This window comes from Rhodococcus sp. Leaf225, assembly GCF_001426145.1.
In the GTDB taxonomy this organism is placed as follows: domain Bacteria; phylum Actinomycetota; class Actinomycetes; order Mycobacteriales; family Mycobacteriaceae; genus Rhodococcoides.
Window position 1 is genome coordinate 446,293 of record NZ_LMRN01000009.1, and the last position, 55,652, is coordinate 501,944.

The 55,652-nt window shown below is 69.6% G+C and carries 60 protein-coding genes, 1 pseudogene and 1 riboswitch (2 of these 62 only partly in view); of the genes and pseudogenes, 30 read left to right on the top strand and 31 right to left on the bottom strand.

Features of this window, described 5'->3' with window-relative positions; all coding sequences use genetic code 11:
• Positions 1-647, top strand: the 3' portion of a protein-coding gene (locus ASG69_RS06415; protein ID WP_056441362.1) for a DUF1684 domain-containing protein. Its footprint begins 148 nt before the window's first position; only the last 647 of its 795 coding nucleotides appear in the window; the start codon falls outside the window, past its left edge; its stop codon occupies positions 645-647.
• Positions 644-1,615, top strand: a complete 972-nt coding sequence (locus ASG69_RS06420; RefSeq protein WP_027506218.1) for an isopenicillin N synthase family dioxygenase — start codon at positions 644-646, stop codon at positions 1,613-1,615. Before ASG69_RS06415 ends, ASG69_RS06420 begins: the two co-directional genes overlap by 4 nt.
• On the opposite strand, the gene ASG69_RS06425 is transcribed toward ASG69_RS06420, so the two are convergent.
• Positions 1,605-2,375, bottom strand: coding sequence for a 2-phosphosulfolactate phosphatase (locus tag ASG69_RS06425; protein ID WP_056441365.1), 771 nt, complete (start codon positions 2,373-2,375; stop codon positions 1,605-1,607). The genes ASG69_RS06420 and ASG69_RS06425 overlap by 11 nt on opposite strands.
• On the bottom strand, positions 2,372-3,031 hold the full coding sequence (locus ASG69_RS06430; protein ID WP_056441369.1) for a DUF998 domain-containing protein: 660 nt from the start codon (positions 3,029-3,031) through the stop codon (positions 2,372-2,374). Before ASG69_RS06430 ends, ASG69_RS06425 begins: the two co-directional genes overlap by 4 nt.
• 80 nt (positions 3,032-3,111) lie before the next feature.
• Here ASG69_RS06430 and ASG69_RS06435 point away from each other — a divergent pair, with 80 nt between their 5' ends.
• On the top strand, positions 3,112-4,458 hold the full coding sequence (locus ASG69_RS06435; protein ID WP_056441372.1) for an HNH endonuclease signature motif containing protein: 1,347 nt from the start codon (positions 3,112-3,114) through the stop codon (positions 4,456-4,458).
• On the opposite strand, the gene ASG69_RS06440 is transcribed toward ASG69_RS06435, so the two are convergent.
• The gene (locus ASG69_RS06440) at positions 4,440-6,260 is read right to left on the bottom strand and encodes an FAD/NAD(P)-binding protein (protein ID WP_056441375.1); all 1,821 of its coding nucleotides are present in this window, start codon (positions 6,258-6,260) and stop codon (positions 4,440-4,442) included. The genes ASG69_RS06435 and ASG69_RS06440 overlap by 19 nt on opposite strands.
• Positions 6,257-7,366 (bottom strand): LLM class flavin-dependent oxidoreductase, encoded by a 1,110-nt coding sequence (locus ASG69_RS06445; protein ID WP_056442245.1) that lies wholly within the window; start codon positions 7,364-7,366, stop codon positions 6,257-6,259. The genes ASG69_RS06440 and ASG69_RS06445 overlap by 4 nt, the downstream gene beginning before the upstream one ends.
• 160 nt (positions 7,367-7,526) lie before the next feature.
• Between ASG69_RS06445 and fgd the strand changes: the two genes are divergently transcribed.
• Positions 7,527-8,540: a glucose-6-phosphate dehydrogenase (coenzyme-F420) gene (fgd, locus tag ASG69_RS06450; RefSeq protein ID WP_056442250.1), complete on the top strand. Its 1,014-nt coding sequence runs from the start codon at positions 7,527-7,529 to the stop codon at positions 8,538-8,540.
• Here the strand turns inward: fgd and ASG69_RS06455 are convergent.
• The gene (locus ASG69_RS06455; RefSeq protein WP_082544294.1) at positions 8,500-8,970 is read right to left on the bottom strand and encodes a MarR family winged helix-turn-helix transcriptional regulator; all 471 of its coding nucleotides are present in this window, start codon (positions 8,968-8,970) and stop codon (positions 8,500-8,502) included. The genes fgd and ASG69_RS06455 overlap by 41 nt on opposite strands.
• The gene (locus ASG69_RS06460) at positions 8,963-10,369 is read right to left on the bottom strand and encodes a DHA2 family efflux MFS transporter permease subunit (RefSeq protein ID WP_056441378.1); all 1,407 of its coding nucleotides are present in this window, start codon (positions 10,367-10,369) and stop codon (positions 8,963-8,965) included. Before ASG69_RS06460 ends, ASG69_RS06455 begins: the two co-directional genes overlap by 8 nt.
• 159 nt (positions 10,370-10,528) lie before the next feature.
• On the opposite strand from ASG69_RS06460, the gene pta reads away from it, so the two are divergent.
• Both pta and ASG69_RS06470 read left to right on the top strand, forming a co-directional pair.
• Positions 10,529-12,646 (top strand): phosphate acetyltransferase, encoded by a 2,118-nt coding sequence (gene pta, locus ASG69_RS06465; RefSeq protein ID WP_056441380.1) that lies wholly within the window; start codon positions 10,529-10,531, stop codon positions 12,644-12,646.
• Positions 12,643-13,830, top strand: coding sequence for an acetate kinase (locus tag ASG69_RS06470; RefSeq protein ID WP_056441383.1), 1,188 nt, complete (start codon positions 12,643-12,645; stop codon positions 13,828-13,830). The genes pta and ASG69_RS06470 overlap by 4 nt, the downstream gene beginning before the upstream one ends.
• Here ASG69_RS06470 and ASG69_RS06475 read toward each other — a convergent pair whose 3' ends face one another.
• The 3 genes from ASG69_RS06475 to ASG69_RS06485 are packed head-to-tail and all read right to left on the bottom strand — an operon-like array spanning position 13,831 to position 18,436.
• Entirely contained in the window at positions 13,831-16,152 is a 2,322-nt protein-coding gene (locus tag ASG69_RS06475) for a serine/threonine-protein kinase (protein WP_051613448.1), read from the bottom strand.
• Positions 16,153-16,154: 2 nt separating this feature from the next.
• Positions 16,155-17,126 carry a glutamate ABC transporter substrate-binding protein gene (locus tag ASG69_RS06480; RefSeq protein ID WP_027506227.1) on the bottom strand — a complete coding sequence of 324 codons (972 nt, stop codon included), beginning with the start codon at positions 17,124-17,126 and terminating at the stop codon, positions 16,155-16,157.
• Positions 17,126-18,436 carry a hypothetical protein gene (locus ASG69_RS06485; RefSeq protein WP_056441386.1) on the bottom strand — a complete coding sequence of 437 codons (1,311 nt, stop codon included), beginning with the start codon at positions 18,434-18,436 and terminating at the stop codon, positions 17,126-17,128. The genes ASG69_RS06480 and ASG69_RS06485 overlap by 1 nt, the downstream gene beginning before the upstream one ends.
• A 118-nt stretch (positions 18,437-18,554) precedes the next feature.
• On the opposite strand from ASG69_RS06485, the gene ASG69_RS06490 reads away from it, so the two are divergent.
• Positions 18,555-19,247: an NUDIX hydrolase gene (locus ASG69_RS06490; RefSeq protein ID WP_056441389.1), complete on the top strand. Its 693-nt coding sequence runs from the start codon at positions 18,555-18,557 to the stop codon at positions 19,245-19,247.
• A 3-nt stretch (positions 19,248-19,250) separates the two neighbouring features.
• On the opposite strand, the gene thiE is transcribed toward ASG69_RS06490, so the two are convergent.
• Complete coding sequence (gene thiE / locus ASG69_RS06495) at positions 19,251-19,934, bottom strand: thiamine phosphate synthase (protein WP_056442251.1); 684 nt, start codon at positions 19,932-19,934, stop codon at positions 19,251-19,253.
• A gap of 105 nt (positions 19,935-20,039) precedes the next feature.
• A riboswitch (TPP riboswitch) is annotated at positions 20,040-20,147 on the top strand.
• Between thiE and thiO the strand changes: the two genes are divergently transcribed.
• The 7 genes from thiO to ASG69_RS06530 all read left to right on the top strand — a co-directional run bounded on the left by thiO (position 20,140) and on the right by ASG69_RS06530 (position 26,425).
• The gene (thiO, locus tag ASG69_RS06500) at positions 20,140-21,234 is read left to right on the top strand and encodes a glycine oxidase ThiO (protein WP_082544296.1); all 1,095 of its coding nucleotides are present in this window, start codon (positions 20,140-20,142) and stop codon (positions 21,232-21,234) included. Its footprint overlaps the riboswitch before it by 8 nt.
• Before the next feature lie 9 nt (positions 21,235-21,243).
• Positions 21,244-21,450: a sulfur carrier protein ThiS gene (thiS, locus tag ASG69_RS06505; RefSeq protein ID WP_027506232.1), complete on the top strand. Its 207-nt coding sequence runs from the start codon at positions 21,244-21,246 to the stop codon at positions 21,448-21,450.
• Positions 21,443-22,201 (top strand): thiazole synthase, encoded by a 759-nt coding sequence (locus tag ASG69_RS06510; RefSeq protein WP_027506233.1) that lies wholly within the window; start codon positions 21,443-21,445, stop codon positions 22,199-22,201. Before thiS ends, ASG69_RS06510 begins: the two co-directional genes overlap by 8 nt.
• 102 nt (positions 22,202-22,303) lie before the next feature.
• Positions 22,304-23,263: an ABC transporter ATP-binding protein gene (locus tag ASG69_RS06515; RefSeq protein ID WP_056442255.1), complete on the top strand. Its 960-nt coding sequence runs from the start codon at positions 22,304-22,306 to the stop codon at positions 23,261-23,263.
• Positions 23,260-24,054 carry an ABC transporter permease gene (locus ASG69_RS06520; protein WP_027506235.1) on the top strand — a complete coding sequence of 265 codons (795 nt, stop codon included), beginning with the start codon at positions 23,260-23,262 and terminating at the stop codon, positions 24,052-24,054. Before ASG69_RS06515 ends, ASG69_RS06520 begins: the two co-directional genes overlap by 4 nt.
• A 25-nt stretch (positions 24,055-24,079) precedes the next feature.
• Positions 24,080-25,564, top strand: a complete 1,485-nt coding sequence (locus ASG69_RS06525; protein ID WP_056442257.1) for a M28 family peptidase — start codon at positions 24,080-24,082, stop codon at positions 25,562-25,564.
• A 42-nt stretch (positions 25,565-25,606) separates the two neighbouring features.
• Complete coding sequence (locus tag ASG69_RS06530) at positions 25,607-26,425, top strand: adenylate/guanylate cyclase domain-containing protein (RefSeq protein ID WP_197027813.1); 819 nt, start codon at positions 25,607-25,609, stop codon at positions 26,423-26,425.
• On the opposite strand, the gene thiD is transcribed toward ASG69_RS06530, so the two are convergent.
• Positions 26,387-27,241, bottom strand: a complete 855-nt coding sequence (gene thiD, locus ASG69_RS06535; RefSeq protein WP_082544297.1) for a bifunctional hydroxymethylpyrimidine kinase/phosphomethylpyrimidine kinase — start codon at positions 27,239-27,241, stop codon at positions 26,387-26,389. The two genes, ASG69_RS06530 and thiD, sit on opposite strands and share 39 nt — an antisense overlap.
• A 210-nt stretch (positions 27,242-27,451) precedes the next feature.
• Between thiD and ASG69_RS06540 the strand changes: the two genes are divergently transcribed.
• Both ASG69_RS06540 and ASG69_RS06545 read left to right on the top strand, forming a co-directional pair.
• A complete protein-coding gene (locus ASG69_RS06540; protein WP_056442260.1) occupies positions 27,452-27,778 on the top strand; it encodes a GNAT family N-acetyltransferase in 327 nt (108 codons plus the stop codon).
• A gap of 87 nt (positions 27,779-27,865) precedes the next feature.
• Entirely contained in the window at positions 27,866-28,246 is a 381-nt protein-coding gene (locus ASG69_RS06545; RefSeq protein WP_056441399.1) for a GNAT family N-acetyltransferase, read from the top strand.
• Here ASG69_RS06545 and ASG69_RS06550 read toward each other — a convergent pair.
• From ASG69_RS06550 to ASG69_RS06560, 3 genes are read right to left on the bottom strand one after another with little or no spacing between them, the layout of a single operon-like run.
• Positions 28,153-28,986 carry an exodeoxyribonuclease III gene (locus ASG69_RS06550; RefSeq protein WP_056441401.1) on the bottom strand — a complete coding sequence of 278 codons (834 nt, stop codon included), beginning with the start codon at positions 28,984-28,986 and terminating at the stop codon, positions 28,153-28,155. The two genes, ASG69_RS06545 and ASG69_RS06550, sit on opposite strands and share 94 nt — an antisense overlap.
• An 11-nt stretch (positions 28,987-28,997) precedes the next feature.
• Positions 28,998-29,933 (bottom strand): N-acetylglutamate synthase, CG3035 family, encoded by a 936-nt coding sequence (locus ASG69_RS06555; protein WP_056441404.1) that lies wholly within the window; start codon positions 29,931-29,933, stop codon positions 28,998-29,000.
• Positions 29,930-30,526: a peptide deformylase gene (locus ASG69_RS06560; protein WP_056441407.1), complete on the bottom strand. Its 597-nt coding sequence runs from the start codon at positions 30,524-30,526 to the stop codon at positions 29,930-29,932. Before ASG69_RS06560 ends, ASG69_RS06555 begins: the two co-directional genes overlap by 4 nt.
• Positions 30,527-30,797: 271 nt before the next feature.
• Here ASG69_RS06560 and ASG69_RS06565 point away from each other — a divergent pair, with 271 nt between their 5' ends.
• The 4 genes from ASG69_RS06565 (at position 30,798) to ASG69_RS06580 (ending at position 33,647) form a co-directional block, all read left to right on the top strand.
• The gene (locus ASG69_RS06565) at positions 30,798-31,106 is read left to right on the top strand and encodes a DUF3263 domain-containing protein (protein ID WP_027506241.1); all 309 of its coding nucleotides are present in this window, start codon (positions 30,798-30,800) and stop codon (positions 31,104-31,106) included.
• A 128-nt stretch (positions 31,107-31,234) separates the two neighbouring features.
• Positions 31,235-31,711: a LytR C-terminal domain-containing protein gene (locus tag ASG69_RS06570; protein ID WP_056441410.1), complete on the top strand. Its 477-nt coding sequence runs from the start codon at positions 31,235-31,237 to the stop codon at positions 31,709-31,711.
• A 47-nt stretch (positions 31,712-31,758) separates the two neighbouring features.
• Positions 31,759-32,490, top strand: coding sequence for a superoxide dismutase[Cu-Zn] (sodC, locus tag ASG69_RS06575; protein ID WP_027506243.1), 732 nt, complete (start codon positions 31,759-31,761; stop codon positions 32,488-32,490).
• A 41-nt stretch (positions 32,491-32,531) separates the two neighbouring features.
• Positions 32,532-33,647 carry a glutamate--cysteine ligase gene (locus ASG69_RS06580; protein WP_056441413.1) on the top strand — a complete coding sequence of 372 codons (1,116 nt, stop codon included), beginning with the start codon at positions 32,532-32,534 and terminating at the stop codon, positions 33,645-33,647.
• Positions 33,648-33,662: 15 nt separating this feature from the next.
• On the opposite strand, the gene mnhG is transcribed toward ASG69_RS06580, so the two are convergent.
• From mnhG to ASG69_RS06610, 6 genes and pseudogenes are all read right to left on the bottom strand, one after another.
• Positions 33,663-34,010 carry a monovalent cation/H(+) antiporter subunit G gene (gene mnhG, locus ASG69_RS06585; RefSeq protein WP_027506245.1) on the bottom strand — a complete coding sequence of 116 codons (348 nt, stop codon included), beginning with the start codon at positions 34,008-34,010 and terminating at the stop codon, positions 33,663-33,665.
• 95 nt (positions 34,011-34,105) lie between these two features.
• Positions 34,106-34,357 (bottom strand): annotated as a pseudogene (locus tag ASG69_RS06590) (monovalent cation/H+ antiporter complex subunit F); the annotation flags it as partial.
• A complete protein-coding gene (locus ASG69_RS06595) occupies positions 34,354-35,019 on the bottom strand; it encodes a Na+/H+ antiporter subunit E (RefSeq protein ID WP_235578870.1) in 666 nt (221 codons plus the stop codon). The pseudogene ASG69_RS06590 and the gene ASG69_RS06595, both read right to left, overlap by 4 nt.
• Positions 35,016-36,659: a Na+/H+ antiporter subunit D gene (locus tag ASG69_RS06600; RefSeq protein WP_037186104.1), complete on the bottom strand. Its 1,644-nt coding sequence runs from the start codon at positions 36,657-36,659 to the stop codon at positions 35,016-35,018. Before ASG69_RS06600 ends, ASG69_RS06595 begins: the two co-directional genes overlap by 4 nt.
• Positions 36,656-37,225: a Na(+)/H(+) antiporter subunit C gene (locus ASG69_RS06605; RefSeq protein ID WP_027506246.1), complete on the bottom strand. Its 570-nt coding sequence runs from the start codon at positions 37,223-37,225 to the stop codon at positions 36,656-36,658. The genes ASG69_RS06600 and ASG69_RS06605 overlap by 4 nt, the downstream gene beginning before the upstream one ends.
• Positions 37,222-40,047: a Na+/H+ antiporter subunit A gene (locus tag ASG69_RS06610; protein WP_056442264.1), complete on the bottom strand. Its 2,826-nt coding sequence runs from the start codon at positions 40,045-40,047 to the stop codon at positions 37,222-37,224. The genes ASG69_RS06605 and ASG69_RS06610 overlap by 4 nt, the downstream gene beginning before the upstream one ends.
• Before the next feature lie 135 nt (positions 40,048-40,182).
• Between ASG69_RS06610 and ASG69_RS06615 the strand changes: the two genes are divergently transcribed.
• Positions 40,183-40,593, top strand: a complete 411-nt coding sequence (locus tag ASG69_RS06615) for an NUDIX hydrolase (RefSeq protein ID WP_056441417.1) — start codon at positions 40,183-40,185, stop codon at positions 40,591-40,593.
• Between the two features lie 11 nt (positions 40,594-40,604).
• Here ASG69_RS06615 and ASG69_RS06620 read toward each other — a convergent pair whose 3' ends face one another.
• Positions 40,605-42,008 (bottom strand): hypothetical protein, encoded by a 1,404-nt coding sequence (locus tag ASG69_RS06620; RefSeq protein ID WP_056441419.1) that lies wholly within the window; start codon positions 42,006-42,008, stop codon positions 40,605-40,607.
• Positions 42,005-43,255, bottom strand: a complete 1,251-nt coding sequence (locus tag ASG69_RS06625) for a hypothetical protein (RefSeq protein WP_056441422.1) — start codon at positions 43,253-43,255, stop codon at positions 42,005-42,007. Before ASG69_RS06625 ends, ASG69_RS06620 begins: the two co-directional genes overlap by 4 nt.
• A 67-nt stretch (positions 43,256-43,322) precedes the next feature.
• On the opposite strand from ASG69_RS06625, the gene ASG69_RS06630 reads away from it, so the two are divergent.
• Positions 43,323-44,072 (top strand): isocitrate lyase/PEP mutase family protein, encoded by a 750-nt coding sequence (locus ASG69_RS06630; protein ID WP_027506251.1) that lies wholly within the window; start codon positions 43,323-43,325, stop codon positions 44,070-44,072.
• A 1-nt stretch (position 44,073) separates the two neighbouring features.
• Here ASG69_RS06630 and ASG69_RS06635 read toward each other — a convergent pair whose 3' ends face one another.
• Positions 44,074-46,266, bottom strand: coding sequence for an AAA family ATPase (locus ASG69_RS06635; protein ID WP_056441425.1), 2,193 nt, complete (start codon positions 46,264-46,266; stop codon positions 44,074-44,076).
• Positions 46,267-46,341: 75 nt separating this feature from the next.
• On the opposite strand from ASG69_RS06635, the gene ASG69_RS06640 reads away from it, so the two are divergent.
• Positions 46,342-47,052: a type 1 glutamine amidotransferase gene (locus ASG69_RS06640; RefSeq protein WP_056441428.1), complete on the top strand. Its 711-nt coding sequence runs from the start codon at positions 46,342-46,344 to the stop codon at positions 47,050-47,052.
• On the opposite strand, the gene ASG69_RS06645 is transcribed toward ASG69_RS06640, so the two are convergent.
• The 7 genes from ASG69_RS06645 to ASG69_RS06675 all read right to left on the bottom strand — a co-directional run bounded on the left by ASG69_RS06645 (position 47,049) and on the right by ASG69_RS06675 (position 51,932).
• On the bottom strand, positions 47,049-47,903 hold the full coding sequence (locus ASG69_RS06645; protein ID WP_231476405.1) for a CDP-alcohol phosphatidyltransferase family protein: 855 nt from the start codon (positions 47,901-47,903) through the stop codon (positions 47,049-47,051). The genes ASG69_RS06640 and ASG69_RS06645 overlap by 4 nt on opposite strands.
• Positions 47,904-47,986: 83 nt before the next feature.
• On the bottom strand, positions 47,987-48,700 hold the full coding sequence (locus ASG69_RS06650; RefSeq protein WP_056441430.1) for a phosphatidylserine decarboxylase: 714 nt from the start codon (positions 48,698-48,700) through the stop codon (positions 47,987-47,989).
• Positions 48,701-48,810: 110 nt separating this feature from the next.
• Positions 48,811-49,083 (bottom strand): GlsB/YeaQ/YmgE family stress response membrane protein, encoded by a 273-nt coding sequence (locus ASG69_RS06655; protein WP_056073977.1) that lies wholly within the window; start codon positions 49,081-49,083, stop codon positions 48,811-48,813.
• Positions 49,084-49,224: 141 nt separating this feature from the next.
• Entirely contained in the window at positions 49,225-50,439 is a 1,215-nt protein-coding gene (locus tag ASG69_RS06660; RefSeq protein ID WP_056441432.1) for a PQQ-dependent sugar dehydrogenase, read from the bottom strand.
• On the bottom strand, positions 50,439-50,906 hold the full coding sequence (locus tag ASG69_RS06665; protein ID WP_027506258.1) for an SRPBCC family protein: 468 nt from the start codon (positions 50,904-50,906) through the stop codon (positions 50,439-50,441). The genes ASG69_RS06660 and ASG69_RS06665 overlap by 1 nt, the downstream gene beginning before the upstream one ends.
• Positions 50,907-50,949: 43 nt before the next feature.
• Positions 50,950-51,402: a hypothetical protein gene (locus ASG69_RS06670; RefSeq protein ID WP_056441436.1), complete on the bottom strand. Its 453-nt coding sequence runs from the start codon at positions 51,400-51,402 to the stop codon at positions 50,950-50,952.
• Positions 51,393-51,932, bottom strand: a complete 540-nt coding sequence (locus ASG69_RS06675) for an RNA polymerase sigma factor (RefSeq protein ID WP_235578871.1) — start codon at positions 51,930-51,932, stop codon at positions 51,393-51,395. Before ASG69_RS06675 ends, ASG69_RS06670 begins: the two co-directional genes overlap by 10 nt.
• A 122-nt stretch (positions 51,933-52,054) precedes the next feature.
• Here ASG69_RS06675 and ASG69_RS06680 point away from each other — a divergent pair, with 122 nt between their 5' ends.
• The 6 genes from ASG69_RS06680 to ASG69_RS06705 are packed head-to-tail and all read left to right on the top strand — an operon-like array spanning position 52,055 to position 54,808.
• The gene (locus ASG69_RS06680) at positions 52,055-52,540 is read left to right on the top strand and encodes an Asp23/Gls24 family envelope stress response protein (RefSeq protein WP_056441439.1); all 486 of its coding nucleotides are present in this window, start codon (positions 52,055-52,057) and stop codon (positions 52,538-52,540) included.
• On the top strand, positions 52,537-52,923 hold the full coding sequence (locus ASG69_RS06685; protein WP_235578872.1) for a hypothetical protein: 387 nt from the start codon (positions 52,537-52,539) through the stop codon (positions 52,921-52,923). Before ASG69_RS06680 ends, ASG69_RS06685 begins: the two co-directional genes overlap by 4 nt.
• Positions 52,920-53,240 carry a hypothetical protein gene (locus ASG69_RS06690; RefSeq protein ID WP_037186113.1) on the top strand — a complete coding sequence of 107 codons (321 nt, stop codon included), beginning with the start codon at positions 52,920-52,922 and terminating at the stop codon, positions 53,238-53,240. Before ASG69_RS06685 ends, ASG69_RS06690 begins: the two co-directional genes overlap by 4 nt.
• A 23-nt stretch (positions 53,241-53,263) precedes the next feature.
• Positions 53,264-53,443: a DUF2273 domain-containing protein gene (locus tag ASG69_RS06695; RefSeq protein ID WP_027506261.1), complete on the top strand. Its 180-nt coding sequence runs from the start codon at positions 53,264-53,266 to the stop codon at positions 53,441-53,443.
• The gene (locus tag ASG69_RS06700) at positions 53,436-54,260 is read left to right on the top strand and encodes an Asp23/Gls24 family envelope stress response protein (RefSeq protein WP_056441443.1); all 825 of its coding nucleotides are present in this window, start codon (positions 53,436-53,438) and stop codon (positions 54,258-54,260) included. Before ASG69_RS06695 ends, ASG69_RS06700 begins: the two co-directional genes overlap by 8 nt.
• Positions 54,257-54,808, top strand: coding sequence for a hypothetical protein (locus ASG69_RS06705; protein ID WP_027506263.1), 552 nt, complete (start codon positions 54,257-54,259; stop codon positions 54,806-54,808). The genes ASG69_RS06700 and ASG69_RS06705 overlap by 4 nt, the downstream gene beginning before the upstream one ends.
• Positions 54,809-54,818: 10 nt before the next feature.
• Here ASG69_RS06705 and ASG69_RS06710 read toward each other — a convergent pair whose 3' ends face one another.
• Entirely contained in the window at positions 54,819-55,199 is a 381-nt protein-coding gene (locus ASG69_RS06710; protein ID WP_027506264.1) for a DUF1304 domain-containing protein, read from the bottom strand.
• 205 nt (positions 55,200-55,404) lie between these two features.
• Between ASG69_RS06710 and ASG69_RS06715 the strand changes: the two genes are divergently transcribed.
• Positions 55,405-55,652, top strand: the 5' portion of a protein-coding gene (locus ASG69_RS06715; protein WP_155957051.1) for a hypothetical protein. 82 nt of this gene lie beyond the right edge of the window; only the first 248 of its 330 coding nucleotides appear in the window; its start codon is at positions 55,405-55,407; the stop codon falls past the right edge of the window.

Here is a 55,652-nt window from a genome sequence, read left to right on the forward strand (position 1 = left end):
GTGTGTGGCGCGCCGACGACGACACTCTGCACGTCACCGCGAGCACGGGCGACGGGTTGTCGGTCGACGGGGTGGTCGTGGACGGGACTGTCGCTCTGCACCCCGTCGAGGGGGCTCCCGGCCTCCTCGTGGCCGCCGGTGAGCGGCGCGTCGAGGTGATTCGCCGCACCGGCTCGGTCGCCCTGCGCGTGCACGACCCCGCGGCCCCCACCTTGGCGTCGTTCGGCGGGATCCCCACCTTCGCGCCCGACGAGAAGTGGCGCGTGAGTGGCACGTTCACGCCGTACGACTCCGAGCGCACTGTCACCACCGCGGCCGTCGTCGAGGGTCTGGAGCACCACCACGCCGGGCTGGGCGTCATCGACTTCACGCTCGGGAACGCACCGCAACAGTTCGTCGCATTCCGAGGGAAGGCGGGCGGCTTCCACATCCTCTTCACCGACGAGACCAGCGGCGTGAACACCTACCCCGCGTGCCGGTCCCTCGCGGTCGGCGATGCGGACGCCGACGGCCTGGTGACACTGGACTTCAACCGCGCGTCCAACCTGCCGTGCGCCCTCACCGACTACGCGACGTGCCCGGTGGCGCCTCCCGAGAACCGGCTGACCGTCGCGGTGGAGGCCGGCGAGAAGCTTCCGATCAGGTGACAGCGCTGCCCGTTCTCGACATGTCGACCGCGGATGTCGACGGGTTTCGTTCGGCATTGCGCGAGGCCACCCACGACCACGGCTTCTTCCACCTGACCGGTCATGGTGTCGACCCCGAGCTCGTGTCGACGGTCCTGTCGCTGGCGCGCACTTTCTTCGCGCTGCCGGCGGACGCCAAGGACGAGATCAGTCAACTGAACTCGCCCCAGTTCCGCGGCTACAGTCGGCTCGGCGGCGAGCTGACCAACGGCGCCGTCGATTGGCGAGAGCAGATCGACATCGGTCCGGAGCGCGAGGTGATTCCCGCGGCGCAGGGATACTGGAACCTGCAGGGCCCCAACCAGTGGCCGTCCGCGCTACCCGAACTGCGTCCCGCGTTCGAGGCCTGGGACGCCGCCCTGTCGGACGTCGGGCTGCGGCTGCTCCGACACTGGGCAGTCTCCCTCGGCGCGGCCGAGGACACATTCGATGCCGCCTTCGCCGAGCTCCCCGCGACGTTGATCAAGGTGGTGCGGTATCCCGGCAGCACCGAGAACCCGCAGGGGGTGGGCGCGCACAAGGACTCGGGGGTGCTGACGTTGCTTCTCGTGGAGCCGGAGTCGACCGGCCTGCAGGTGGAGCTGCGCGGCGGCGAGTGGATCGACGTACCCCCCGTGGCCGGCGCGTTCATCGTCAACGTCGGGGAACTGCTCGAGGTCGCGACGGGTGGGTACCTGCGTGCCACTCGGCATCGAGTCCTCGCGCCGACGCCTGGCACGGACCGGGTGTCCGTTCCCTACTTCCTCAGCCCCGCACTGGATGCGCGCGTGCCGATCATCGACCTTCCACCCGAGTTGGCGGCGCGGTCCCGGGGCGTCGACACTGATCCGGACAACCCCCTCTTCCGGACCTACGGCGAGAACGCGTGGAAATCGCGTACCCGTGCACACCCGGACGTGGCCGAGAAGCACCACGGGATCAGGCGCTGAGGCCGCCGCTCGCAGCATCGACGAAGATCCCCTGACGGAGAATCGGAACGCCGACGCTCTCCCCGACCTCCGCTGCCACCGCGACATCGTCGTCGAATCCCAGGGCGATCAGCTCGCGACCGGAACTGCAGTCACGTAGTGCCGTCGACGGATCATCGGCCACCGCCGTCCAGGCTGCCTGCGCCGCGTCGGCCTCGGGAGACGGGTCGAGAAGACGCCCGACGGCGGCGAGTGCCGCGACGACTGCACCCGCTCCCCAGAAGTCCTCGATCGCGGGGCGCAGCGATCCGTCCGGCCATCTCTCGCCCGCAGCGATGATCGCCACGGAGTCGTCCGGTCCCGCGGTGCGCGCGATCCAGTACGCGATCGCCGTCGCCGTGCGTAGGGACGCCGCTGCCAGGACGGGTGTCGTCGCCAGCGCCTCGGCGATGGTCGATCCATTGGGTGACGGAAGAACGAGCCGGGCGGGCACGTCGCGCGCGGACCGGATCGATCCGGGGGACAATGTGATGCGGCCCGGAGCCGATTGCGAGCGGCGGAACGCCACGGACGCGTCGTGACGTCGGGCGACCTCCTCGGTGTCGGCGCCCGCGTGCGGGACGACGCCGATCCCTCGGTCGAGAGCGACACTCACCGTGGTGGTGAACGACAGGACGTCCACGATCACGGCGATGTCGGCGTCCGACGCGATCGCCTCGGCTCCGCGCAGGCCCCAGTCCACCCGGGTGCGATGTCGCCGCTGACAGTGCTCGGGGTTCACGGCTGCTCGGCCAGCTCGGTGCCCCGCAGCTCGTAGGACTTCAGTGCCCAGTACGCGCCGAAGGTCATGACTGCGACCGCTTCCACCACCAGCACCGCGAGTGCGCCCTGGCGGAGGACGAGCACCAGGGCGAGCGCCGACGCCGGAGCGACGACGACCACGACCGCCACGACTCGATAGGCTCTGCGGTAGCGGCGGATTCGCCGTTCGGAGTCCCGGGACGGATCCAGGGTGTCGTCCGCGCACCGCCAGACCGACACCGCGAAGCTGACGAAGAAGGCGACGGCGGAGACGGCGTGGACTGTCATACGCAGGCCGAAGTCGCTCTGCCCCGGTGGATCCGTGGGCACGAGCGCGACGACGACGAGGAAGGCGCCGGCCGCGTTCAACAGTCTGTTCTCGAGCGGCCCGTGACCGCGGTAGCAGATCAACGCGATACCGGTCCCGGAGAGCACTCCGACGAACACGTCACGGGCCGGGCTGTAGTAGTACTCGCTCATCGATCCGAGGACGGGAAGGTCGGGATCGAGCAGCGACCAGGCGACGAGCAGGAGAGGCAACCCGACGGCCATGATCGCCATCGCCGCGCGCAACGCGAAATACGTGCCGACGATGTGCTCGGCGAGCGGGTCGGACCAGGCGCGGAGCGGGCTCATGGGCTCGACTCTACGGCGCGCGGAGGGTGTCGGACCCTCGAGTTACCTTCTGCGGGAATCGAGGATCCGGGGGGAGATCGATGAACGACACGGTAGAGCTGCACCCACCATCGGTGGACGAGATACGGCTGTTCACAGCGCGTTTGGGGCTGGTGGAGGACGACGGGTCGGCGCGAGAAGGAATCGATGCCGTGACGGCCATCGAAGCCCTGAAGTGCGTGGGCGCGGCGACGCAGGCGGTAGTGACCGCCGGGGTGGCGGCGAGCGTTCGAGCCGATCGGCGTGATCGCGGGCTGCCGAGGAAGCAGTGGGATCTCGGGATCGCGTCACAGGTGGGTCTGGCACGTCGCGAGTCACACCGGCGTGGTGGCACATACCTCGGACTCGCACGGGCACTGGTGCACGAGATGCCGTACACCCTGCAGTCGATGCGCGAAGGCCGCCTGAGCGAGTACCGCGCGATGCTGCTGGTGCGGGAGACTGCGCACCTCACCGTGGCGGACCGGCGGGAGGTCGATCGCCGGTTGTGCGCCGACGCCTCGACGTTGGAAGGGAAGGGCGACAAGCAGGTGGTCGCGCTCGCGGTGGCCGCGGCGGTCGAGCTCGATGCCGCGGCCGTGGTGCGGAGGAACGCGCGTGCGGCTGCGCAGCGCCGCGTGAGCGTGCGTCCGGCTCCGGATTTCATGGGATACGCGACGGCGCTGCTGCCGATGGACAAGGCGGTGTGCGTGTACGCCACGTTGCGCCGAGACGCGGACGCGCTCGTCGCAGCCGGCCGTGCCGAGGGTCGAACGCGTGATCAGGTGATGGCGGACCTGTTGTTCGAGCGCGTGACCGGGGGAGATGCAGCGGCGGGTCCCCCGGTGGCGGTGCAGCTGGTCATCTCCGACGAGTCGTTGCTCGCCGGCGGTGACGAGGCCGCGCACGTTCCCGGCTACGGCATGGTTCCCGCCGAAGTGGCCCGCCGTGCGGTGGCCGACCGCATCGACGGCGGGAGTGTCGGTGCGACCCTGCGGCGGCTCTACGCCGTCCCGTCGACGGGACAGCTCACGGCGATGGACTCGACGGCGCGTGTGTTCCCGGCGGGACTCGGTCACTACATCGACGTCCGCGACCGGACGTGCCGCACACCGTGGTGCGATGCGCCGATCCGACACCACGACCACATACGCCCCTTCAGGTTCGGTGGCCCGACGACGGCGGAGAACGGCACGGGACTGTGCGCCGCCTGCAATTACGCGAAGGACGCGGAGGGGTGGGAGGCCCAGCGGGTCGTCGAGCACGTCGACGGCGGCCACATCGTCAGATTCCGGACGCCGACGGGCCACACCTACGACTCGGCTCCGCCGGCAGTACCGTTGCCGCTTCCCACCACGATGGTGGAGACGCAGCTGTACGAGCTGCTCGTTCAGCGTCGAGCCGGGTGAGACACAGCATGGTGGCCGGCCACGAGATCCGCGGCGATCGCGTCGTTGTGCCGGAAGAAGCCGGCGTCGATGCCGGGCCGGGCGAAGGCGCCGGACCAGGCGTGGCCCGCCACCCACATTCCCACCGCGTACCGATGGGGGTGCGCCGTGCCCGATGCGTCGATCACGCGGGACGAGCCGTCGACGGCCAGTTTGGCCGGACTCGTCGGAGACGCACTCACCTCGCGGACCTCACCGCGCTCGTGCAGCGATCGCAGCAGGGCGTCGGCGCTGCGCGAGATGGACGCGCTGGGCAGTCGGGCTTCGATGAGCGTCCGCGCTCGCACCACGTCGTGGTGCACGTGCGAGGTCGCCCGGAAGCCGTCACCGTCCGCCTCGAACCGCACCTCGGGGCCGAGGTAGCGAATGACTCCGGCGCGGCCGAGTGCGAGCAGCTGCTCCAGGCGCTCGGGCGGGGGACCGCTCGCGAGGAAGCTGAAGAAGGAATGCAGCTGTCCCTCCACCTGCGACGCGACGTCGTCCGGGCGCAGTCTCTCTGTCCGAACGAGCTCTCCCACAGTCCGATACACCGACAGCAGGGCCGAGAACACGGCGGCGTCCGCGCTGAAGCGGGGGTCGCGCCGTCGTGCCAGGTCTGCCTCGATGTAGCGGTGCACCTGCTCTGCGGCATCGGCCGCTGAGTCGAATCGGGCGTGCCGCAGCGGTCGGTCGAGCGTGTCGATGTCGAAGTGGTCCTCGGGATCGGGGACCATTCGTTCGACCAGTTCACCGACTGCACGGGCGCCGTCACGGCCCAGGGCGGCCTCGAGTTCGATGAACGGCCCGCGGACACGGTCGGGGTGGGAGCGGAACAGCTCGTGATAGTGCGCCCACGCAAGTTCCGCGACCGCGAGAGGCCAGACCGCCGTACGGAAGTCGAGCGTCTCCGTCCCGGGAAAAGCCTCGGGTACGAAGAACCTCGGGAGAGGCGGTGCCGCATCGGCGATGGAGTACGAGATCTTGGCGTGGTACGGAACCCCGCGTCGAGATCCGGCGTACACCAGGGGTTCCCGGCCGGAGGCCGTGTACACCAGGGTGCCGTCACCGGAGCGCGAGAAGGTGCCGCCGCGTGACTCCGCGAGCAGCACCATCCAGTCCACGAAGGCGAGACCGAGGCCCGAGATCAGGACGGGTTCGGCCTCGGGAACCAGCGCCGGGTCGAGGTCGGCTGTGTATCCCGGCCCGATGTACCGGAGACCGTGGGTCTCGGCATGGGCGGCGAATGCCTGGACGTCTGCCGGCGGCAGAGTGTCGGGTTGGCCCTGCGCCAGAACGACATCGGTCACCTCGAGCACGGTGCCGTCGTCGAGGATCAGACGCTGGTGGACACCCCGATCCTCGATGTCGACGACGCAGGCCCGGTGCACGTGCACTCGAACACGATCCGGCCGCGCCTTCACCGCGCTCTCGAAGACGTGAGCGAGATAGTGGGACTGCAGCGACCGGGACGCGAACGACGACGGGGTGAAACGGAGAACCTCCTCCCGCAGAGCCGGATCCGTGACGAGGGTGTCCCGGTTCGCCGTCACCCACTCCGCGAGGGTGGGACCGCCCGACCCGTCGGGCAGCATGGCCACGTCCGCCGCGACGGAGTTCATCCACAGCAGGGGGTCCTGGTTCCGTCGCCAGATCCGCCCTGCACCCGGCGGGTGGGGGTCGACGACATGGACGTCGATCGGTTCGGTCAGCTCGTCGGCCCGGCCGACGATCCGCTCGAGGATGCCGGTCGCGCGGGGTCCTCCGCCCACGAACGCGATGCTCACGAGTACGGTCCCGCCGTGAAGCCCGCAGCGCGCCGGGAATCGTCCTCGCCCCACAGCAGTGGTTCGGGAAGTTCCTTGCGCACTCGCGGCACCACCTCCTCGGCGAACTGGCGGAGGATGTCCTTCTGGTGCTCCGGTTCGAGCAGGTGGTTGATCGACACCGACTGCAGGACATGCCCGTATGCGTGGTGGTAGTCCACGATCTTCTCGGCGACGCGCTCCGACGACCCGACGAGCGCGGGACCGCGATCCACGGCCTCCTCGATCGAGCGGAAGCTCGTCACCTTGCCCACCGCCCCGGGATCGTGCCGACGCTGGTCGGCCTGTGCCACCGCACCCTCGTAGAGCGGGCGGTACTGCTCGACGGCCTGATCGGTCGTCTCCGCGAGGAACAGCCCTCCCGAGCCGGACCCGACGAAGGCGAACCGGGGATCGTGCCCGGCCTCGGCGTACTTCTCCCGGTAGCGGTCGACGAGGACGGCGTAGTTCTCCCGCGGCTGGAATGCGTTGGCCGTGACGAGGGGGTCACCCCACCGGGCCGCGAGGTCGACGGCGTGTGTCGACGTCGCCGACCCGTGCCAGACGCGGAAGGGACCGGCGAACGGCCGCGGCAGAGTGGTGGCGTTCTCGAGCGGAGTCCGGTGCTGCCCGGACCACGTGACGTTCTCCTCGCGGATCAGTCGACGGAACAACTCGTAGTTCTCGGTCAGGTACTCGTACTGGCGCGCGATGTCCTTCCCGAACAATGGGTACTGCCACGCCTCGTTGCCCTTGCCGACGACGATCTCGAGCCGCCCGTGGCTCAGCTGGTCGACGGTCGCGAGGTCCTCCGCGAGACGCACGGGGTCGAGTACCGAGAGCACCGTGACGCCGGTCGACAGCAGAATCCGGTTCGTGGCCTGTGCCAGCGCTCCGAGGATCACCGTGGGGCTCGACGACAGGACGTCCCCGGCGTGACGCTCGCCGACCGCGAAGGAGTCGATTCCCAGCTGGTCCGCGAGCACGGCGAGGTCGACCACTCGGTCGAGCCGCTCGGCAGCGGGTACCACCTCCCCGGTGACGGGGTGGGGCGGATTGAAGACGATGTCCAGGACCTGAAAGCGCACCACAGCCTCCTCGCGCTCGTGCAACCTCCCACGGTGCCGGGCTGCCCACCTCGGTGACAGGGTTGCGCGCACTGCGATTCGAAGGCCTCGGGCGGATCGGAGGCCTCGACTGATAGACATGACGGTGACCGGGGTTCGGCGGTAGATGAGGGAGTTCGGCGTGGCACAGGAACTGAAGTTGGGATACAAGGCGTCGGCCGAGCAGTTCGGCCCCCGCGAGCTCGTGGAGATCGCCGTTCTCGCGGAGTCGTCGGGCATGGATTCGGCGACCGTGAGCGACCACTTCCAGCCCTGGCGCCACGAGGGCGGCCACGCACCGTTCTCGCTCGCGTGGATGACGGCCGTCGGTGAGCGCACGAAGACCCTGCAGCTGGGCACGTCGGTGATGACCCCGACGTTCCGCTACAACCCGGCCGTGATCGCCCAGGCGTTCGCGACGATGGCGTGCCTGTACCCGAACCGGATCATGCTCGGTGTAGGCACCGGTGAGGCCCTCAACGAGATCGCCACCGGATTCGACGGCGAGTGGCCCGAGTTCAAGGAGCGGTTCGCGCGCCTGCGCGAGGCGGTGTCGCTGATGCGCGAGCTGTGGCTCGGCGACCGCGTCGACTTCGAGGGTGAGTACTACAAGACCAAGGGCGCATCGATCTACGACGTGCCCGAGGGCGGCGTCCCCGTCTACATCGCCGCCGGCGGCCCGGTGGTCGCCCGCTACGCAGGACGCAGCGGTGACGGCTTCATCTGCACCTCGGGCAAGGGCATGGAGCTCTACACCGACAAGCTCATTCCGGCCGTCGCCGAGGGTGCGGCGAAGATGGAGCGACCCGTCGAGGACATCGATCACATGATCGAGATCAAGATCTCGTACGACACCGATGCCGATGCGGCGCTGGAGAACACGCGCTTCTGGGCGCCGCTGTCACTGACGCCGGAGCAGAAGCACTCCATCGACGATCCGATCGAGATGGAGAAGGCCGCGGACGAGCTGCCGATCGAGCAGGTGGCGAAGCGGTGGATCGTCGCCTCCGATCCGGACGAGGCGGTGGAGAAGGTCAAGCCGTACGTCGATGCAGGCCTGAACCACCTTGTCTTCCACGCGCCGGGTCACGATCAGCGTCGGTTCCTGGAGCTGTTCAAGACCGATCTGGAGCCCCGTCTGCGCCGTCTGGGCTGACGACGCCGGAGGACACCGCGCCCGACAGGATCCGGTGCAGCACCGCGGCGTCCTCGTCGCCGAGGTCGGCGAGCGAGTCGGGTACCGGGTCGGTGATCGTGTGCACGCGGTCCATCAGGGCGCGGCCGTCGTCGGTGATCGTGACGCGCTTGCTGCGACGATCGCTGTCGTCGACGGTGCGGCGGACGTAGCCGCGAGACTCGAGTTCGTTGACGCACACCGTGGTCGCCGGTGCGTCCATCGCCGCCGCGGTGGCCACCGCGCTCATCGTCAGCGGTCCGTCGACCAGGCGCCGAAGCACCCGCACCCGGCTGAACGGCATGTCGACCTCGGCCGCCACCCGTCGGCGCCAGGTGTCGCGGTTCTCGAAGACCAGCGAGGTCATCGCGGCCCAGGCCTCGTCTATCGGTCGGCTCCGGCGGTCAGGCACGGGCGGGCTCCGGTGTGCGGAACAGTGCGGCCACGTCGTCCGCGGTCCGCGTGGCCCGTCTGCTGGCGCTGACCAGCCCGAGGCCCGCGACGATCACACCGATGGCGGCCAGAGCCCACCAGACCGTGTGTGTGGAGGCGGCGAACCCCGCGTCGATGCCGGCCGCGGCGCCCGCGGTGGTGAGGCTCCCGCACAGCGCGACGCCGATGCTGACACCGATCTGGCGGCTGGTCGATGCGACCGCCGACGCCGCACCCGCGCGATCGCGGGGCATCCCGCCGACGGCCGCGTTGGTGATGGGGGCGTTGACCAGCCCGAAGCCGACCCCGAAGATCGCGAACATGACCAGCAGTGCGCTGACGGGGGTGGTGGCGGAGAGGCGGGTGAGGGTCAGGCCGGCGACGGCGATGACCACACCGGCGATGGTCATCGAGGGGCGGGCACCCCACCGCGCCACCATCCGCCCGGACAGCGGCGAGCAGATCAGCGTGGCGAGTGCGAGCGGAAGGAAGGACGCTCCCGTGCCGATCGCGCTGAAGCCGCGCACCTCCTGCAGGTACAGCGACATGAGGAACAGGAACGCTCCGTATCCGCCGAAGGCGCACACGGCCACGATCGTCGCCGACGAGAACGGGATGCTGCGGAAGAAGCGCAGATCGATGAACGGATCGACGCGCCTGTTCTCGTAGCGGACGAACGCGACGAACGAGGCCACGGACAGGGCGAACACCGCGAGGGTGATGGGCGACGACCATCCGAGCGAGGGACCCTCGATGAGGCCGAACACCAGGGAGGCCAGCATGACGACACCGAGCAGCTGACCGACCGGATCGAACGCGCGCACGACGGGCGACCGCGACTCGGGGACGAACACGGCGGCCAGAACGAACGCTGCGAGACAGACCGGGATGTTGATCCAGAAGACGGACCGCCACCCGGAGATCTCGATCAACAGTCCGCCGAGCATGGGACCGAGGGCCATGGAGATGCCGACCACGGCGCCCCACATACCGATCGCCCGGGCACGCTCGGCCTTCCCGGTGAAGACCTGCGTGATGATCGACATGGCGACGGGGTTGAGCATCGACCCACCGATCGCCTGGATCATGCGCGCGAGGATGAGGACCGGGGCGGTGGGGGCGAGGCTGCAGAGCAGCGAGCCGACGGCGAAGCTGACGAGTCCGATCTGGAAGACACGGCGCCGCCCCACACGGTCCGCGGTGGTGCCGGACAGCAGCAGCAGACTGGCGAGCACCAGTGTGTAGACGTCGATGGTCCACTGGAGCTGGGACACGGATGCGCCGAGTTCGGTGCGGATGGCGGGCAGCGCGACGTTCACGATGGTGGCATCCATCGAGACGATGAGCAGGCTGAGGCAGCACGTGGCCAGCACGATCATCTTGTGACGCTGGTCGAGACCGTCTGACGTGACAGTTGTGGGCACACAAGTATTATGCTTGCGTAGGCTAAGAAAGTGCGGAGTTGTTCCCGGGATCACAGCCCGACCGCGGGACATCGTCTCGGACGACCGCGGCGGCGCGCCCATTAGGCTGAGACCATGGTCGCCGCGCCCGCAGACACGCCCAGTTCGCCCGTCTCCAGCATCTACATCGCGTCGCCCGAGGGGGACACCGGCAAGTCGACCATCGCGTTGGGGCTGCTGCGCATGCTCGGTGCCTCGACGGCTCGGGTCGGTGTGTTCCGGCCGATCGCTCGGTCGTCGTCCGAGACCGACTACATCCTCGAGCTCATGATCGACCACACCACCGCGGACACCACGTACGAGCAGTCGCTCGGCGTCACCTACGACGAGGTGCACGCGGATCCCGACGCCGCGCTCGCCGAGATCGTGCGCCGCTATCACGACGTCGCGTCCCAGTGCGATGCCGTGGTGATCGTGGGCAGCGACTACACCGACATCGCCAGTCCCAGCGAGCTGGGGTTCAACGCGCGCGTCGCCGTGAACCTGGGCGCCCCGGTGCTCCTCGCGCTGCGTGGCTCCGAACGCACGCCCGAGGAGATCGCCCACCTCGCCGACGTGTGTCGATCGGAACTGTCGACGCACCGCGCCCATCTGGCCGGCATCGTCGCCAACCGGTGCGATCCCGACGCGTTGGACGACGTCATCGCGCAGCTCTCGACCGAGGACGTGCCGGCGTGGGCTCTGCCCGAGGTACCGCTGCTGGTCGCACCGACCATGGACGAACTGCTGCACGCGATGAAGGGCGAACTCTATAGCGGCGATGCCGAACTGCTGCAACGGGAGGCCCTGCGCGTGATGGTCGGCGGCATGACGGCCGAGCACATTCTCGAGCGACTCACCGAGGGAGTCGTCGTCATCGCTCCGGCCGACCGCTCCGACGTCGTGCTCGCGCTCGTCAACGCCCACGAGGCCGAGGGGTTTCCGTCGCTCGCCGGCATCGTCATGAACGGCGGACTGACACCGCATCCCATGATCGCCAAGCTCATCGAGGGTCTGCAGCCCCGACTACCGATCCTCACCACCGAACTCGGAACCTTCGACACCGCGAGTGTGGCCGCGTCCACTCGCGGGCGGGTGGCCGTCGGATCGCAACGCAAGGTCGACACGGCGCTGGCGCTCATGGAGCGCCACGTCGACGCCGCCGAGATCCTGGGCCGCCTCGACGTCGCGATGCCGTCGGTGGTGACGCCGCAGATGTTCGAGTACCAGCTCATCGACCGGGCCCGCGCCGACCGCAAGCACATCGTGTTGCCCGAGGGGTCGGACGACCGGATCCTGCGCGCGGCCGGACGACTGCTGCAACGGCAGGTCGCGGACCTGACCATCCTCGGTGACGAGGCGGCGATCACGCGCAGGGCCGGGGAACTGGGGGTGGACCTGTCCGAGGCCACCGTGCTGGATCCGACGAACTCGGAGTACACGGACGACTTCGTCGCGGAGTACGTCCAGCTGCGCAAGCACAAGGGCATGACCGAGGACAAGGCCCGCGACATCATGTCCGACATCTCGTACTTCGGAACCATGATGGTGCACAAGGGCATTGCCGACGGCATGGTCTCGGGCGCCGCGCACACCACGGCGCACACCATCAAGCCGTCCTTCGAGATCATCAAGACCATGGACGGGGTCTCGACGGTCTCGAGCATCTTCCTGATGTGTCTCGCGGACAAGGTGCTCGCCTACGGCGACTGCGCCGTGGTTCCCGACCCCACGTCGGAACAGCTCGCCGACATCGCCGTCTCGTCCGCGGCCACCGCGTCGATGTTCGGCATCGAGCCGCGGGTGGCGATGCTGAGCTACTCCACCGGCGATTCCGGATCGGGTGCCGACGTGGACAAGGTCCGGACGGCGACCGACCTCGTCCGCGACAGGGCGCCGGATCTGCTGGTGGAGGGGCCGATCCAGTACGACGCGGCCATCGACCCGTCGGTGGCGAAATCCAAACTGCCCGACTCCGAGGTGGCGGGCCGGGCGACCGTGTTCGTCTTCCCCGACCTCAACACCGGCAACAACACGTACAAGGCGGTGCAGCGCAGCGCCAACGCCGTGGCCGTGGGACCGGTCCTGCAGGGACTGCGCAAGCCCGTCAACGATCTCAGTCGAGGAGCCCTGGTGCAGGACATCGTGAACACGGTGGCGATCACCGCCATCCAGGCCCAGTCCGGTACCGACGGTCTGGAGGTCGCGAAGTGAGCACGGTGCTGGTCGTCAACTCGGGATCGTCGTCGGTGAAGTTCCAGGTGGTGGACCCCGACTCGGGACACAGCGTCCTGCAGGGCATCGTCGAGCGCATCGGGGACGCCGACGGGCGCGTGGCCGTCACCCGCGGCGACGACACGACGGAGAAGACGACCGACATCCCCGATCACGTCACGGGCCTCCGGCTGGCGTTCGAGATGATGGCCGACGCGGGACTGCCCCTGGCGGAGGCGGGCATCACGGCAGTGGGACATCGAGTGGTGCACGGCGGCACCGTCTTCAGCGAGCCCACCCTCATCGACGACTCGGTCGTGGCCACCATCGACGAGCTCAGTGCGCTGGCGCCCCTGCACAATCCGGCCAACCTGCGCGGGATCGAGGTGGCGCGCCGGGAGCTGCCCGACGTGCCGCAGGTCGCCGTGTTCGACACGGCGTTCTTCCACACCCTCCCCGCCGCCGCCTCGACGTACGCCATCGATGCGGCCACCGCCGCCGAACACGACATCAAGCGGTACGGGATGCACGGCACGTCCCACGAGTACGTGAGTGGCCGCGTGGCAGAGCATCTGGGACGGTCGCCGTCGGACGTGAACCAGATCGTGCTGCACCTCGGCAACGGCGCCTCGGCATCGGCCGTGCGCGGCGGCGTCGCGGTGGACACGTCCATGGGCCTCACCCCGCTCGAGGGGCTCGTGATGGGAACCCGCAGCGGCGACATCGATCCCGGCATCGTGATGCACCTGCGGCGCAGTGCCGACATGGACGTCGATGCCATCGACGAACTGCTCAACCGCCGCTCCGGTATCAAGGGACTGAGTGGTGTCACCGACTTCCGTGAGCTCCGGCGCCTCATCGACGACGGTGACGAGGCCGCGGCCCTGGCCTTCGACGTGTACGTCCATCGCCTGCGGCGCTATCTCGGCGCGTACATGATCGAGCTGGGCCACGTGGACGTCGTCACGTTCACCGCCGGCGTGGGCGAGAATTCGGCCGAGGTGCGCGCAGCGGCCCTGGCGGACCTCGAGATGTACGGGATCGAGCTGGACGAGGAGCGTAATGCCGAGCGCGGCAACGGAATCCGTGTCATCTCGACGGACGATTCCCCGGTGACGGTCCTCGTGGTACCCACCAACGAAGAGTTGGCCATCGCCCGCGCCGCGGTGGCCCTGATCGGCTGATCAGAAAAGGGACTTGGGCCGCACCGCGTTGGCCAGGTCCACCAGGGCGAAGCGGTGCGACCGGGTGCGCGCGGTCCGGGCGAGGGATCGCAGGGCGGTCTCGGCGCCCGTACGGAGGCCGTCCCGCGTGAAGGGCACGCCGAGCAGCGGCACCGTGGACTCGGGCGTGTGCCCGGATTCCATCCATTCAAGCGCGGTGCCCAGGACGACCGTCCGCAGTTGCAGCGCACGGGGTTCGCGCGCCGGCAGCGCCTCGACGCGCCGCGCCGCCTCGTAGAGCGCACCCTCGTCCATGTCGGCCGCGGAGCCGGAGAGCAGTGTGAGTACGCCGGTCATCCGTGCCATCGAGTAGTGCCGTGACGTGGCGGGCACCAGATCGAGAGTCATGATGGCGTCGAGCAGCGCACCCCGTTCCGCGAGCCTGCGGGCGAGACCGAACGCGGCGCTGACGATGGTGCGATCGGTCCGCCACACCGTGGTGTACATCGTCTCGGCCAGGGCGCACCACGTGTCGTGGCCGTCGTCGGAGGTCTGCTGCGCCAACAGTTCCGCCGTCGCCGCGAGCGCGAGCTTGGGTGCGACCTCGCCGGGCATCGCGGAGAGCACCGAGTCGAACTTGTCGGCGGCGTCGACGAAGTTACGGCACAGCAGCGCGATGGTGCCGCGGTGCCAGTCGACACGCCAGTTGCCCGTCACGTCGTCCAGCCTGCGCATCACCTCCGCGGCCGAATCTCCCTCGCCCAGATCGAGATACGCGCGGGCCTCGGTCAGCACCGCTTCCACGGACCCGACGGAGTCGTCGCCCACGGTGCGATCGAGGCCGTTCTCGCGGGCAAGGCGCAGCGAGTCGAGCGTCTGGTGCGGTTCGCTGTGCACGGCCGCGGCGATGAGCTGCGCGCTCGGGTCCGACGTGTCGATCAGGGGGACCGGAAGCGCGGCCACCACGTCGCGCGGATCCAGCCTGGCCACGCGGTGCCGTCCGTCGATGTACACGTCGGTGACGGCGACCTGCTCGTCGGTGCCGAAGGTGGTGCGCTGCGGGCTGAACACCGACGAGAGCGACGGGTGGCTGTCACCCGTCTGCTGCGAGAGGATCTCGCGCAGAACACCACTGAGCTGACTCGCCGCCTCGTCGGCGCTGCGGAACCGGGTGAGCGGGTCGGCGGCCGTCGCGCGTCGGAGAAGCCGGGCAAAGAACTGGTACTCCTGCAGGACGGGCGCGTCCTCCGGGATGCCGTCCACGTACCGCCCGTGCTCCGAGGCGATCTCGAGCGTCAGGACCGCGAGAGTGCGCCCCACGGTGAAGATGTCGGACGCCACCGTGGGTCCGGTCCGCACGATCTCCGGTGCCTGGTATCCGGCCGTGCCGTAGAGGTACCCGTAGTCCTCGAGCTGGCTCACCGCGCCCAGGTCGATCAGCTTGATCTGGTCCTGCGTCACCATGACGTTCTCGGGTTTCAGATCGTTGTACGCCAGACCGATGGAGTGCAGGTAGGCCAGCGCGGGCATCACCTCGAGGAGGTAGGCGATGGCTTCCTGCACAGGCAGTTTCGTGCGCGTCGGGTTGTCCGTCATGATCTGGCGCAGCGTGCGACCGCCGACGTACTCCATGACGATGTACCCCGTCGACGACGGCGCCTCCTGCGAGCCGGGCGCGAGGGGGCGGGGGTGCTCCACGAAGTTGTAGATCTTGACGATGCCGGGGTGGGTCACCTCGGCGAGGAACTGGCGTTCCGCCATCGCCACCGCGTGTGCCTCGGCGTTGCCGAAGTGCAGCAGGCCCTTGAGCACGACCCAGCGATCGCTGACGTTGCGATCGATGGCGAGGTAGATCCACCCGAGTCCGCCGTGCGCGATACACCCCTGCACCTCGTACTGCCCGGCCACCATCTCACCGGGTTCGAGCAGCGGGGAGAAGTCGAAATGCGTTCCGCACCTGTCGCAGTCACCCGACGGATGGGCGGGCCGGCCGTCGACGCTCCGCCCGACGGGGGCGTTGCACTTCCAGCAGAACCGCTTGCTCTCCGGGACGCGGGGGTCCGACATGACAGCGGTCGCGGGATCGACCTCGGGAATGCGCGGCAGTTCCACCAGCCCACCACCGAGGCGACGACGCTTTCCGGTTCGTACGCGGCGGCTCGGCCGGGAGGTGCGCCCCGTGGTGTCCTCGCGCAGCGCGGCCCGCGTCGCATCGTCCTCCTCGGGGCGCACCGAGGCCCTCGTCGCGTCGGAGTCCTGCTCGCGCAGGGCGGCGCGGGTGGCGTCGGGATCCTCGTCGCGCAACGAGGCCCGGGTCGCCTCGAGATCGGGTTCGGTACTCATGATCAGCCGTTGTAGACGGGAAAGGGCGCGCCGGGAGACGGGCCGAGGACGGACAACCACTGGGTGTAGATGCGGTTCCAGGTGCCGTCGCCGCGAATGCGTTCGAGCGTCCTGTTGACGACGCGCACGAGGTCGTCGTGACCCAGCGTCACGCCGATCCCGTACGGCTCCGCGGCGATGGAGAACCCGACGATCTCCAGGTACGGATCCTGGGCGGCGAGTCCGGCGAGGATCGCGTCGTCGGTGCTGACGGCGTCGACACCGCCCTGCTGCAGCACCACGAGACAGTCCGCCCAGCTGGGCACGCTGACGATCTGGGCACTGGGCTGCAGACGCTGGATGCGCAGCAACGACGTGGTGCCCGCCGCGGCGCACACGCGCCGACCGCCGAGGTCACCGACACCCGTGATGCCCGAGCCCTTGACGGCCAGAACCCGTTGATCCGCCTGGTAGTACACGGTGGAGAAGGTCACCCGTTCGCGCCGGGCACACGTGATGGTCATGGTCTTGACGACGATGTCGACCTCGCCCTCGGCCAGGGCGTCGATCCGCTCGGCGGACGCGAGGATGCGGTACTCCAGCCGGTCCGGGTCCCCGAACAGATCGCGGGCGACCTCGCGGGCGATGTCGACGTCGAAGCCGACGATCTCACCGCTCACGGGATCGCGGAAGCTGAACAGGTTGCTGCCGGTGTCCAGCCCGACGACGAGGCGCCCGCGGGCGCGGATCGCGTCGACGTTCGGAGCGGGTACGGGTGCGCCGTCGGGCGCGGCGTAGTTGGGCCGCAGGCTCGCACGGGGGTCGCCGCAGTCCTCCGCCGGTGGCATCGGTGCGCCCGGGGTGACGCCGGTGGCCCCGTCGGGCAGCGGTTCGGCGACAGTGGCGCGGTCCGGCGCCTCCGGCACCGGCGTGGTGTCCGCGCAGCCGGTCAGGACGAGGATGAGCGCGGCGGCGATCACGGCCGCGCGGCGCATCACAGGTACTCCCGGATACGCGACCACATACCGCCCACGACGGCGAGCACGGCCAGGCCGCACACGATGCCGGTGCCCACGGTGAGGCCGGCCAGCACGCCCGACGCACGCTGGACGTCGTCTCGCAGGGACGCGCGGGACGCCTCGATCTCCTCGACGAGAGCCGAGTCGAGCCGACCGAACACGTCGCTGGAGTCGCCGGCAGCCGTTCCGGTGGCGATGGTGACGGCAGTGTCGAAGTCGCCGATGTCCAGCGACGCGTTCATCCGGTCGTGCGAGCTGGTCCAGAGCGACACCAGCGCACGGGCGTCGTCCATCCGGGGACTGTGCGTGTCGTCGTCGTGCGCGAGTGTGCCGAGGGTGTCGGCGAGGCCGGACACCGCGTCGGAGTACGACTTCTCGTAGTCGGCGAAGCCGCCGCGCCGCGTCATGCCGATGGTCTCGTCGGCGCGTGCCTGCTGGGCGAGGATCCGGCTGGTGGTGAGCAGGTCCAGGGGCTCCGCGCCGCGCACCAGAGCGCGGTCGGTGGCGGTCGAGGAGATGAGCCCGGCGACGAGCATCCAGCCGAGCAGCAGTACGACGCCCACCGTGGCACCCGCGAAACCGACGTTGACGGTGCGCTTGGTCTTCCGGCTCAGGAACATCTGCGCGCCGACGAGCACGAGCACGGTGATGCCCAGCACGACGAACGCCGACCAGGGTGGTGTCGCGAACTGGCGCTGCGCATCCGACACGTCACCGGACTTCTCCGCGTGCAGTTCCTCGGCCCACGGCAGGATCGTGTTCTGCATGAGGGTCGACGCCTCGGCCAGATACGCGGAACCCACCGGATTGCCGACGCGGTTGTTCGTCCGCGCGGTCTCGATGATGCCGGCGTACAGCGGCAGGTTCGTGGAGATCGTCGCCAGCAGTTGCCGCGACGTCGCGTCGTCGCTCGCGAGTCCGGTGGACGCGCGGACCACCTCGCCCGCCGCCGCTCCGAGCGAGTCCGTGTACCGACCACGGACGTCACCGGGTTCCAGACCGCCCGAGAGGAAGGCCGTCGCCGCCGTCGCGTCCGCGACCGACAGCTGCACGTACAGGTTCTGCGCCGCATCGGACAGCGGCTCGGTGCGCGCGAGCAGAAGTTCGAGGGTGCGCTGGCGGTCCGACACCGACAGCGTCGTCACGAGAGCGGTGGTCACGAGCGTCGCGACCACCAGCAGACCCACCGCCAACAGGCGGACGGGAGTGGAACGAAGGAACTCCGATCGTTCGGAGCGGGTGTCGACGGGCGCGCGCAGAGTCAGCGCACTCGTCTGCTGTGACACCTCGACCCCTTCCCGCGCGATCGGTCGCCCTCATGTCCGGATTCGAGCATAGGCCCACCGTGGTCCGAGCACAGGCAACGCGAGGAGCAATAAGGTGGGGGAATGCGGACGGTGAACCATGCGCGGTGACGGGGACGGCTGGGTCTTCAGCAGCGACGGGAGCCGGCACTGGGGACGACACGGCGCGGCCGGTCTGCTGTTGCGGGCTCCGACCGGGTCGGCGGGCTCCGTGGTGTTGCTGCAGCACCGTGCGGCCTGGAGTCATCAGGGCGGGACGTGGGCGCTGCCCGGTGGTGCCAGGGACAGTCACGAGAGCGCCGTCCACGCGGCCGTGCGCGAGGCCGGCGAGGAGGCGGGCATCACCGACGACCTGCTGACCGTGCGGGACGAGCACGTCACCAAGGTCGAGGACTCGGGGTGGTCCTACACCACTGTGATCGCCGACGCGGAGCGCGAACTCGACACGGTTCCCAACGGTGAGAGCACCGAACTGCGCTGGGTCGCCGAGCACGAGGTGGACTCGCTGCCGCTGCACCCCGCCTTCGCCGAGAGTTGGCCGTCGCTGCGCACCGTGCCCGTCCGCGCCGTCCTGGCCGCCGACGCCCCCGACGACCTCCCGGCGCGCACCGTACGACTGGCCGTCGGCAGCTTCGGGTGGATCGTCGACACCGTGCGGGCCGAGAACGTGGACGCGGCGCTCGCCGCCGTCCGGAACGACACCGACCTGCGCGTCGTCGTCGTGACGGCCGACGACGCGGTGCGCTCGGCGGTTCCCGCCGACGTCACCGTCCTGTCGCCGGACGGACTCTGACGGTCAGACCGACGGCAGCAGATCGAGCAGTCGACGGGCCGCCGCCTCGGGGTCGCGAGCCTGCGTGATCGCCCGCACCACCGCGATGCGGGACGCACCCGCCTCGAGCGCCTGCGCGACGTTGTTCTCCTCGACCCCGCCGATGACGAACCACGGCCGGGTGGGATGCGATTCGGCGACCTCACGCACGACGTCCAGGCCCGCGGCCGAACGGTTCGGCTTGGTGGGAGTCGCCCACACCGGTCCCGTGGCGAAGTAGTCGACGCCGTCCTCGATGTCGGCGAGCGTGGCCTGTGCCCGGTTCTGCGTGGAGCGCCCGATGACGACGTCCGGGCCCACGATGCGGCGCGCGTAGTGCACCGGCAGATCGTTCTGGCCGAGGTGCAGCACGTCGGCGCCCGAGGCGAGCGCCAGATCGGCACGATCGTTGACGGCCATCAGCGCGCCGTGACGGCGGCACGCGGCGGAGATGACCGCGAGAGCGGCGAGCTCGTCCTTCGCCTCGATGGCGCCGTACTTCTTCTCGCCCGCCGACCCCTTGTCGCGGAGCTGCACGATGTCGACGCCCCCGGACAGCGCCGCGTCCACGAACTTGGCCAGGTCGCCGGTGTCGCGGCGGGCGTCGGTGCAGAGGTACAGACGGGCGGTGGCGAGCCGCTCGCGGGCGGTGGTCCTCGAAGTCGTCACGAGTGTGAATGTAGTACCACCCAGTACTGCGGGAAGGCCGGAGGCCGGTCGGGTGATGGCGGGAAGGCCGGAGGCCGGTCGGGTCATCAGCCGGTTAGGGTGAAGGGGAACGAACACGGGAGTCCCGGACGGGGCTGAGAGTGGGCGAGGCCGCCCAGACCGTAACCACCTGACCCGGGTCATGCCGGCGGAGGAAGTGAGTTTCATGCAGCGATCCGTCTCCGTCGTGGGCGGCGGGGTGATCGGCCTCTTCTGCGCCCGCGCCGCCGCGGCGGCGGGATGGTCCGTCACCCTGCACGACCCGACGTTCGGTGCACGCGCTGTCGGCGACGGCGCCGCCAGCTGGGTGGCGGGCGGCATGCTCGCGCCGCTGTCCGAGGGCTGGCCCGGCGAACACGCACTCCTGGCACTCGGTTCCGCGTCGCTGCGACGATGGCACGATCCGGTGCTGCGCGCGGACCTGGAGGGTCGGGGCGTCGTCGTGTCGAGTGGGTCGTTGACCGTCGCGTTCGACTCGGCCGACGCGGCGGACCTGCGCACTGTCGCCGACTGGGTGGGTGCGCAGGGCCACGATCTCGAGATCCTCTCGCGCAGCGAGGTGCGCACTCTGGAGCCGTCACTCTCGCCGCGCGTTCGCCTGGGCCTGTCGGCGCCGGGGGAGTTGTCGGTGGACAACCGGGCGTTGGTCCTCGCGTTGGAGTCCGCGGTCCGCGACCGGGGAGTGCGGATCGAGCGTGCTCCCGTCACCGACCTCGACGCGCTCACCACCGATCGTGTGGTGGTCGCTGCGGGGTGGTCGACGTCCCGTCTGCTGCCGGACGTCCCGGTGCGGCCGGTGAAGGGCGAGATCCTGCGCCTGCGTGCGCGCCCCGGCTCGGCGAGTGCGCCGACGCGTACCGTCCGCGCGAGCGTCAACGGTCGCGCGGTGTACCTGGTCCCCCGTGGCGACGGTCTGGTGGTCGGTGCGACGCAGTACGAGCACGGTGACGACACCGCCGTGACCGTCGCCGGCGTCCGCGACCTCCTGGCGGACGCCGAGGCCGTGTTCCCGGCCGTCGGTGACTACGAGTTGGCGGAGACGGCGGCGGGCCTGCGGCCGGGGAGCCCCGACAACATCCCCGTGGTCGGGCGGTGGGACGACCGCGTGATCGTCGCCGCCGGTCACGGTCGCAACGGGGTGCTGCTCGCGCCCGTCACGGCGGACGCCGTGGTGGCAGAACTGGAGGGCGAGCCGTTGACGGAAGCGGCATGCGCTCTCCCCGAACGGTTTTCGAGTCTCACGCGGACTCGGGCACGGTAGGAGACGAACATGACCGCAGTGGGCGTCACCGTCAACGGTGCGGATCACGACCTCGAGCCCGGCACGACGGTGCAGGACATGCTGACCCAGCTGGGTCTTCCCGAGAAGGGCATCGCCGTGGCGGTGGACGGAATCGTGCTGCCGCGCTCGCGGTGGGGCGAGGACGTGGGCCGCGGCTGGACCATCGAGGTGCTGACGGCGGTGCAGGGTGGCTGATCAGCTGACCATCGCCGACCGTACCTTCACGTCTCGCCTGATCATGGGGACCGGGGGCGCGGCCAACCTCGCGGTGCTGGAGGAGGCCCTCGTCGCATCGGGGACGGAACTCACCACCGTCGCCCTGCGCCGCGTCGACGCCTCGGGCGGCACCGGGGTGCTCGATCTCCTCACGCGCCTCGGCATCGCCCTGCTGCCCAACACGGCGGGATGTCGCGGCGCCGCCGAGGCCGTGCTCACCGCGCAGTTGGCACGAGAGGCGCTGGAGACCGACTGGATCAAGCTCGAGGTGATCGCGGACGAGCGGACCCTCCTGCCCGACGCCATCGAGCTGGTGCGCGCCGCGGAGCAACTCGTCGACGACGATTTCGTCGTGTTGCCCTACACCACCGACGATCCGGTGCTCGCGCGTCGCCTCGAGGACGTGGGGTGCGCCGCGGTCATGCCGCTCGGATCGCCCATCGGGACGGGGCTGGGCATCGCGAATCCGCACAACATCGAGATGATCACCTCGGCCGCAGGGGTTCCCGTGGTGCTCGACGCAGGCATCGGCACGGCGAGCGACGCGGCACTCGCCATGGAGCTGGGGTGCTCGGCGGTGCTGCTCGCCACCGCGGTGACACGCGCTCGTGATCCGCGAATGATGGCCTCCGCCATGGCCGATGCGGTGCGCGGCGGACGATCGGCGGCGCTGGCGGGCCGGATCCCGAAACGGTTCTGGGCGCAGGCGTCCTCGCCCGACGTCGACTGACCACCCCGGGGGCGGCTCAGGGTCACGTCATCCCTTCGGATGACCCGGGTCGAGACCCGGGAGCGATGTGGTCGGTGGTCCTGCTCGGGCATCCTGATTCACATGATCGAAGTGACAGGTTTGACCAAACAGTTCGGCGCGAAGAAAGCCGTGGACGATCTCTCCTTCACGGTGCGCCCGGGTATCGTGACGGGCTTCCTCGGCCCCAACGGTGCCGGCAAGTCCACCACGATGCGGATGATCCTCGGGCTCGATCAGCCCACGTCCGGAACGGCACTCATCGAGGGTCGGCCCTACCGTGAGCTGAAGAATCCCATTCGTACCGTCGGCGCTCTGCTCGACGCGAAGTGGGTGCACCCCAACAGATCCGCGCGCGCTCACCTGCAGTGGATGGCGGCCTCCAACGGCATCGCCTCGTCCCGCGTCGACGAGGTGCTCCGCCTCGTCGGTCTGTCCGAGGTGGCCAAGCAGAAGGCCGGCGGGTTCTCCCTCGGCATGTCGCAGCGACTCGGTCTGGCCGGTGCGTTGCTCGGTGACCCGAAGGTCCTGATGTTCGACGAGCCGGTCAACGGACTCGATCCCGAGGGCATCGTCTGGATCCGCAAGTTCATGCAGCGACTTGCCGCCGAGGGGCGGACTGTGCTGGTGTCCTCGCACCTGCTCTCCGAGATGGCGCTCACCGCAGAACAACTGATCGTCATCGGCCGCGGCCGGCTCATCTCGGACTCGTCCGTGCAGGAGTTCGTCGACCGCGCCTCGGAGGCGTCGGTCCGCGTCCGCAGCCCCCAGCTCGACGCCCTGCGCAGCGCGCTCACGTCGGCAGGTCTGACGGTCAAGGAGCCCAGCAGCCTCGATCAGGTGCATCCGACTCTCGTGGTGGCCGAGTCCACCACGGAGGCGATCGGCGAGATCGCCGCGCGCCACAACATCGTCCTGCACGAGCTGGCGTCCCAGCACGGTTCGCTCGAGGACGCGTTCATGAAACTCACCGGTGACGACGTGCAGTACCACGGCGCCGGTACCGGTACCGATACTGACGTGATGGGAGGGGCACTGCGATGAGTGTGCTTGCAGCGGAACGAATCAAACTCACCTCGACGAAGTCGCCGTGGTGGTGCACCGTCATCATCGTGGCGCTCGGGCTGGGCATCGGTGCCGTCATCGGCATCACGGCCAAGTCGACGGTCACCACCGTGCAGAACGACATCGCCGCCGGAAACGACCCCGGCTTCGAGCCGTACCTGCCGACCCTCGCGGACGCCGTCGCCGGCGTCAGCGGGTTCGGCGTTCTCGTGCTCATGATTCTCGCGGCGCTGTCGATCACCAGCGAGTATCGCTTCGGCATCATCCGGACCACGTTCCAGGCCATCCCCAGCCGTGCCTCGGTACTCGGCGTGAAGGCGCTGCTCATCGGCGTCTTCGGTGCGGTGTTGTCCCTGGTGCTCACGCTGGGCGCGTTCTACATCGCGAAGGCCACGGCCGGTCCCGATGCGGGCGCCGCACTCGTGCTCGAGGGTTCGGACGCGTGGCGTGCCATCTACGGTGTCCCGATCTACGCCTTCCTGTGCGTCGTCCTCGCCGTGGGAGTCGGTGCGCTGCTGCGACAGTCGGCCGCCGCGATCGCACTGCTGCTCCTGTGGCCGCTGTTGATCGAGTCGCTGTTCAACCTGTTCGGCAGCATCGGGCGCGACATCATGCCCTTCCTCCCGTTCATGAACGCGAACAACTTCCTCGGTTCGCCCGGCGGAGTGGAGTACCACTGGGGACCGTGGGGCAGCCTGGCCTACTTCGCGGCCTTCGTCGCCGTCGTCTTCGGCGCCGCAGTGGTGGTGGTGAACAAGCGAGACGCGTGACCGCTCTTTCGTTAGGGTGACGTTCATGCGGACGACACGATCGACCCTGTCCATCGCGATCTGTGCGGCGGGAGTGCTCGCGCTGTCGTCCTGCTCCTCCGGCTCGTCCGGTGAGGGAGCCGCCCCGTCCGAGGAACCCGTGGCCGCACCGGTCACGGGTTCCTCGCTGTCCGAGGCCGTCACCCTCGACGCGGTGGTGAGCCACCTGCAGGAGCTCTCCGACATCGCCGACGCGCACGACGGTAATCGCGCCGCCGGCACCGCCGGATACGACGCCAGCGTCGACTACGTTGCCGGCACACTGCGGGACGCGGGCTTCGACGTCGAGACGCCCGAGTTCTCGTTCGACAGCTACACCCTCGACTCGGTGGCGCTGCGCGCTGCCGACCGCGACGTGCCGGTGAGCGCGTTCACGTACTCACCGGCCACGCCCGCCGGTGGGGTCTCCGGTCCGATCGTGGCAGCACCTGCCGACGACTCACCCGGCTGCGAGGCCACCGACTACGACGGCCTCACGCTGACCGGCGCGGTCGCTCTGGTCCCGCGCGGGGTGTGCTCTTTCGCGCAGAAGGGGCAGATCGCCGCCGATCGCGGCGCCGCCGCGATCATCGTGTCCAACAACGAGGACGGTCCGCTCGACGCCGGCACGCTCGGCGCGAAGGAGGATGCCCGCATCCCGTCGGTGGGTGTCAGCCGTGAGGACGGTGCCGCTCTGGCCGCGGCCCCGACCACCGCGCAGATCACGCTCGCCGCGGAGACCGAGACCACGACCAGCCGCAACATTCTCGCGCAGACCACGACGGGATCCACCGAGAACGTCGTCATGGCAGGAGCGCATCTCGACTCGGTCCCCGAGGGCCCGGGCATCAACGACAACGGCACCGGTACCGCCGCCGTGCTCGAGTCCGCTCTGCAGATGGGTGGCTCGCCGGACGTGACCAACGCCGTGCGGTTCGGGTTCTGGGGCGCGGAGGAACTCGGTCTGGTCGGATCCACGAAGTACGTCGAGGGACTGTCCGACGAGGACAAGGCCGCGATCGCGCTCTACCTGAACTTCGACATGGTCGGGTCGAACAACGCCGGCTACCTCGTCTACGACGGAGACGACTCGGATCAGGTCGGCGAGCCCGCCGGCCCCACCGGCTCGGACGCGATCGAGCGAGTCTTCGAGGAGCAGCTCACGACGCAGGACGCCGACGGCACCGACTTCGACGGGCGCTCGGACTACGGCCCCTTCATCGAGGTCGGCATCCCCTCGGGCGGTGTCTTCAGCGGCGCCGACGACGTGAAGACCGAGGAGCAGGCCGCGCGCTGGGGCGGGACGGCGAACGAGCCCTTCGACCCGAACTACCACACCGCCGAGGACACGCTCGAGAACGTCGACCGGGAGGCTCTCGGCATCAACTCGAAGGCCGTCGCCTACGGCATCGGCACGTACGCCGAGTCGGTGACGGGCCCGAACGGCGTCCCCGTGGGTGCCGATCGAGACGCTGCCCGTCAGGCCGAGTGACGTTTACTGTCACTCGGAGTAACGACAAGATAAGGTCGAGCGGTGAAGATCAGCGCAGGTGACGCCGCCCGTCGGGCCGCCGACGCTGCCCGCACCGTCAACCGGACGCCGCGGGTCGTCGAACTGGTCCGCCGCGTACGCGGAGTGCTGCCCGGTGATCCGTCGTTCGGCGATCCGCTCTCGACGGCCGGACCCGGAGCCGCGCGCATGGTCGCGCGGGTCACCGACCGGCTGCAGGGCGACGCTCCCGGCGCCTCGAAGGAACTCTCGCTGGGTGCGCTGCAGGTGTGGCAGGCGGTGCTCGAACGCGCGGGCCGCGGGCGGGGCGAACGCGAGGTCACCATCGTCTTCACCGATCTGGTCGGCTTCTCCACGTGGTCGCTGTCCGCCGGTGACGCCACCACGCTGGTGCTGCTCAAGCAGGTCGCCCGTGCGGTCGAGCGGCCAATGCTCGATCGCGGCGGTCACATCGTGAAACGCCTGGGGGACGGGCTGATGGCCGTCTTCCCCAGCGCGGACAACGCGGTGCGGGCCGTCTTCGAGGCGCAGACTGCTCTGGCGCGTGTCGACGTGAACGGCTACACCCCGCGGATGCGCGTCGGCATCCACACCGGCTGTCCGCGCGCCGTCGGATCGGACTGGCTCGGCGTCGACGTCACCGTGGCCGCGCGCGTCATGCAGACCGGTGCCGACGGCAACGTCATGATCTCGAACGCCGCGCTGGATCTGGTGTCACCCGAGGTGCTGGACACCGTCGGGCTGGCCACCAAGCCCTACCGGCGCGGGTTGTTCTCGCCGAAGCTGACCGGTGTTCCGGAGGATCTACGCATCAGTCGACTGGTGCAGTCGCCAGAGCGGTGAGACCGGGCCGTGCCCGTGGCCGAGGTCGTACGCGGCCTCGAGCGACTTCGTGACCCACTCCTTCGCGAACTCGAACGCGTCCGGCACCGCGTAGCCGTGGGCGAGGGCGCACGCCAGCGCTGCGGCGAGGGTGTCGCCGCCGCCGTGATCGTTGCCCGTGTCGATACGAGGGTTCGTGAACTCGAGCATCCGCTCACCGTCGAAGAGCAGATCGGTGCTCGACGACGAGGTCCGCAGGTGCCCACCCTTGACGACGGCCCACTGGGCGCCGAGACCGTGCAGTGCCTCGGCGGCCCGTCGCGCCGTCACCTCGTCCTCGACGTCGATGCCGGTGAGCAGTCGGACCTCGTCGAGGTTGGGCGTGACGATCGTGGCGAGGGGAATGAGTCTGGTGCGCAGCGCATCCAGAGCATCGGCGTGCAGGAGGGAATCGCCGTGCATCGACGCCGAGACCGGGTCCACGACGAGCGGTACCGAGCCACCGCGGCCGATCCCGACCTCGGTGCACACGTCGGTGACGGCCTCGATGATGGCGGTGGACGCCAGCATGCCGGTCTTGGCTGCGCCGATGCCGATGTCCGACACCACCGTTCGCACCTGGTCGGCCACCACGGCGGGTGGGATCTCGTGAAAACCGCTGACTCCCACCGTGTTCTGCACCGTCACGGCGGCGACCGCGACGCAGGCATGCAGTCCGCACAGAGCGATGGTGCGCGAGTCGGCCTGGATTCCGGCGCCGCCGCCGGAGTCGGTGCCGGCGATGGTGAGGACGCGCAGTGGCGTCGTCCCGGAAGGTGCCAGAGGCAGCGTTGTCACACGCCGAACTGTACTCGAGCGCTTTTCCCGTGAGTTCGCCACATATTCACCCGCTCCCCCGGCGAAGACGCGAATCCTGTGCAATAGTGGTCTACGTCACATGCACCCATGTGATGCACACGACCGCGGCGACGAGGCTGCTCGTGTCCCGCCCCGCGCCCGGGTTCGCACAGGAACCGGGTGAGCCCCACGGCCGCCAGGAGAAGAATGATGCTGTCGGATGCGCCCGTCACCGATGTGACAGACAACCCGCACCAGAACCGGTTCGAGCTCCGGCTCAACGGTGACCTCGTCGGGATCGTCGGGTACTTCCCCGTCGACTCCGTCGGACGCGGTGCGCGTCGTCAGCCCGTCGTCAGCTTCATGCACGCCGTCATCACCGAGGACTTCGGGCATCGCGGCCTCGCCGCCATCATGGTCCGCAACTCCCTCGACGCTGCTCGCGGTTACGGCTGGAAGGTGAAGCCGGTCTGCACCTACGTGCAGCGCTTCGTCGCCGAGAACCCCGAGTACCGCGACATGGTGACCGCCGACTGATCTCGACACCGTGACGACTTCGTCGCGATTGCGCATCAACAGTCACAGGAACACCATCCGTCACAACATCGGTGATGAACTGTTGTCATGGACACCAGTCTCGTGTCGGACGATTCGAGCAACTCGCGCTTCGTCCTGACCGTCGGCGATGCGCTCGTCGGCATCCTCGCGTACGAGGTCGCCCCCGACAGCGACACGGTCGTGCTCCAGCACACCGTCGTCAAGGAGGAGTTCGGCGACCACGGGTGGGCAGCGGTCCTCGTGCGCGGCGCCCTCGACATCCTGCGTATCGGTGACCTGTCGATCTGGCCCCGGTGTTCCTACGTGCGGCGATTCATCGGCGCGAACATCGAGTACCTCGACATGGTGGCCGATCAGGCCCCGGCCGGCTCGGTCACCGCGGCGTCCCCGCCCAGCTCGACGACGACCGGCGCGTGGTCGCTGGCGCCCTTCCCCTTGCGCTCCTGACGATCGATCGAGGCGTCGGTGACCTGCGCCGCGAGTGCGGGTGAGGCCAGCACGAAGTCGATGCGGAGCCCTTCGCGGCGCGGGAAACGCAGCTGCGTGTAGTCCCAGTAGGTGTAGACACCGGGGCCGGGGGTGAACGGTCGCACCACGTCCGCGAATCCTTCGTCGACGATGGCTCGGAACGCGTCGCGCTCCGGTCCCGAGGTGTGCGTGCGGCCCTCGAACAGCGCCGGGTCCCAGACGTCGTCGTCGGTGGGGGCCACGTTCCAGTCACCGACCAACGCGATGCGTGCCTGCGGATCGGCGGCGAGCCACGACCGGGCGTCGTCGCGCAGGGTCGCGAGCCAGTCCAGCTTGTAGCGGTAGTGCGGGTCCTCGAGGGACCGTCCGTTGGGGACGTACAGGCTCCAGACGCGCACGCCCCCGCAGGTCGCGCCGATGGCCCGGGCCTCGTCGGCGGGCGGGACCTCCGGGTCCTTGCTGAACCCCGGCTGGTTCTCGAACCCGATCTGCACGTCGTCGAGCCCGACGCGTGACGCGATGGCGACACCGTTCCACTGACTCGTGCCCACGTGCGCGACCTGGTACCCGATGTCGGTGAAACGCTGGTACGGGAACTGCTCGTCCTTGCACTTCGTCTCTTGAATCGCGAGAACGTCGACATCGGAGCGCTCGAGCCAGTCGACGATGCGGTCGACTCGCGAGCGGACGGAGTTCACGTTCCAGGTAGCCAGGCGCACGGTGAGCGACCCTAGCCCGGGGCGGTGACACCCTCCGGGCTCGCGTAGCGGTAGCGATGATGCTCGGTGAAGCCGAGGCGCTCGTACAGCGATCGCGCCTCGTCGTTGTCCACCTCGACCTGGACGTAGGCGTGTGTCGCGCCGTGGTCGGCACCCCACCGCATCGCTTCGGCACACACCGCGGACCCGTGACCGCGCCGACGCTCGTCGGGTCGAGTGGCCACCGCGGTGATGCCGACCCAGCGTCGTCCGGTCGGCGATGCGGTGACGGCAGCGCGGGCGACCGCGGTGTCGCCTCGTCGGAGAAAGGTCACGACACCGTCGTGGACCGCGGTGAGGAGGTCCGGACGATGCCGGTAGCGGGGATGGTGCGCCAGCCATCGGTCGTCGGGCGCGGCGATGCGCTCGGTGTCCGTGTCCGTGTCCGTGTCCGTGTCCGGCCCGGTCGACGACGGGATCGGCAGCGTCAGCACCAGTGCCTCGGCCGACAGGCTCCATCCCGCCGGCGCCCGGAGAAGTCGGTCCGGCAACGACAGCGAGGGTTGCAGGTCCCGGTCGCGGTACCAGGCGGCGACGGCCGGCAGGTCGACGGCGGACGCGTCGGGACGCAGGGGGCTTGCCGAATTGCCGCGTCGGGTCACGCCGGCGCCGGCGCGGAGCAGCCATCCACCGATCCACTCCTGCTCGAGGCCCGGCCACGCATAGGCCGCCGCACTCTCGAGACCGCGGATCTCCGAATTGCGGACGGGCCGAGGTGCCAACGCCTTGAGTGCGACGATGCGCTCGGCCGGCACGGTCACCGGGTCACCGGACTCCGGCTGCACGGTCACCGCGGTGCCGGACGCCGCGAGGATGCCGATCACGTCGGTGAACGGCGGGGTCGACCCGTCCGGCAGGCGGTACCGCAGCACCACCCGCGAGCCCGGAACCGGGGCGTCCCGAGTCACTCGTCGTCGTCGTGGCCGAACGGATCCGCGACGGTGCCGGGGATCCAGCTCAGCCCGGGTACGCCCCACCCGTTCTTCTTGATGGCCTTCTTCGCCGCCCGCGCGTTGCGTCCGACCAGCACGTCGACGTAGAGGAAACCGTCGAGGTGGCCCACCTCGTGCTGCAGCATGCGCGCGAAGAAACCGTGCCCCTCGATGTCGACGGGCTCACCCTTCGCATCGGTTCCGGTGACACGCGCCCACTCGGCCCGACCCGTCGGGTGCTGCTCGCCGGGAACCGAGAGGCACCCCTCGTCGTCGTCGTCCGGATCGGGCATCGTCTCGGGAATCTCCGACGTCTCGAGAACCGGGTTGATCACCTCGCCGCGGCGGCGCGTCACCGTGCCGTCCTCGTTGTGGTCGGGGCAGTCGTAGATGAACAGTCGGAGCGGTTCACCCACCTGGTTGGCGGCCAGTCCGACACCCTTGGCGGCCTCGAGCGTGTCGTACATGTCCGCGATCAACGTCTCGAGTTCCGCGGGCGACGCCGTGACCTGCTGGGTGGGGGTGTGCAGCACCGGGTCACCGACGATACGGATGGGGAGAATTGCCATGGTCCAGAAGGATACTGCCCGCCCGGTGGACGATTTCTGGTCCGGTCGGCCGGGCCGAGACGCGCCGCGGTGTCGCCGCATCCCGGAGCCCGGTCCGTGGTTAGATTGGCGGCGAACGACACGGATGTGATTCACCGCCGTGCGCGGACCTCTTCGGGTCCGGGGGACGCGCGAGAACACGGTCACGGCCGGGTTCACACGGCACAGCCCGAGGTCGACGGCAGAGCTCGCGAGACGCGATGCCGAGGGCGGCACAGACGACAGGAGTGAGATGGACAGCGCTGCAGCGCGAAGTCACGGGCGAGCCGACGGGGCCGACGAGCCGAGTGACGGACTCTCCCGCCGGGAACACGACATTCTCTCGTTCGAGCGCCAATGGTGGAAGTACGCCGGCGCGAAGGAAGAAGCGATCAAGGAACTGTTCGACATGTCGGCGACCCGCTACTACCAGGTGCTCAACGCACTGGTGGACAAGCCGGAGGCGCTGGCCGCGGACCCGATGCTCGTGAAGCGCCTGCGTCGTCTGCGCGCGAGCCGGCAGAAGGCACGCGCTGCGCGTCGACTCGGCTTCGAGATCTGACGGGTGTCGTCCCGCGCCGCCCCGGTCACCCGGTTCGGCCGAGTCGCTAGGCTCGCAGCGTGACTGATCAGACCCCCGCGAGCACTCCGACCCCGGACTCGTCCGGCCCACCGTTGCGAGCACTGGCCATGGTTCTGCTGTCGCTGGCCGTCGTCTTCGCAGGTCTCGGGTTCTTCTCCCTCACGGGCTCGGACGAGGACACGCCCACCTCCACCGCAGCGGCCGTGACCACCACCGCCGCTGCGGCAGCACCCGCCGTGCCGCAGTCCGACGCGAGCGCCGGGTCGGCCGCCACGACGACGACCAGTGCGCCGTCCTCCACCACGGCCGCGGCACAGTCGTTGCGCGTGCTCAACAACAGCAATGTCAGCGGACTGGCCGCCGAGGTGGCGCAGACGCTCGAGTCGGCCGGTTTCACGGTCGGCGAGACCGGCAACTACAGCAGCGGCACCATCGCGGCCTCCACGGTCTACTACGACCCGTCGGTGTCCGGTCAGCAGGCCGAGGCCGAACGCATCGCGACCACACTGGGCTTCGGTGTCGAACCACGTTTCGAGGGCATCGAGTCCTCCACGCCCGGCATCATCGTCATCGTCACCGGGTGACTAGAGTTCAGGTCAGCACGTCCCCACACATCTAGGAGACCTTCACCATGGCCAGCTGGAAGCGCAGCCGAGTCGCACCTCGCACCCTCGTCGTGGCGCCTCTCGCCGCAGTAGCCCTGTTCGGCATGGTGGCCTGCAGCAACGGCGAGGAAGCCAGCGACGTCGCCGGCACGACCCCGCCCGTCTTCACCAGCTCCGCCGCGCCCGCGGGTTCCGAGCACGGCGAGGAGTCCCACAGCGCGGGCGGCGAGGGTTCCGAGGGCGGGGGCTCGGCGACCGAGGCCGCGATGACCGGCGACCTGCGCAGCCCCGAGGGCGAGACCATGGGCACGGTCTCCTTCGCCGAGGTCGACGGACACCTCGAGGTCACTGTCGAGGCTGAGGGTCTGACCCCCGGCTTCCACGGCCTGCACATGCATCAGAACCCCGTGTGCGAGCCCGATTCGGTCGCTCCCACCGGCGGCGAGCCCGGCGCATTCCTGTCCGCCGGCGGTCACCTGCAGGTGAACGGCAACACCGGCCACCCGGCCAGCGGCGACCTGACCTCGCTGCAGGTGCGTGAGGACGGCACCGCCGACCTCACGACGACGACCGACTCGGTCACGCTCGACGACCTGCGCGGCGGCGTGGCCGTCATCGTCCACTCGGGCGCCGACAACTTCGCTAACATCCCGACGCGCTACACGCTGCCCGACGGCCAGCCCGTTCCCGACGCGACGACCCTCAGCACGGGCGACGCCGGCAGCCGCGTCGCCTGCGCGGTCGTCGAGTCCGAGTAGACGGGCACGTCCCCCTGAAGAACGAGTCGAGATCGACCACGGTGCCGTTCGCCGGGTCGGAGCGTCCGACCATCGGCGTCGAGTGGGAGATCGCGCTGGTCGACCGCATGTCGCGGGACCTGTCGAACACCGCGTCCGAGGTGATGGACGGCGTCGTGGAACTCGCGGGAGCGCACACGCCGCGCGTGACGAAGGAACTCCTGCGCAACACGGTCGAGTTGGTGACCGACATCTGCGACACCGTCGGTGAAGCGATCGACGATCTGAGCGAGTCGCTGGATCTGGTGCGCCGCGCCGCGGATCCGTTGGGAGTCGACCTGTTCTGCGCCGGGACACACCCGTTCGCCGAGTGGTCGTCGCAACAGCTCACCGCGGCCCCGCACTACGACGAGCTGATCGAGCGCACACAGTGGTGGGGTCGGCAGATGCTGATCTGGGGCGTCCACGTCCACGTCGGACTCCGCTCCGCCGACCGGGTCTTCCCGATTCTCAACTCGATCCTGCTGCAGTACCCGCACCTGCTCGCGCTGTCCGCGTCGTCCCCGATGTGGGCCGGGTCGGACACCGGCTACGCCAGCAACCGCGCGCTCATGTTCCAGCAGCTCCCCACCGCGGGACTGCCGTTCCAGTTCGAGACCTGGTCGCAGTTCGAGGGTTTCGTGCACGACCAGATGAAGACCGGCGTCATCTCGCAGCTCGGCGGCATGCACTGGGACATCCGTCCCGTGCCGCGGCTCGGCACCATCGAGATCAGGGTGTGCGACGGGGTGTCCACCAAGCGTGAGCTCGGTGCCCTGGTCGCCCTGATCCACTGTCTCGTGGTGTATCTCGACGAACGGCTCGATGCCGGCGAGCCGTTGCTCACGATCCCGCCGTGGCACGTGCAGGAGAACAAGTGGCGCGCCGCGCGGTACGGGCTGGACGCCGAGATCGTGCTCGACGCCGACAGCAACGAGCGGCTCATGACCGACGACCTGTTCGACCTGCTGGAGAAGCTCACCCCGATCGCCGTACGGCTGGGGTGCGCGGACGAGCTGGGCCGCGTCGCGGACATCCCGCGCCAGGGTGCGTCGTATCAGCGTCAGCGTGCCGTGGCGGAGAGGTCGGGGGGCGACCTCATCGCCGTCGTCGACTCGCTCATCTCCGAACTTCGCTGACCAGAACGTCGCTGATCAGGCTCGGTCGTTGCGCTCGTCCGCGCGCAGCTCGTCGACCATGAAGAGGTCGTCACGGCTGCTCTGCTCGCGATAGGCGACCTGGCCCACGGTGTGCGCGATGATCGGCGCCGTGAGCACCGTGAAGACGCCGACGAGGAAGATCATCCAGATGTCGACGTTGCCGCGCAGGCTGATGAACGCGCCGATGAGAATCAGGATCAACCCCACCACCTGAGGCTTGGTGGCGGCGTGCATGCGGGACAACGTGTCCGGGAAGCGGACGACTCCGATGGCCGCCGTGAGCGCGAGGATCGATCCCAGGATGATCATCGTGCCGCTGATGATGTCGAGGACGAGTGTCATGACTTCCCCTGCCGTCGGTCGCCGGACTCGTCTCCGCGGGGTGGGTGCGGGGTCCGCGCCGTGGCGGCGGCCGCGGCGCGCCGGGTCTCGGGTGTGTCGGCGACGCGGAACCGCGCCACGCTCACCGACCCGACGAAGCCCACCACCGACAGCGCGACGATGGACGGCACCAGCGTGGTGTCGCGGGAGTACACCGCCCACACCATCACCCCGCAGACCGTGAGCGCGATGAGCGTGTCGACGGCGACGAGGCGGTCGAGCGAGTTGGGGCCGGCGAGAAGGCGATACGCGGTGATGACGGCGGCGGACAGCAGCATCACGCCGGAGACGATCAGGACGACGGTCACGACCGGTCCTCCTTCCGGTCCGACCTGCGGGCGGACGAACTCTCGTCGCCGGACTTGTCGGAGTAGTCGGTGCTGATGTCGTCGACGGTGTCGGCCACGCTGTCCACGTCGGTGTCCGCCATCGATTCGATCTCGGTGGCCGGGTGCCATTCCGGGTCGCGCTCGAACGCGGAGATGAAGGCCGTCTCGTAGGCACGCACGATGGTGCGGAACTGGTCCACCGCATCGGGTTTCGCGACGTCCAGGACGTGGATGTACAGCACCCGATCCTCGCGGTCGATGTCGAGCACCATGGTGCCGGGCACCATGTTCAGCGCGTCCACCATGAACGTCAGCACCAGGTCGGACTTGATCTGCACCGGGTAGCGCAGCACCGCGTTGACGGGTGACGGTCCGGGACGGATCGCGGCCCAGGCGACCTGGACGCTGGACACCGCCGCGTACCAGACGAGCACGCCGATCAGTCGCACCACCGACAGGGGGTGCACCCGGCCCTCGACCGGAACGCGCGGGAGCGCGAGCACGGTCATCACGAACGTGCCGACCGCGAGACCGCCCAGGATGTTGGCCGCGGAGACGTTGCCCCACAACAGCACCCACACGCCGGTGAGCCATGCGAGCAACGCGGCCTTGAGGGCGACGTCGCGACTCATGAGGGTCATCGTCCTCCCTCCGCCGGTGCGTCGCGTCCGTCCGCGTAGGTGACGGGATCGTCGACGGTGCCCAGCACGGCCGAGATGTAGACGTTGCGGTCACGCAGGTCGTCGGCGGCGCGGTCGCTGATCCCGATGAACGGTCCGGCGAACACGGTGAGCGACAGTCCGACGAGCACCAGTCCCACCGTGGGGACGAGCATCCCGACCGGCATCCGGCCCGGATCGACGCGGCTGTCGAAGTCGACGTCGTTGGCGTTGTCGAGCAGCGCGGTGGGGGAGTCGTCCGACATCTCGCCGTCCGGGGCGTCGGCGCGGGCGCGCCAGAACGCCTTCGTCCACACACGTGCGACGACGTAGAGCGTGAGCAGGCTGGTGATCGTGCCGCCCGCGACGAGGACCCAGGCCAGCACGCTCGCCTTGTCCGCACCGGCCTGCAGCAGCGCCACCTTGCCGATGAAGCCGGAGAACGGGGGGATGCCGCCGAGGTTGAGCGCGGGAACGAGGAACAGGATGGCCAGGAGCGGGCTGGCCGCGGCGAGACCACCGAGCCGGCGCAGCGACGACGACCCGGCCTGGCGCTCGATGAGACCGACCACGAGGAACAGCGTGGTCTGCACCAGGATGTGGTGGGCCACGTAGTACACGGACCCGGAGAGACCGGCCTTCGTCGACAGCGCGACACCGAAGATCATGTAGCCGATGTGCGAGACCAGCGTGAACGAGAGCAGACGCTTGATCTCGCTCTGGGCGATGGCACCGAAGATGCCGATGACCATCGTGAGCAGACCGGCGACCAGCAGCACGTTGTCCATGGCGCCGTCCGGGAAGAGCAGCGTGTGGGTCCGGATGATCGCGTACACACCCACTTTGGTGAGCAGGCCCGCGAACACGGCGGTGACCGGCGCGGGCGCCGTCGGGTAGGAGTCGGGGAGCCAGGCCGACAGCGGGAAGACCGCGGCCTTGATGCCGAACGCGACGAGCAGGATCGAGAAGATCGCGAGCCGCGTGCCCTGCGGGATGTCGTCGAAACGCAGCGCGAGCTGGGCGAAGTTCAGAGTGCCCGTGGCCGCGTACGTGGCGGCGATGCCCGCCAGGAAGATCATCGACGAGACGACGGAGACCATGACGTACGAGACGCCGGCACGCACCCGTTCGGCGCTGGCACCGAGCGTCAGCAACACGAACGACGCGACGAGCAGGACCTCGAACCCCACGTACAGGTTGAACAGGTCACCGGCGAGGAACGCGTTGCACACACCCGCCGTGAGCGCCAGGTACGTCGGTAGAAAGATCGACACCGGCTGATTGGCGTCACCGTCGCGGATGCCCTGCCCGACGGCGTAGACGATGACGGCCAGCAGCACGATCGACGAGACCACCAGCATCAGAGCGGACAGGCGGTCGACCACCAGGGTGATGCCCATCGGCGCCTCCCACCCGCCGACCTGCAGCGCGGTGGTGCCGTCCCGGTCCGCCAGGTAGAGCAGGACGCACGAGACGGCGGTCACGGCGACGAGCGCGACGATGGTGACCGCCCGCTGCGCGCGTGGCTTCCGACCGAGCACGAGGCACAGGGCGGCCGCGAGCAGCGGGATGAGGACCGGGAGGGGGGTGAGGGTTCCGATGATGGTCGGCGACAGCGTCATCGGGAGTCACCCGCCGGCGTGGAGACGTCGTCCCGGTCACGGAACTTGCCCTCGTGGAGATCCTCGTAGCACTCGAGGTCCTCGCGGTTGGCGATCTGGTCGAGAGGAATCGGGTTTCCGTCCTTGTCGAAGGCGTCTCCGGCCTCGCCGGGCTCGCCGGTGATCGGATCGTCGGACTTGTCGCGGTCCGGAGCGTCCGCGAGGCTGCGACGCGTGAGCACCTTGGTGTCCTCGGGGTCGTTCTCGACGACGTCCGCGATGTTGATCGTGTACGACCGGTACGCCAGGGCCAGCACGAAGGCCGCGATGCCCATCGTGATGACGATGGCCGTGAGGATCAGGGCCTGCGCCAACGGATCCGCGTCACCGTCGGCGACCTCGGACACGCGTCCGACCACGGGTGGATTGCCCGACCCACCGCCGGAGGTGAGGATCAGCAGGTTCAGCCCGTTGCCCATGAGCAGCACGCCGAGCAGCATCCGGATGATGCTGCGTTCGATCAGCAGGTAGACCCCGGCCGCGATCAGCGCGGCGACGACCACGAGCATTCCGATGTTCGCGGTCACTGGCGGCTCATTTCGATCTGCGCGTCGAGGCGCGCTCCGAGGCTTCGAAGGACGTCGAGAACCAGTCCGACGACGATGAGATAGACACCCAGGTCGAAGAACAGGGCGGTCACCATCTTGATGTCGCCGAGGATCGGGAGCGTCACCTCGAAGGTGGCGGACGACAGCACCGGTGCTCCGAGGAACAACGAGGCGAGGGCCGTACCGCCGGCGAACAGGAGGCCGATGCCGAGAATCTTCCCGGCGTCGAACGGCACCGTCTCGCCGAGCTCGTAGCGGCCACCGGCGAGGTAGCGCAGCACGAGGGCGAGGCCGGCGGTGAGTCCACCCGCGAAGCCGCCGCCGGGCGCGTTGTGGCCGGCGAAGAAGAAGTAGATGGACAGCATCATGACCGTCGGGAACACCAGGCGAGTGGTGATCTCGAGGACCAGGACGCGGTGCTTGGGGTCGATGAGATCGCTGCCGCTGAGCCACGTGATCTCGGACGCGACCTGCTGGCCGTCCATCGCCGACGGGGCGTCGGACACGCGCGGCGCACTGCCGAAGCGACGATTGCGGAACACCAGGCTGGCGACGCCGGTGGCCGCGACGAGCAGCACCGAGATCTCGCCGAGGGTGTCCCAGGCGCGGATGTCGACCAGGATCACGTTGACCACGTTGCTGCCGTCACCGAAGTTGTACGCGGCGTCCGGGAGCAACTCCGCGATGGGGCGGGTGCTGCGTGCGTTCATCGCGAACGCTCCCACCAGCGTGACCGTGATGCCGACGAGCACGGCCAGGGCAGCGCGTGCCGGCTTGCGGCCGAACGCGCGCCCCTCGTCGATCTCCGCCGGCAGCTTGCGCAGCACGAGAACGAACACGACCAACGTGAGCGTCTCGACGAGGAACTGGGTCAGCGCGAGGTCCGGCGCACCGTGCACCGCGAACAGCACACCGCAGCCGTAGCCGGTCACACCGACGAGCAGCACCGCTGCCAGACGGTTCCTCATCACCACGGCGCCGATCGCGGCCGCGACCATGATGGCGCCCACGATGAGCTGGATCGGGGAGTCGGCGAGACGACTCTCGACGCCGGTGCGGGTGTAGACGATCAGCGACACGAGCGGGAACAGAGCGAGGGTGGCAAGGATGGTCGCCTGCGTGCCGGGAAGCGAACCGCGCTGGGTGGTTCCGGTGAGGCGCAGCGACAGCAGGTCCATCAGGTAGAGGACGCGGTCGTACACCCGGTCGGCGTTCAGCGGCACGGCCGGGACCGTTCGCGCGATCGCCTTGTGCACTCGGTAGAGCAGGACGCCGACGAGGATGACGACGACGGTCAGACCCAGCGGGAGGTTGACGCCGTGCCACAGCGCGAGGTGGTAGTCCTTCGCGCCGTAGGAAGGCAGGGTCTTGCTGTACGGCGCGATCAGGGTGTCGACGACCGGCGCGGCGAGGCCGGCCACCAGTCCGAGGACGGCGAGCAGCACGGGCGGGAAGAGGAAGAACCATCCCGGTGCGTGCATCGAGGCGACGGCGGCGCTGGGCTGCCGCAGCTTCTTGCGACCGAAGGCGCCCCACACGAAGCGCAGGCTGTAGGCGACGGTCAGGATCGAGCCGACGACCATCGCGGCCAGCACCAGCGCAGACGAGAGCGGACCCATCGCGTCCGAGTCGAGCGTCGACTCGAACGCGGTCTCCTTGCCGATGAAACCGAGGAACGGCGGAAGGCCCGCCATGCTCGCCGCTGCGATCACGGCCGTCGCGGCGAGAACGGGCGACCGGTCCCCGAGATGCGCGAGCTTGCGCACGTCTCGGGTGCCGGTCGAGTGGTCGATGATGCCCACCACCATGAACAGCGCGGCCTTGAAGAAGCCGTGGGCGAGGACCATCGCGAGGCCCGCGAGCATCGCCGTCCGCGAACCGATGCCGACGATGGCGACGAGGAAGCCGAGCTGGCTCACCGTGCCGAATGCGAGCACGAGCTTGAGGTCGTACGCACGCAGTGCGCGGTAGCCGCCGACGAGCATCGACGCCAGACCGAGCGTGAGGATGGTGAAGCGCCAGGGCCCGGCGTCGGCGAAGCCCGGTGCGAGACGCGCCACCAGGTAGATGCCGGCCTTGACCATCGCCGCGGCGTGCAGGTACCCGCTGACGGGTGTCGGCGCGGCCATGGCGCCGGGCAACCAGAAGTGCAGAGGAACGATGGCCGACTTGCTCAGCGCGCCGACCAGGACCAGGACCAGGGCGGTGCCCGCCAACCAGCCGCGGGGCGCCGCCTCGATGACGTCGGAGAGGTTGTAACTGCCCACCGTCTGGCCCAGCACGATGATGCCGACCAGCATGGCGAGACCGCCGGCCGTGGTGACCAGCAGAGCCTGCGTCGCGGCGCGTCGACTCGAGGCGCGCTCGGCGTAGTGCCCGACCAACAGGAACGACAGCACCGTCGTCAGTTCCCAGAAGATGTAGAGCATCAGCATGTTGTCGCTGGTGACCAGCGCGAACATGACACCGGCGAATGCGACGAGCTCCGCGGCGAAGATGCCCAGACGGGGCTCGTCGTCCTCGAAGTAGCGAGCGCAGTAGAGCAGGATCAGTGCGCCGATGCCGAGCACCAGCGTGGACATGACCGCGGCCAGGGAATCGAAGCGCAGATCGATGTTCATGGAGAGTCCGGGGACCCACTCGATGGACAGTCGCTGCTCGGTGTTCCAGTTCGCGGCCACCCAGACGAGCGAGGCGGCCGGCACCGCGGCGAGCGGAAGAAAAGCCTGTCGTCCCCACAGACGCACGAGAAGCGGCGCGATCAGCGCGGCCACCGTGTGGGCAACGAGAATGGAAAGCAAGAGGCACTCCGTCGTGGACGTCGGGGCGGCGGGGTGTCGGACGCACGAGACGTCGTCCACTCCATACTACCGGTGCGGGTCCACGCCCTCTCGGTCAGCGATACCCACCCCCGGTACGGGTATGGTCTCCGGGCGATGAACGAACCACTGCGCACCGCCGCCCTCGCCCTCGTCCGTGACGGCCGGATGCTGCAGGCCCGGTCGGTCGGCAAGCGTGCGTTCTACATGGTCGGCGGCAAGATCGATCCCGGTGAGACACCACTCCAGGCGCTGCACCGCGAGGTGCGGGAGGAACTGGGCGTCGACGTCGTCGAGTCGTCGGTACACCTGCTGTGTGTCGTCGAGTGCCCGGCGTTCGGCGACCCCCTCGGCCGCGATCTGCACATGACGTGCTTCTCCGCCGACCTCACCGGCGAACCTCGGGCCACCAGCGAGATCGCTGATCTGCGGTGGTTCACCGTCGCCGAGTACGCCGCCATGCCGGACGTCGCGCCGGGATCGATGCGTGTCTTCCGGCACCTCCAGGCGCAGGGCCTGGTGATCTGAGGAACCCGTGCTCACGCATGGAGTTCGGCGTCCTGCTCGGGGGCATCTGTGCGCCGGGACAGCCACACGATGCGCAGCGTGCAGAGCGCGGCGACCCCGAGCAGGAGGTAGGCGGAGACGAGGTCCGTGGACGTGTTCTCCGACAGCAGTCTGTCGAGGTTGTCGTAACCGAGCACGGACACGCTGCCGGTGGTCCCGGTGGACTGGTCGGACCCGATCGACAGCTGATTCAGCCACTCGGGGTCGAGTGTCTGCGCCGGTACCGGCGCCGCCGCACTGAAGAGGATCGCGAGCCCGGGCAGCGCCGCCGCCAATGGCCGCACCGTCGCGTGCGGATCCGCGGTGACGGCGGTCAGGGCGATCGGAACGAGCGCGGCCACCACCCCGAGTGCTGCCGCCGACACCTCGTCGACTCTCACGAGGGCAGCGCCCATCGGCAGCGCGGTGAGTGCCAGGGCGGTGAGCCACGACGTGATGCGTCCGACCGGGAGCCGCCAGGCCAGGACGGCGCCGAGGACCAGTCCGCCCACGCCCACCACGGTGAGCAGCCGGGAGTCGAGCAGGGTGCGGGCGCCCACGTTCCACATCGCGACGGCAGCGGCGGTGACGAGGATCGCGACCAGCACCGTTCGTGCATCGGCCGACTCCCACCGTGCGGCGACGCGGTCCACGACGACGAGTGCCACGATCAGCACGACGATCGCCTTCCACAGTGCGTACTCGCCGGTGCCGACGATCTCGACACCCACGCGGCAGACGACGGCGACGATCACCGCGTAGACGGTGAGCCGCACCAGTTCGCGGGCGGTCGGGTCCTCGTCGGGATCAGCGGCCGGTCGATGCAGAACGGCGGCGACGATGCACGCCGTGAACGCGGAGCCGATCAACCACCAGGCCGGTTCGCCGAACACACTGGTGCTGTCGAGACGCGTCGCCACGAAGGCGGCGGACGCGGCAGTCGTTCCGACGGAGGCGAGCAGCGTTCCGCCGAGCACGCCGGTCGCGAGGGCCACCCATCCGGCGGCGGATCGCCGGGTGGCGTGCAGGACGAGGCCGACCAGGACGCCGGCCACGCACGACTTGAGAATGTGCAGTGCGGTGAAGACGGCCAGGCTCGCCGCTTCGGGAATCGCCACCTTGGTGAAGGCGAGCACCACGACCAGCAGGGCCGCACACACCCAGGGGGCGATGCGTGTCGGCATCCGCAGTCCGACGGCCAGCGCGACGGTGACCACCACCAGCACCTGCCCGACCACGGTGGCGGTGGACTGGGTGGACGACCACCCGATCAGATCGTCGACGGTGGCCGCGAACGGCCACGTGTCGCTGCGGGGGCCGGACCACGCGAGAGCGCCGAGAGCTCCGACGAGCGCGGCTGCGAGGAGGGAGGCGGCGAGGGCGATGTGGTGTCTCACCCGCGGCGCCGTCGGATCAGTTCGGCGCCGACGGCGCACAGAGCGAGGCAGGTCACCGTCACCAGTGTCCCTGCCGTGGGCTCGGTGAGGGTGACGGACCCCGACTGCAGGGTGAGGGGCGTGTACGCCGTCCAGCCGAAGTCCGCCGAGATCGGGGACGAGGGCATGGTCGTCAGAGCGAGGGGGACGAGCAGGCCGGCGCCGACGACGGCGGCGGGTGACGGCACGTCGACGGACGCGGCGCCGGCCCCGACGACGGCGCCGGTCGCGAGCGCCGCCGCGATGACGGCCACTCCGGTGAAGGACGTCCCGAGGTGGATCGCCGCCACCACGGCCGCGCAGCACAGGATGGCCAGCGGTGTGCCCACCGCGGGTCGTGCACGGGCGCCTGCCGCGGCGCCCACGGCGCAGGCGAGTGCGACCCCGACGACGAGGAGAAGGGGGAGGGCCGTGGTGCCCGCCGTCGTGAGGACGACGACGGAGGCCGGCCGCGTCGACAACCACAGCACGGTGCCCGCGACGACGAGGACGCCGCCGCTCGGCAGTGCCAGAGCGACACCGACGAGCACCAGCGTGACGACGATCGTCGACACCGACCACGCGGCCGTCGTGGTCACCGCGCCCAGCCCGGCTGCTCCGGCGGCGGCCGTCAGGTTCGTGACCAGCACCGGGACGAGTCCGACGAGGGCGACGATCACTGCCGTCAGGGCGGTGCGAGTCGAGGAACTCCGGGACGAGCGCTGCGTCCTCGACTGCAGACCGATCGCGAGCACTGTCACCACCATCGCGGCGACGAGTGCGATGGTGCGGGACGTCGTCGTGTCGGTGTCGACGTAGGAGGCGTAGCGCCGCGGTATCGCGACGACGGTGATGCTCAGGACCAGAGAGACGGTCGACGCGACTCCGAACGCGGCGACCCACAGGCGTCGGACCGAGGCGAGGACCGCGAGCACGCCGAGGACGACGCCACTGCCGAGCGCCCCCAGCAGGGACAGGGCGGCCGAGGATCCGAGAGTGCCCAGAACCAGCGCTGCGCCGCCGACGGCAGCGAGGACCGCGGGTGCGGCTCTGCTCGATCGCCCCGTGAGCAGCGCGGCCACGGCCACGGCTGCCACCACCGCTGCGGGGCCGTTGCCGGTGTCGGCGACGAGATCGGGCGACGTCACGGCATGCACGGCGGTGCCCGCACCGACGACGAGGGCGATCGGCGTCGACACGGCGTCGAGACGTCCACCGGATGCGCTCACGCGGCGAACCTATCGGTCTTCATCCGGTTTCGGGAATCGACAGCGGCCCCCCTCGGTTGCCCCGAGCATGACTCTCGCAACGAAGGCCACGACCCTCCTCGAACTGCACGTCCCCGGAAACCCGGTGATCCTTCCGACCGTCTGGGACGCCTGGTCGGCGAACCTCGCGGTGAGCGCGGGTTTCACTGCCCTGACCGTCGGCTCGCACCCGGTGTCCGACTCGATCGGCAAGCCGGACAACGAGGGCATCACCTTCGACGAGTTGCTCACTCGCATCCGCCAGATCACTGCCGCCGTCGACGTGCCGATCTCCGTCGACATCGAGTCGGGCTACGGCGAGGACCCGAAGCGTCTCATCGAGGGGCTGATCGACGCGGGTGCGGTGGGCCTGAACATCGAGGACACCGTGCACAGCGAGGGCGGCCGTCTGCGTGAGGCGCAGGAGCACGCCGACTTCGTTGGTGCACTGCGCGCAGCCTCGGATGCCACCGACGTCCACGTGGTGATCAATGCCCGTACCGACCTCTTCGTCAAGCAGATCGGTGACGAGAACGATCGCGTGGATCGCGCCATCGCCCGCCTGAAGCTGGCGGCCGCTGCCGGTGCCGACGTGCTCTACCCGGTCGGCTTCCACAGCGACGACGATCAGAAGCGACTCACCGCGGAGCTCCCGTTGCCGGTCAACGCCATCGGCCACCCGGTGAAGAACTCGAAGTCCGCCCTCGCGCAGCTGGGTGTCGGCCGTGTCAGCTTCGGCCCCATCTTCCAGATGGTGCTCGCCGAGCGCGCGAACGAGGTGCTCGCCGACTGGGCGTGACCTAGTCCCTCGTGCTGTAGGCCTCGAGAGCGGCCACCTGCACCGGATCGAGTGACGGCCGGACGGCGTCGCGCGCGGTCGCGACGTCGTCCGCTGTCACGACGGCGGTGTCGACGTCGCGGCGCATCGCGGCGAGAGCCGCCTCGCGCAGCAGTGCCGCACAGTCCGCGGCGGAGTACCCGTCGAGATTCTCGGCCAGAGAGTCGAGATCGACGTCGTCCGCCAGCGGCACCGAGGCTCCGGCCGTCGCGAGGATCGCGCGACGCGCCTCGGCGTCGGGCGGCGGTACGAACACCAACTTCTCCAGTCGTCCGGGCCTCAGAAGTGCCGGGTCGATGAGCTCGGGCCTGTTGGTCGCGCCGAGGATCACGACGTCCTGCAGCGGCTCGACACCGTCCATCTCCGTGAGCAACGCGGCCACCACGCGATCGCCGACGCCGGAATCGCTGCTCTGCCCGCGGCGCGGTGCCAGGGCGTCGACCTCGTCGAGAAAGATGAGCGACGGTGCCGAGTCTCGTGCTCGCCGGAACAGTTCGCGGACGGCCTTCTCCGACGAGCCGACCCACTTGTCCATCAACTCTGCGCCTTTGACGGCGTGCACGCTGAGTTGCCCCGAGCTGGCGAGTGCCCGGACGACGAACGTCTTGCCGCACCCCGGCGGGCCGTAGAGCAACACGCCCCGCGGCGGCTCGACACCGAGCCGCGCGAAGGAGTCGGGATGGCGTAGCGGCCACAACACCGCTTCGGTCAGCGCCCGCTTCGTCTCCACCATGTCGCCGACGTCGTCGAGGGTCAGGCTGCCGACCGCGAGTTCCTCGGTGCCCGACCGGGAGAGTGGCCGGATGACCGACAAGGCCCCGACCAGATCGTCCTGTGTGAGAACGGGCTCGGCCGAGTCCCGGTGGGCACGCACCGCGGCCCGGACGGCTGCCTCCCGGCACAGGGCTGCGAGATCCGCGACGACGAATCCGGGTGTGCGCAGGGCGATCTCGGCAGGGGTGATCTTCCGGGTCGGAACATCACGTAGCAGCGCTTCGAGCAACGCGGCGCGCTCGACCGACCCCGGAAGCGGGAGTGCGAGCTCGCGATCGCACAGATCAGGTCCGCGCAGACGCGGATCAGCGGCGTCCGGCCGTGACGTCGTGCAGATCAGGACGGTTCCCGGTGTCTGCACCACCTGTCGCAGGCGATCGAGGACGAGAGTCGACACCGGATCCGCCGCAGAGCCCCGTCCGTCGGCGGACAGGGGGAGCAGCGCATCCACGTTACCGACGAGAAGCACTGCACCGGTGGGACTGTCGGTCAGTCGATCGGCTGCGGCGACCACTGCGGCCAACCGGTCCTCGGGGGCGAGCGACCCGACCGACGGACCGTCGATCTCCACCAGCCTGCGACCGGCGGCGACGGCGCGGACGAAGGTGGACTTGCCCACGCCGCCCGGCCCGGTGACCAGGACGCCGAGCTGGGCCGACGCGCCGAGAGTGCGGAGCAGCTCGGGGCGATCGAGCGAGAGTTCGAGCCACTCCGTCAGTTTCGCCGCCTGGTCGCGCACACCGACCAGGTCGTCCACCGGAATCACGGGCTGGGGCGGAGCCTCGACAGGTTGGGGTGTCGCGCGGTCGTGCGACTGTCCGCGGGCAGCGGCGCCGCGCGTCACGGCCGTCGTGGGCTGGATGCTGACGATGCCGGCCGGGTCGGTCGACGTGACGGTGAGCAGTTCGGTGGTCCACGCGACACCGACCGTGCGCGAGAGCGTCTGCGAGACCGACGCGGTGGAGGTTCCCGGCCCCAGGTCGCGGGGCAGGAGCGACACGGCGTCGCCCGCGACGACCACCTTTCCCAGCAGTGCTCGGCGCAGCGTCGCGTCGTCGAGCGCGGTGGTAGTCGCGGATCCGTGCACCAGGACGGTGCGTGCCGCCTGCACCGAGACGGGAGCGACGACGACCGACGCGTTCTCCGTCAGTCCCGCGTTCGACATCGTCACGTCGTCGAGCAGCACGGTCCCCGTGGGCGTTCCGGCTGGTGCCTGTGCCACCACGGTGGCGGTACGCCTCGCGCCGATCAACTCGACGGCGTCCCACTCGCGCAGTCCGAGCGCGGTGAGCACCTCCGCGTGCACACGGACCACCCCGCGGCGGGCATCGGCGGCGGAGGTGGTGAGGCGAACGGTCAGGGCGAGATCGGGGGTGCTCACTCCCCGAGCCTATCGAGCCGACCGGCCCGGGCTCTCGCTCCAGCGTGTGCAGCCTGGCCCGTTTATGCTGCGCGCATGACCCGTGCCGCCCTCGTCTTCCACGAACGTGACCACGCCCTCGGCGTCCGGAACGTCGGCTCGATCGGCCCGGCTCTCCGCGATCGCGGATTCGAGACGACGACCTTCTCGTTCGAGGGTGACAGCCGCGACGCGGACCGGCCCACGGCCTCGTCGTTCGACCTGATCGTGCTGATGGGCTCACCCGACGCCGCCTACGACGATGCGCTCCCGTGGCTGGCGGAGGAGATCACCTGGCTCGGTGATGCTGTCGCGCAGCGCGTTCCGGTTCTCGGTGTGTGCTTCGGTGGTCAGCTGCTCGCGCGGGTGCTCGGCGGGACCGTCACACGTGCGGCCGAGTCGGAGCACGGATTCGTGACCGTACGGACGGAGTCCGACGAGCTGATCCCGCAGGGTCCCTGGATGCAGTTCCACGACGACACGTTCACGCTCCCGCCGGGCGCCGAGCCGCTCGCGACCACGGCGGCCGCACTGCAGGCCTTCGTCTCGGGACCGCATATCGGTCTGCAGTTCCACCCGGAGATCACGGTCGACGTGTTCGAGTCGTGGATCGAGGGGTGGGACGCACGGGGAGTGCGGGCGGAGGTGGGGGCGAGTGTGGACGTCCCCGCGATCCGCGCGGAGGTCGCGCGCCGGGAGCAGGCCTCCATCGAGGCCTGCTCCCGGTTGATCGACGCGGTCCTCGCTCGTGCGGGAGTGTCCAGCTAGATCTCGTCGCGGGGCGGGACGTCGGCTGCTCGGGCGCTCGGTGACCGAAGTCGGAGCCGAGCCGAACTCGCCGTGGCGCGGGCGGGACGCCGCCGCCGGGCGATACCGGTGCGTGCCGGGCGGTCCTTGCGCATCGCTCGTCGTACGGCCCGTCGCTCGGCGGGCTTGGCCTCCCACGTCTCGGGCCGCGCGGCCACCCATCGCTGCGACCGCACCGCGAACGGGATGTGGAGCAGATACAACACGATCAGGACCATGAGCAGCACGAACGGGAACGTGATCAGTGCCGCGCCCGCCAGGCCGACGAGGATCAGCAGCAACGTCGCCATTCTCGGCGGAACCGAGACGGTCTTGAACGCCATCGTCGGGATACGGCTGACGATGAGTAGGGCCGACAGCACCACCCAGGTGGCGACGACGTAGTACGAGGACCACCAGCCGTTGCCCCACTGCTCCTCCGCAGCGAGCGGGAGGAGTGTGACCAGGGCCCCCGCCGGAGCGGGGACACCCACGAAGTACTCGCCGGCGAACGCGGGCCGGGAGTCGTCGTCGAGAAGTGTGTTGAACCGGGCGAGGCGCAGCACGATGCTCACCGCGTAGATGAGGGCGATGACCCACCCGCCGCTGCTGCCCTCGAGGAGCGTCACGTACAGCACCAGGGCCGGCGCGACGCCGAAGGAGATGGCGTCGGCGAGCGAGTCGAGCTCGGCTCCCATCCGGCTGGTCGCGTCGAGCATGCGTGCGATGCGACCGTCGAGGGCGTCGAAGACGGCGGCTGCGCCGATCATGGCCAGCGACAACCCGAGTCGACCGTCGAGCGCGAACTTCACGGCGGACAGTCCTGCGCACATCGCCAGCACCGTGACGGCGCTGGGCAACAGGCGGACCGCGCCCTGGCGGCCGGTGGACTCGTCGGCCTGCTCGCGTGCCGCGCTCACGGAAGCTCGGCCAGAACCGTCTCGGCTCCGATGGCGCGCTGCCCGACGATCACCGCCGTCCGCGACCCCTCCGGGAAGTAGGTGTCGACGCGCGAACCGAAGCGGATCAGTCCGTAGGTGTCGCCGATGGTGAGCGAATCGCCCACGGACGTGGTGTTGACGATGCGTCGCGCGAGCAGTCCGGCGATCTGTACGACCGCCAGGTCGTGACCCGATGGTGTGCGCAGATGCATGCTGGTGCGTTCGTTGACCTCGCTGGCGTCGGCGAGGTCGGCCGACAGGAACTGTCCGGCCTTGTGCACCACGGCCTCGACCGTGCCGGACACCGGGACGCGCTGGACGTGGACGTCGAGCACGGAAAGGAAGATGCTGACCCGCGGCAGCGGAGCGGTGCCGAGGTTCAACTCGGCGGGCGGCACCGCGTGGTCGACGAGTGCGACCTCACCGTCGGCGGGGGCCACGACAACCCCGGCCCGATTCGGCGGGACGCGCGGAGGGTGGCGGAAGAAGCCCGCCATGGCTCCGGCGGTGAGCAGCGAGGCGGTGCGGACGACCCGGTGGCGGCGGCCGAGTCCGGCGAGCGCCAACGGCACCGCGACGAACGGGGCACCGGCGGGATGCAGCGGCGGAATGCTGCGCCGCACCAGGTCCACGATGTGTCCTGCTCCGGTCGGTTCAGGCGTACCAGGGGGGACAGGTCTGCGGGCCACGGGCTCCTCTAACGTCGATTCGGGCACACTCTCACGGCCCGAGGGATGTGCGGACACGACTCGGGGCCCCTCACAGATTACGTGAGGGGCCCCGAGAGGTGGGGTCTGCGTCAGACGCGCGAACCGCGTCCCGTGACTGCCTTGACGATGAACAGCAGGATGATCGCGCCGACGAGGCACGTGACGAAGCTGAAGATGATGCCGCCGCCCTGGACGTCGACACCGAACGCGCGGAGCAGGAATCCACCCAGCAGGCCGCCGATGATGCCGACGACGATGTTGAGGATGATGCCCTGCTGCGCATCCGTCTTCATGATCTTGCTGCCGATCCATCCGGCGAGTCCGCCGATGATGATCCAACCGATGATGCCCAGACCCAACATGATGGAACCTCTTTCAGATCAGCTTTGCTGCCCGTGGACCGGGCATGACTACTGACCTTCTGTACCCGGCCCCGATACTCAGCAAACGTTAAGTCGGACGACGGCACATCACGATCCGGCCTCGACTGCGTGACGGCGGGCCTACTGCGGCGTGACCAGCAGGATCTGGTCGGTGTCGCCGTTGTCGGTCGTCACGAGCAGCGTCCCGTCCGGTTGTGCCGACACCGTGCGGATGCGGCCGTACTCGCTGAGAGCGGGAATCGTCGACTGCGCGTCCACCGTGGTGCCGTCGTCGGAGAGATCGAGGAGCAGGACCTCCTGGCCCTTCTGCACGCCGACGGCGAGCATGCCGTTCCACGCGCCCCAGGCGTCACCGTCGAGGAACGTGGCCGACGCGGTGGCGATGGTGCTCGGGCCCGAGCTCCACACCGCGTTCCGGGCGCCGGGTACACGCTCCGGATCGGTCATCGCGACGGACTCGTCGTAGCCGCCGCCGCGGTCCGGGCGGTACCCGTAGTTGCCGCCCGCCGCGAGGAGGTTCACCTCGTCGTCCCGCGACGTGCCCTGTTCGACGGAGAAGATCTGATCGGTGCCGGGCCGGGCGGCCAGTCCCTGGACGTTGCGGTGGCCGAGTGTGAAGACCGGGCTCGCGGGGTCGGGATTGCCTGCGGCCGGTGCGCCCGTGGCGGCGTCGACCCGGAGGACCTTGCCGCCGAGCGACGTCGGGTCCTGCGGAACGGTGCCCTGAGCCGAGTCGCCGGTGCCGATGAACAGGGTGCCGTCGGCGTTCGCCAGCACCCGGCATCCGCCGTGGCGACCGGAGGTGACCGGGAACCCGGAGACGACGGTGCGCTCACGCGTGAGGCTCGCGTAGTCGTCGGCCACGGTCCATGCGACCACGCCGATGGTGGGGTCGTCGCCTCGAATGCCCTGGCAGGAGTACAGGGTCCGATCGGTCTCGAAGGTCGGTGACAGTGCGAGGCCCATCAGACCGGTCTCCGATCCGACGAACAGATCGCCGAGATCGGCGCTGATCGGTGTCGGCTCACCACCGGGCCGGATCGCGGTGAAGCGGCCGGGGCGCTCGTCGAAGATCACGGTGCCGTCCGGCGCCCGGACCACGTCCCACGGGTGATCGAGCCCGGTGGCCAGTGAGGAGACGACGACGTTCGGGACGGCGCTCGCGGCGTCCGCGGACATCGGTCCCGGCGTCGTTGCCTGCGATGTCGGCGATTCGGGGGTGCCGGCCGCGGGGGAGGCGTCGGACTCGGTCGTGGTCGAGCACGCCGTCGTCGCCAGAGCAGCGGACAGGGCGAGGCCGGCGAGGGCGCGGGTCGTGCGGGCGCGAGGGGTCATCACTTCACGGTACGAGCAGAACTCTCGGCCGCGTCCTTGATCTTCGCCAGGGTGGACGCCATGCCCCGCTCGAGTTCGGCCTCGAAGTTGCGTGTGCCGCCCAGCACCAGTCGCACCGCGGTGTCGGAGACCTTGGTGGTGCCGCCGGGTGCCTCGCGACGCTCGGTCACGCGTGTGCCCGTCTCGGTCGGTTCCAGGAAGTAGGACCACACCGTGTGGTTCTCGGTGATGCGGAACGCGAGCAGTCGCTCGGGCTCGAGGCGCACGACCCGCGACGTCGTGGGCCACACGAGGGGTCCGCGCCGATTGACGTTGAGCGTGCGGGTGCCCACGCGCAGTGGGCCGAACACCTTCATCACCGCGCACTGGGGGCTCCACTCACCCATGCGCTTCAGGTCGGACACCACGGACCAGACCGCGCTCGGCGGTGCATCGATGTCGACGCTGACGGACAGGGGTGTGGCCATGGAGTTCTCCCGGTGTGTTCAGGCAGGCTGGGTGGTGACGCCGTCAGGGTAGTAGGACGTCCACGACGTGCACCGCGACGTCCTCCGCCGTGAGAGCGGTGCCGAGCGTGGTGTTCACCGCGTCGGCCGTCCTCCCGGTCAGTGTCACCGCCAGCGCGGCCATGTCCTGGCCGTACGTCACGGCGATGTCCAGGGACACCCCGGTACACCGGCGTCCGTCGACGTCGAGATCGATGCCCTTGACCCCGCAGGGCAGTTCCGACAGGGCGCGGGCGATGGACAGGAACACCAGGTGGTCGCCCACCCGGAGCGAGTCGCCGTCGACGAAGCCCGGGTGCGAGGCGTCCAGCGCGCGTGTCCGCCGAGCCGTCGCGCGGAGTGCGGCGAGGATCGCCGTGCTGGCCTCGACCCAGGACGGCACCTCCTCGTCGCGCAGTTCCTGTGCGGCGCGGCTGAGCACGGGATCGTCCGGCTCGTCCGCCGTGTCTAACGCCATGACGCCATCCTCTCGCTCAGAGTGGTTCGTGCGCGGGTGACCTGACCGCGCACCGCGGACGGCGACATGGACAGGATCTCCCCGATCTCGACATGAGTCATTCCCTCGACCTCGCGGAGCAACCAGCACGAGCGCTGCATCTGTGGCAGTGCCCCGAGGGCCACGCGCAGCTCGGCGAGGAACCCCGATTCCGTCGCCCGCACCTCCGGATCGTCCGACACGTCGCTCACGGCGTCGTCGAACAGCCACTCCTCGTGCGGACGGGGGATGCGGCGCCGCGTGGCGTCGATGGCCTTGTGTGCGGTGATACCGAACAGCCATGTGCGCAGCGCCGAGTCGGACCGGTAGTTGCCGAGGCTCTTCCAGGCCGCGACGAACGCGTCCTGGACCACCTCCTCCGCGACGCCGTCGTCACGCAACATGTTGCGGGCGTACCGGAACATCGCGGGACCGTGCGTGCGGACGATCTCCTCGAACGCGCCGCGGTCACCGATGACCGCAGCGTCGACGAGAGCCGCATCGCTGTGCACGGAGCAGATTCGAACCAGCGGGTGTGAAACGACAGTGGTGTGGCATACATCACATCCGCATACGTTTTCCTCGGTCCGCCTCGACCTACTCCCGACACAACGAACCCGAAAGGATGACGTAGATGACGACAGCACAGGGATCCACCACGTCCACCACCGCCACCGGCTCGAACGGTGCGCTGGACAAGAAGACCGACTCCACCGGTGCACTGGTCGCGTCCGACGGCCGCACCACCATCGCGGACGTCGTCGTGTCCAAGATCGCCGGCATCGCCACCCGTGAGGTCCAGGGCGTGCACGACGTGGGCGGCGGCGCGACCCGCGCCATCGGTGCACTGCGCGAGCGCATCCCCGGCGCCCGGGTCAACCACTCGCAGGGCGTGTCCGTGGAGGTCGGCGAGAGCCAGGCAGCCGTCGACATCGACATCGTGGCCGACTACGGCGTGTCCATCGCGGATCTCGCGGCGGGCATCCGTCGCAACGTGATCGACGCGGTCGAGCGGATGACCGGCCTGCAGGTCACCGAGGTCAACATCACCGTGCACGACGTCTTCCTGTTCGAGGAAGAAGACGAGCGCGACGACGCAGCACCCGCACGCGTTCGATGAGCCCCGCGGCACCGTCGGGCAGCGATCGCGCCGATCTCGTCGCGGACGCGGTCGTCGCGGTGGACGGAGTCGCCTCGTTGCACGGCGGGATGTTCGGCGAGATCGGCACCTACCTTCCCGGTAGGCGCGTCGCCGGGGTCGCGATCCGGGACGACGGGACCGAGATCCACATCGCCGTGACCCCGGACGCCGTCGTACGCGAGACAGCCGACGCGGTTCGCCGCGCCGTCCGTGCGGTGGTCGATGCCCCGGTGCACGTCGTGGTCGAGGACGTGGCGTCGCCGTCGGACGGCGGCGCCGAGACGGGGTCCTCCGGACCGGAACCGACCGAGTCCTCCGAGCCGGGGTCGATCTCGGCTCCCGGGGGTACTCTCCGCCCGTGACCCAGCCTCGTCCGCCGCACGCCGACCCCGCTTATCGCGAGGCTCGGCGTGCGGCGGCGAGAGCGCACCATCCCGACGCCGGGGGCGACGCCGAGTCGCTCATCCGTGCGTTGCGCGACATCGACGCGAAGTTCTCCCGCGGGACCGTCGCGACGCAGGTGGTCGTCGGCGTCTCCCGACGACGGCTAGCCGTTCGCCGCCTGTCCCGGGTCCGTCGACTGCTGCCCACGCGGCGCACCTACGTCGACCTGCCCACGAGCTCGGCCGACCGGCCACCCAGACCCACGGACCCACGTTCTCCCTCCCGGGAGAACTGACCGCTCTCCACGATCGGAGCACCATGACTTCCTCGACCATCGGCCTTCTCGCCGGCCTCCTTCTGGCAGTCGCTGCCGCAGCCGGCGGATTCACCGGATTCCTCGTCGCTCTCGTCCTGGGTGCGATCGGGTTCGCCGTCGGCGCGTACCGCGACGGAAACTTCGACCCCGAGGCACTCCTGCGAGGTCGCGGCCGTGGCTGACACCGCCCCGAGCGACACGGCGGACGCAGCGGACACCGTCTCGGAAGACCTGTCCGACAGGCCCGACCCCCGGACGATCGACCCCGCGCAGCGTGGGTCGCTGACAGTCCTCGATCGCGCGGTCGAGTCGATCGCCGACGCCTCCCTCGGTCGCACCGACGGTGTCGTCACCTCCGGCGGGAGCTTCGGCCGCAAACCGTCCCGTGTGAAGGTGACGAAGCAGGACGACCGCGTACGCGCCGCCGTCGACGTGACCGTGGCGTGGCCGCGCTCGGCGGCGTCCGTCGCCGACGATCTCCGCCGCGACATCGCGCGCGGCATGACCGACTCGGGCCTGCGCACGGATTCCGTCGACGTACACGTCGGCGACTTCGGTTCCGTGTCCTCGTCCGCCGCGCCGGCGTCGGGCGCGACTCCGGCGCCGACCACCCGGCCGCTCGCGGCTCCGGCCGCGACCCCGATCGCGATCGTGGTGTCGCTGCTGCTCCTCGCCGGGGCGGGTGTGCTGATCCGCGACGCGCTGGTCGGATTCTCCGTCATCAGCGGTCGAGAGTGGACGGCGAGCGCACTCGACTGGATCGACGGACTCACACCCCTGTCCTGGATGTTCCCCGCGGGCATCGCCGTGGCGGTCGTCGGAGTTCTGGTCGTCCTGGCCTCGCTCAAGTGGCGCGCCCGTCGGTACCGGTCCAGCGGGATCGCGGACGACGTGTGGGTGCACAAGGCCGACCTGGCGAAGGTGACCGAGCCGGAACCCACGGTGGCGGCCGCACCCGAGACCACGGCCACCCCGACTGTCGCAGGAGGCGAGAAATGAAGCGGACCACGGTGTTCTTCGACCGCCTCGGTGTCCTGATCATCGGACTCGCGCTCGTGGCCGTCGGCGGTGGCGCCGCACTGTGGCAGCGCGATCGACTCCCGTTCGAACTCACCGAGGTCGACGCGTCGGTGGTGACCGACGCGCAGGACCAGCAGTGGTGGCCGTGGGCTCTCCTCGGCGCCGGAGTGCTGATCGCGCTGCTCGTGGTGTTCTCACTGGTACGAAGGCTGCCGTCCTCAGCGGGGCGCACCCTGTCGCTGCCGGTCACCGGCGATCCCGACGGCCGCGTGACCGTCGATCTGCGATCGGTCGCTCACAGGGCGGCCGACACCGCCCGCGAGGTCGACGGGGTGAAGTCCGCGCGTGCGCGTCTGCGTCACGAGCGGTCCGACGGTCGCCGTGTCCCGGTGATCACCGTGGTGGTGCGGGCCGAGGAGTCCGCATCGCTGCGCACCGTGGCGGAGAAGTTGACGGACGTGCGCAGCGCGGTCGCGTCGGTCGTCGGCGACGGTGCCGTCGGCGTTCGGGTACTGCTCTCGGCCTGACCCTCGCGGCTCAGAGCGCGAGTGCGGTGGCCACGACGGCCAGTCCTGCCGGGACGATCTGCACGAGCGCGCCCTTCATCATCCGACGGTCGGTGCCGAGCAGAACACTGCCGGCGCCGACCATCGATCCCGCGGACACGAAGACCAGGACGGCGCCGACGGTGTGATTCCCCGCCGCCAGGTTCACCGCGCCGACCGCGGCACCCACCGCGAGGAACAGGTTGTAGAAGCCCTGGTTGAAGGCCCACCGCTCGACGACGTCGACGTGGGAGTCCTCCCGCACGCCGAAGACGTGACGGCCCTTGGTGCGGAAGACCAAGGACTCCAGAACGAAGATGTACACGTGGAGCGCGGCGGCGAGAGCGGCCAGAACAGCAGCGACGGCGGTCATGCCGGTCAGTATGCGCCGCACCTGCCACACGGCACGGGGCCAGCACCAGTTGTGTTTTCTCACGAAGTTGTCACAGGAGCCCCGGGACCCTCGTCCGGCGCGTACGCTTCGGCCCACGGACGAGATGGTGTATCGCTCCACGATCCCGCTTCGTTACACACAGATTCGGCGTCGTGTCGACGCCCCTCGTGTCGGGGAGAACCACATGCACGACCTTCTGGCGCACCGCTCACACGCGGTCAACACCGGCCACACCGAGATGATCCGCGCGGTCTTCTGCGACGAGTTCGAGATCGGCGTGGACCAGGACGTCCTGACCACCATCTCGTGCGGCGACATCGGGCAGTGGGTGTCCGATCTGCGGTTCACCGGCCTGTTCCTGCCGGGTGAGATCGAGGCCATCGAGCGCCAGTGGAACACCGACCCCGCAGGTCTGGTCGCCGCGCTCATGGG

Coding starts and splice junctions, on each gene's coding strand:
- ASG69_RS06430 (WP_056441369.1), bottom strand. CDS start 3,031: ATGAGCCCGCTCCGCGCCTGGTCCGACCCGCTCGCCGAGCACATCGTC.
- ASG69_RS06435 (WP_056441372.1), top strand. CDS start 3,112: ATGAACGACACGGTAGAGCTGCACCCACCATCGGTGGACGAGATACGG.
- ASG69_RS06460 (WP_056441378.1), bottom strand. CDS start 10,369: ATGATCGTGCTGGCCACGTGCTGCCTCAGCCTGCTCATCGTCTCGATG.
- pta (WP_056441380.1), top strand. CDS start 10,529: ATGGTCGCCGCGCCCGCAGACACGCCCAGTTCGCCCGTCTCCAGCATC.
- ASG69_RS06475 (WP_051613448.1), bottom strand. CDS start 16,152: ATGAGTACCGAACCCGATCTCGAGGCGACCCGGGCCTCGTTGCGCGAC.
- ASG69_RS06480 (WP_027506227.1), bottom strand. CDS start 17,126: ATGCGCCGCGCGGCCGTGATCGCCGCCGCGCTCATCCTCGTCCTGACC.
- ASG69_RS06490 (WP_056441389.1), top strand. CDS start 18,555: ATGCGCGGTGACGGGGACGGCTGGGTCTTCAGCAGCGACGGGAGCCGG.
- thiO (WP_082544296.1), top strand. CDS start 20,140: ATGCAGCGATCCGTCTCCGTCGTGGGCGGCGGGGTGATCGGCCTCTTC.
- thiS (WP_027506232.1), top strand. CDS start 21,244: ATGACCGCAGTGGGCGTCACCGTCAACGGTGCGGATCACGACCTCGAG.
- ASG69_RS06515 (WP_056442255.1), top strand. CDS start 22,304: ATGATCGAAGTGACAGGTTTGACCAAACAGTTCGGCGCGAAGAAAGCC.
- ASG69_RS06520 (WP_027506235.1), top strand. CDS start 23,260: ATGAGTGTGCTTGCAGCGGAACGAATCAAACTCACCTCGACGAAGTCG.
- ASG69_RS06525 (WP_056442257.1), top strand. CDS start 24,080: ATGCGGACGACACGATCGACCCTGTCCATCGCGATCTGTGCGGCGGGA.
- ASG69_RS06540 (WP_056442260.1), top strand. CDS start 27,452: ATGCTGTCGGATGCGCCCGTCACCGATGTGACAGACAACCCGCACCAG.
- ASG69_RS06545 (WP_056441399.1), top strand. CDS start 27,866: ATGGACACCAGTCTCGTGTCGGACGATTCGAGCAACTCGCGCTTCGTC.
- ASG69_RS06560 (WP_056441407.1), bottom strand. CDS start 30,526: ATGGCAATTCTCCCCATCCGTATCGTCGGTGACCCGGTGCTGCACACC.
- ASG69_RS06565 (WP_027506241.1), top strand. CDS start 30,798: ATGGACAGCGCTGCAGCGCGAAGTCACGGGCGAGCCGACGGGGCCGAC.
- ASG69_RS06570 (WP_056441410.1), top strand. CDS start 31,235: ATGGTTCTGCTGTCGCTGGCCGTCGTCTTCGCAGGTCTCGGGTTCTTC.
- sodC (WP_027506243.1), top strand. CDS start 31,759: ATGGCCAGCTGGAAGCGCAGCCGAGTCGCACCTCGCACCCTCGTCGTG.
- mnhG (WP_027506245.1), bottom strand. CDS start 34,010: ATGACACTCGTCCTCGACATCATCAGCGGCACGATGATCATCCTGGGA.
- ASG69_RS06595 (WP_235578870.1), bottom strand. CDS start 35,019: ATGACCCTCATGAGTCGCGACGTCGCCCTCAAGGCCGCGTTGCTCGCA.
- ASG69_RS06600 (WP_037186104.1), bottom strand. CDS start 36,659: ATGACGCTGTCGCCGACCATCATCGGAACCCTCACCCCCCTCCCGGTC.
- ASG69_RS06615 (WP_056441417.1), top strand. CDS start 40,183: ATGAACGAACCACTGCGCACCGCCGCCCTCGCCCTCGTCCGTGACGGC.
- ASG69_RS06630 (WP_027506251.1), top strand. CDS start 43,323: ATGACTCTCGCAACGAAGGCCACGACCCTCCTCGAACTGCACGTCCCC.
- ASG69_RS06640 (WP_056441428.1), top strand. CDS start 46,342: ATGACCCGTGCCGCCCTCGTCTTCCACGAACGTGACCACGCCCTCGGC.
- ASG69_RS06645 (WP_231476405.1), bottom strand. CDS start 47,903: ATGTGCGCAGGACTGTCCGCCGTGAAGTTCGCGCTCGACGGTCGACTC.
- ASG69_RS06655 (WP_056073977.1), bottom strand. CDS start 49,083: ATGTTGGGTCTGGGCATCATCGGTTGGATCATCATCGGCGGACTCGCC.
- ASG69_RS06660 (WP_056441432.1), bottom strand. CDS start 50,439: ATGACCCCTCGCGCCCGCACGACCCGCGCCCTCGCCGGCCTCGCCCTG.
- ASG69_RS06665 (WP_027506258.1), bottom strand. CDS start 50,906: ATGGCCACACCCCTGTCCGTCAGCGTCGACATCGATGCACCGCCGAGC.
- ASG69_RS06670 (WP_056441436.1), bottom strand. CDS start 51,402: ATGGCGTTAGACACGGCGGACGAGCCGGACGATCCCGTGCTCAGCCGC.
- ASG69_RS06680 (WP_056441439.1), top strand. CDS start 52,055: ATGACGACAGCACAGGGATCCACCACGTCCACCACCGCCACCGGCTCG.
- ASG69_RS06685 (WP_235578872.1), top strand. CDS start 52,537: ATGAGCCCCGCGGCACCGTCGGGCAGCGATCGCGCCGATCTCGTCGCG.
- ASG69_RS06695 (WP_027506261.1), top strand. CDS start 53,264: ATGACTTCCTCGACCATCGGCCTTCTCGCCGGCCTCCTTCTGGCAGTC.
- ASG69_RS06705 (WP_027506263.1), top strand. CDS start 54,257: ATGAAGCGGACCACGGTGTTCTTCGACCGCCTCGGTGTCCTGATCATC.
- ASG69_RS06710 (WP_027506264.1), bottom strand. CDS start 55,199: ATGACCGCCGTCGCTGCTGTTCTGGCCGCTCTCGCCGCCGCGCTCCAC.